Source organism: Stenotrophomonas sp. ASS1 (assembly GCF_004346925.1).
Lineage (GTDB): Bacteria > Pseudomonadota > Gammaproteobacteria > Xanthomonadales > Xanthomonadaceae > Stenotrophomonas > Stenotrophomonas maltophilia_A.
The window spans coordinates 3,101,655-3,158,895 of the sequence record NZ_CP031167.1; the positions used below are offsets into that span (position 1 = coordinate 3,101,655).

The window sequence follows — 57,241 nt, forward strand, 5'->3', positions numbered from 1 at the left end:
CGGTGGCCGGCATCTACGTGATGGGCATCGTCAGCCTGCTGTATGGCATGGCACTGCTGAGTGGCCTGGTGATCCACCTGCCAAAGCTGTTCGGTGATCTGTTCGCACTGCGTCCGGGCCGCAACCTGAAACAACTGTGGCAGGACGCGCACAACGTGATCGGCGTGCTCAGCCTGCCCTTCCACCTGATGTTCGCGGTCACTGGCGCCCTGCTCTGCCTGGTGTTCGTGCAGATGGCCCTGCTCAACCCGCTGATCTACGACGGCAAGGCCCTGCAGGCGGTGCCGACCGCAATGGACACCGCGCCCGTGCGCGACGCCAGCGGCATCCCGGCGCCGCCGGGCAGCCTGCGCGTGCTGCATGCGCGCGCGCTTGAAGTGGCCCGTGCACAGGGCGTGGCCAATTTCGAACCGGCCTACCTGAAGCTGGCCAACGCCGGCGATGCCAACGCCACCATCGAGATCACCGGCGAATCCACCGGAACGCTCGGCCCGCTCGGCGCAGTGGCACTGGACGTGGCCACCGGCAACGTCCTGGCCTCGCAGCTGCCCGGCCAGCGCGACGCCAACCACGCCACGCTCAGCGCGGCCTATGCCCTGCACTTCGGCGAGTTCGGCAATGGCGTAGTGGTCTGGCTGTACTTCCTGCTCGGCCTTGGCGGTGCCTTCCTGTTCTACTCCGGCAACCTGTTGTGGATCGAATCGCGGCGCAAGCGTCGCCAGCCGCAGCAACCGCGTGCCGGGGTGAACATGGCACGGGCCACGGTCGGCGTCTGCATCGGGCTGTGCGTTGCGATTTCGGTGGCGTTCGTCACCGCACTGGTGCTGGAGCGGCTGGCACCGTCCGCGGTCGCCCACGGCATCCGCTGGGCCTGCTTCGGCAGCTGGGCGGCCTGTGCGCTGTGGGCCGCGCTGCGACGCCCGGCGCAGGCGGCACGCGAACTGCTGTGGGCGGCGGCGATCAGTACCGCACTGGTGCCGATCCTGCATGGCGCGCTCAATGGTGACTGGCTGTGGCGTGCTGCCGCGCGTGGCCACTGGCCGCTGTTCTGGGTCGATGCCATTGCGCTGGCAATGGCCTTCGGCTTCGCCCGCCTGGCAGTGGCCAGCCAACGCCGCGCCCGCAACGGCGATCCCAACAGCGTCTGGGCAAACTGAGCCTTCGCCGGGCATGGCCCGGCGCTACCGACCGTTACGCGCAACGCCCCCTGTAGCGTCGAGCTTGCTCGACAGCTGTTGATTTCGCGCCAAGCACCGTCGAGCAAGCTCGACGCTACCCAAGCAGGATCATGCCTCGCCGGGGTAACGACTCACTTCGATCAGGTTGCCATCCGGGTCGCGGAAGTACACCGATTCGATCGGCCCCAGCGCGCCGGTGCGTGCCACCGGCCCCTCCTCCACTGCAACGGACTGCGCCTGCAGGTGGGCCAGCACATCGGTCGTCGCCGTGCACGTGACCAGGCACAGATCGGCGCTGCCCGGCGTGGGTCGCAACGCATGCGGTTGCAGCGGGGCGCTGGCCGGATGCAGGTTGATCTTCTGCTGGCCGAACTGCAGTGCGGTGCGGCCCGCGCCGAAGTGCACGACCTGCATGCCGAGCACGCGCTGGTAGAAATCACAGCTGCGTTCGATGTCGGCGACGGTGAGGACCAGATGGTCCAGGCGTTCGAGATGGATCATGCCCGCAGCGTAACGCTGCGGACATGGACATGCTGTGCGGGATCGGGCCGATGGCGTTGCGGCGTTGCGCCGGACATCGCCTGATGCAGCTCAATCGCCGATGCGTGCCTTCTGCCAGGGGCCCAGCATGGCGTTGAGCAGGCTGGCCTGTTCGTCGTCGCCGGTCAGCTCCCACATGAAGACGCCGGCCAGGCCCTGCTCGCGGGCGAACTGCGCACGCAGGCCGATCGAGCGCGGGTCTTCATAGCTGATGAAAACCTTCTGCTCGGCGTTGTACAGCCACGGGCTCTGCGCCTGTGGTTGCCAGTGCTTCGTCCAGCCCGGCTGGTCGAGATAGCGCGCCTTGATCACGCGCCAGTCGCCGGCATCGGCCGGTGCACTGTAGGACTGGTACAGCCCATCCGGCGCATCGCCGGTGACCTTGAAGCCGCGCCCGTAGAACGGCACACCCAGCACCAGCTTGTGGGCTGGCACCCCGCGCTCGCGGTAGTACTGCACCGCGCCGGCAACGTTGTTCCAGCGCCGCAGTTCCGGCGCCAGCGGATCGGTCGGCACTTCATGCAGGGGCGCATTGAACGTCGACACCGCCGAGAAGCCGGTGCCCATGTCGTAGCTCATCAGGTTGATGAAATCGAACACCTTGGCCAGCGCCGGCAGGTCATAGCTTGCGGCTGGATCGTAGGGGCCATCGGTCTGCAGGCGACCGGCGGCCAGTGCGGCGGTCAACAGCATCGGCTGCCCCGCCTTGCGGCCATGCGCATCAAGGGCCACGCGGAACGCCTGCGCGAGCCGGGTCAGATTGGCGCGGTCCTGCGGGCGGTGTGCCAGCTCCTTCGGTCCGCCACTGACCGGGAACTCCCAGTCGATGTCCACGCCATCGAAACTGCCAGCATGACGATCGAAGAACAGCGCCATGCATGAGTCGACCAGGCGCTTGCGGCTGCCCTCGGTCAGCGCTGCATCGGAGAATCCACCTGCCCCCCAGCCACCGATCGAGATCAGCGTGCGCAGATGCGGGTGCGCCTTCTTCAGCTCGGCCAGCGCCGCGAAGTTCTTCGGCGCTTCCGCGCCGATCGTGCAGCGCCCGTCCTGGATGGTGGAGAACGCGTAGAACAGATGGGTGAGGCGCTCGGCCGGAATGCTCGACACCGGGTAGCGCTCGGCCGAACCACCGGGGTAGTAGGCACCGAAGATCGGCGGCTGCGCGGATGCCGCATGCACGGCAATGGGCAAGGCACCGGCAATCAGCACGGCAAGGGCAGCCACAGTCTGGCGGAACATGGGATCTCCCGGTTCGAAGGCGCAGCCACGTTAGCAAACGGAAGGGGTTGTGGGACGGTTGTCGTGGCATGTCGTCCAGTGGACAAGTGCATCCCGCCGGATGACGACAACACGCCAGTCATGCAACGACCCTCATGCACTGCAGCAGGACACACGCCGACGCCGCCTTCGCGGGCTCGCGCATCGGCTAAGGTAGCCGCGGACCTGCAACCGCGCATGGACATGAGCACCGACCACGACAACCTCGACGACGGCGACCTGCTGGACGACGAAACCCTCGACGAATGCCAGGCCCTGGAGGCACGCGCCTACGCCGCCTTCCGAGAGGGCGACCTGCAGCAGGCGGTGGCGCTGTTCGGTGAGCTGATCGCACTCGCCCCCGAAGTACCGTACCTGCATTACATGCGCGGATTGGCGCACAAGTACCTGCGCGACTGGGCTGCCTCACTGCAGGACAACCTGCAATCGGAGCAGCTGCGCGGGGAATTCGATGTCGCCACCGCCTGGAATGCCGGCATCGCGGCCACCGGCATGGGCAACTGGGCCGAAGCACGGCGCCAGTGGGCCCGCTGTGGCATCACCCTGCCCGAAGGCGAGGGCCCGATCGAGGGCCACTTCGGCGTGGCCTGCGTGCGCCTGGCGCCATGGTCCGACGCCGAGGTGGTGTACATGAGCCGCATTGATCCGGTGCGTGCACGCATCGACAACGTACCGCTGCCCGAAAGCGGCTTCCGCTTCGGCGACATCGTGCTGCACGACGGCGCATCAACCGGCCATCGCACCTACGGCGAGCGCCAGGTGCCGGTGTTCAATGCCATGCAGCGCCTGCAGGCATCGGACATGGCGACCTTCACCGTGTTCGTGCAGTGCGATTCGGCCGATGACATCGCTGCGCTGGAGGCAATCACCCTGCCCGGCATCGGCATGGTCGAGGACTGGACGGCTACCGTGCGCCGGCTGTGCCGCCGCTGCAGCTACGGCACGCCGCACCAGCATGGTGATGAGGCGCCAGATGAAGACCAATGGAGACGCGAACGTGACCTCGGCGTGGCCGCACAGGGCCGGGCTGCGGTGGAAAAGCTCATGGCGGTGTGGGTCGCTGCAGCCCCCGGCCGGGTGCTGGAGGCCATCGAACAGCGCGAGCACCCGATGAGCGACCCGGAGCCAGGCCAGGTCTGGTGGCTGGGTGAGGACGAAGAAGACGCGTAAGTGCAAGGACCAACGGTCCTCATCCACAGGATTCCAGGCAAAGAAAAAGCGGGCCGAAGCCCGCTTTTTCAATTCAGCGATTCCAGAAGCGTGTCAACCAAGGTTGACACCTACCGTAATCGACCGGAGGTCGATTACTCGGCGCTGGCGGCGTCGCCTTCTTCCACGGCCTTCATCGACAGGCGGATACGGCCCTGCTTGTCGACTTCCAGCACCTTGACCTTGACCACATCGCCTTCCTTCAGGACGTCGCCGACCTTCTCGACGCGATCGCTGGAGATCTGCGACACGTGGACCAGACCGTCCTTGCCCGGCAGGATCGTGACGAACGCACCGAAGTCCATGATCTTGGCGACCTTGCCTTCGTAGATGCGGCCCGGCTCGACGTCCGAGGTGATCTGCTCGATGCGGGCCTTGGCGGCCTGGGCAGCGATGGCGTTGACCGAAGCGATGACGATGGTGCCGTCGTCCTGGATGTCGATCTGGGTGCCGGTTTCCTTGGTGATGGCCTGGATGGTCGAGCCACCCTTGCCGATCACTTCGCGGATCTTGTCCGGGTGGATCTTGATGGTCAGCAGGCGCGGCGCGTAGTCCGACAGCTCTTCACGCGGAGCGGTCAGGCCGTGGGCCATTTCGCCCAGGATGTGCAGACGGCCAGCCTTGGCCTGCTGCAGGGCCTGCTTCATGATCTCTTCGGTGATGCCTTCGATCTTGATGTCCATCTGCAGGGCGGAGATGCCCTCAGCGGTACCGGCCACCTTGAAGTCCATGTCGCCCAGGTGATCTTCGTCACCCAAAATGTCGGACAGGACGACGAAGCGCTCGCCTTCCTTGACCAGACCCATGGCGATACCGGCAACCGGCGCCTTCACCGGCACGCCGGCGTCCATCAGGGCCAGCGACGAACCGCAGACCGATGCCATCGACGAGGAACCGTTCGACTCGGTGATTTCCGAGACGACGCGGATGGTGTACGGGAAGGCTTCCAGCGACGGCATGACAGCCAGCACGCCGCGCTTGGCCAGGCGACCGTGGCCGATTTCGCGGCGCTTCGGGCCCATCATGCGGCCGCACTCACCCACCGAGAACGGAGGGAAGTTGTAGTGGAACAGGAAGTTTTCCTTGTACTCACCGGCGACGGCGTCGATGACCTGGCCGTCACGGGCGGTGCCCAGGGTGATGGTCACGATGGCCTGGGTTTCGCCGCGGGTGAACAGCGAGGAACCGTGGGTACGCGGCAGCACGCCGGTCTTCACGGCGATCGGGCGGACGGTGTCCAGCGCACGGCCGTCGATGCGGACCTTGGTGTCCAGCACCGAGTCACGCATGGTGCGGTATTCCAGCTCGCCGAATTCCTTCGACAGCTCGGCCGGGTTCCAGCCTTCGGCGGCCACGCGGCCAGCCAGGGTTTCGACCACGTCCTTCTTGATCGCCGAGATGGCGTCACGGCGCTGCAGTTTGTCACGCACCTGGAAGGCTTCGCCCAGGCGCGGGCCGATGGCTTCCTTCAGGGCGGAGATCAGCGCGTCGTTCTTGGCCGGGGCTTCCCAGGTCGACGGCTTGGTGCCGGCTTCGACGGTCAGCTCGTTGATCGCGTTGATGACCTTCTGCATCTCGCGGTGACCGAAGGTCACGGCGCCCAGCATCACTTCTTCGGACAGCAGCGCGGCTTCGGATTCAACCATCAGCACGGCGTTGGAGGTACCGGCGACGACCAGTTCCAGCTGCGAGTCAGCCAGTTCGCTGACGGTCGGGTTCAGGATGTACTCGCCGTTCTTGTAACCGACCTTGGCAGCGCCGATCGGACCCATGAACGGGGTGCCGGCCAGGGCCAGGGCAGCGGAGGCACCGATCAGGGCCGGGATGTCGCCGTCCACGTCCGGGTTCAACGACATGACCGTGGCGATGATCTGCACTTCGTTCTTGTAGTCTTCCGGGAACAGCGGACGGATCGGACGGTCGATCAGACGCGAGATCAGGGTTTCCTTCTCGGTCGCACGGCCTTCACGCTTGAAGAAACCACCCGGGATACGGCCGCCGGCGTAGAACTTTTCCTGATAATCGACGGTCAGCGGGAAGAAGTCCTGGCCTTCGCGCGCGCTCTTGGCGGCGACGGCGGTGACCAGCAGTACGGTGTCGTCCATCTTGACGATGACGGCGCCGCTGGCCTGACGGGCGACTTCGCCGGTCTCAAGCGTGACGGTGTGCTTGCCGTACTGGAAGGTTTTGGTGATTTTTGCCACGGAGGGTGTCCTTGGGGATGCTGTCTGCGAATTTGGACCGTCGGCGACCCTTGCCGCCAGCGGGTGGCCGGATCGTTCCGGCCTGAATCGGGGATTGCGGTACTACAAAACAAAACCGCGGCGCATCGCTGCGCCGCGGGGGATTCGTTGCTTAGCGACGCAGGCCAAGCTTCTCGATCAGGGCCTTGTAGCGCTCGACGTCCTTCTTCTTCAGGTAGTCGAGCAGGCTGCGACGGCGGTTGACCATCTGCAGCAGGCCGCGGCGGCTGTGGTGGTCCTTCTTGTGGGTCTTGAAGTGGCCGGTCAGCAGTTCGATGCGGGCGGTCAGCAGCGCAACCTGGACTTCCGGGGAGCCGGTATCAGCCGAGCTGCGCTTGTTGTCTTCAATGACCTTCTGGGTGTCGATCGACATTTCTTTTTCTCTGTGATGCGTGGCCGGCAGGAACGCGCTTCGCGCACCGCCAGGCTCGCCGTGGACTACGAGGATGAAACCTGCGCCAGGCAGGCTGCCGGAAAACGGCCGCGAAATTGTAACGGTCGGGGGCTTCCGGGACAAGGACCGGGGCTGAACCGCCCGGGCCCGGTCAGAGGTTGAAACGACGCTGCGGGGCCAGCAGGCCGCTCTCGTCGACCTGGCCCAGGCCCTGGACAGCGTCGTCCGGACCAAACACCGCCACCAGGCCACGCGGCCAGGACAGATCGCGCTGGCGCTGGCCGACGCAGAAGCGGTGGGCCTGGTCGGCATCGAGGTCGACCCGCGGGTATTCAGCCAGGCCGGCCGCCAGCGGCAGCAGCAGCGCGTCCATGCCGGCCTCGTCGCCCGCCTCGACCATCGCCCGCAGCTGGTCCAGGGTGACCATGGCAGGCTCGCGGAACGGCTCGACCCAGAGCCGGCGCAGCGCGCTGATGTGGGCGCCACAACCCAGGCTTTCGCCGAGGTCGCGGGCCAGGCTGCGGATATAGGTGCCGGAACCACAGGTCACGCGCAGCCGCAGCCGTTCCGGCTGCTGCTCCAGTACCTCGATGGCATGCACCTGCACCTCGCGTTCCGGCGCTTCGATGACGTCACCGCGGCGGGCCTTCACATACAGCGGCTCCCCACCCTGCTTCAGCGCCGAATAGATCGGGGCACGCTGGCGGATGTTGCCGGTCAGCGGCACCAGCGCCGCCTGCAGGGCCTCGGCACTGATCGCCGGCACCGGCCGCTGCAGCAGCACCTGGCCTTCGGAATCGTCAGTGTCGGTGGTCTGGCCCAGCATGATCTCGGCGTCGTAGGCCTTGGCCGAGCCGAGCAGCAGACCGGCAATCTTGGTCGCCTCGCCGAAGCACAGCGGCAACAGGCCGGTGGCCAGCGGATCGAGGCTGCCGGTATGGCCACCCTTTTCGGCACGGAACAGGCGACGGGCCACCTGCAGGGCGGCGTTGGAGCTCATGCCGGTCGACTTGTCGAGCAGCAGGATGCCATCCAGGCGGCGGAACTGAATTCGGGTCATGACAGGATTTTGTAGAGTCGAGCCATGCTCGACTGCTGCAGCGCGGTCTGCATCAGACATCGCGCAGCCGGAATGCAACAACGCCGGGCATGCCCGGCGTCGCGCGGTTATTCTTCGTCGCTCTCGCGACGCTTCTCAGCGGCCAACGTATCAGGCAGATCGCGCAGGATGTTGTCGATGTGCTCACCACGGTCGACCGAGTCGTCGTAGTGGAAATGCAGCTCCGGCACGTGGCGCAGCTTCATCGCACGGGCCAGGTCCATGCGCAGGCGATAGCCCAGCTCCTTCAGGCCGGCCACGGCTTCAGCCGAACGTTCCGGCATCAGCGCGGTGACAAATACCTTGGCATGAGCCATGTCGCGGGTGATTTCCACGTCGGACACGCTCACCGAGGGCAACCCGTGCTCGCGCACGGCGTTGTGCACCAGGGTGCCGAGTTCACGGCGCAGCTGGGCGGAGACACGGTCGGTTCGATGGAAAGTCTTGGGCACGCGGTCGGGCTCTCGATTCAAATGTGACCCGACCAAGGTCGGGTCCTACCAGGAGGAGCGGCCCGACCTTGATCGGGCCCCACCAGGGGGCGGACCGGCCCGTGAGGGCTGGTCCGTTGCAGCAATTACAGGGTGCGCGGCACTTCGATACGCTCGAAGCACTCGATCTGGTCACCCGGCTTGACGTCGTTGTAGGCCTTCACCGCGATACCGCACTCGGTACCGTTGCGGACTTCCTCGACGTTCTCCTTGAAGCGACGCAGCGATTCCAGCTCGCCCTCGAAGATCACCACGCTGTCGCGCAGCACGCGGATCGGCTTGTTGCGCTTGACCACGCCCTCGATGACCATCGAGCCGGCCACGGCGCCCAGCTTGGAGCTGCGGAAGACGTCGCGGACCTCGGCGATACCGATGATCTCTTCGCGGATCTCCACGCCCAGCAGACCGGAAGCCACCTGCTTCACCTGATCGATCACGTCATAGATGATCGAGAAGTAACGCAGATCGACGCCGTTGGATTCGATGATGCGACGGGCCGAAGCGTCCGCACGCACGTTGAAGCCGATGACGGTGGCCTTCGAAGCGGCCGCCGAGTTGGCGTCCGATTCGGTGATGCCGCCCACGCCGGAGTGGATCACGTTGATGCGGATGTCTTCGTTGGACAGCGCGACCAGTGCCTGGCTCAGGGCCTGCACCGAACCCTGCACGTCGGCCTTGATGACCAGGTTGAGGACCTGCTGGCCCTCGCCCTTGCCCAGGGTCGCCATGATGTCTTCCATGCGGCTGCCGGCGGTGGCGACCAGGCGCGATTCACGGCGCTTGGTCTCACGCTGCTGGGCAACGTCCTTGGCCAGGCGCTCGTCCTCGACGACCACGAAGTCATCACCCGCTTCCGGCACGCCGGACAGGCCCAGGACCTGCACCGGGATGGACGGGCCGGCGAACTCCGGCTGCTTGCCGGTTTCGTCGAACAGCGCACGCACGCGGCCGTACTGGATGCCGCACACCAGGTAGTCGCCCTTCTTCAGGCGGCCCTGCTGCACCAGCACGGTGGCGACCGGGCCACGGCCCTTGTCCAGCGACGATTCGATCACCACGCCCGAAGCGCGGCCTTCGTCGACGGCCTTCAGTTCCAGCAGTTCGGCCTGGATCGAGATGGCGTCCAGCAGGTCGTCGATGCCCAGGCCGGTCTTGGCCGAGATCTCCACCATCTGGGTGTCACCACCGAAGTCTTCGGCCACGACCTGCTCGGACAGCAGTTCGTTCTTGACCCGCATCGGGTCGGCGTCGGACTTGTCGATCTTGTTGATCGCCACGATCAGCGGCACACCCGCCGAACGGGCGTGCTGGATCGCTTCCTTGGTCTGCGGCATGACGCCGTCATCGGCGGCCACGACCAGCACCACGATGTCGGTCAGCTTGGCGCCGCGCGCACGCATCGAGGTGAATGCCGCGTGGCCCGGGGTATCCAGGAAGCTGATCACGCCCTTCGGCGTATCCACGTGGTAGGCACCGATGTGCTGGGTGATGCCGCCGGCTTCGCCGGTGGCGACCTTGGTGCGGCGGATGTAATCCAGCAGCGAGGTCTTGCCGTGGTCGACGTGGCCCATGATGGTGACCACCGGCGGACGCTGGGTGGCTTCGCCCTGGTTTTCACCGGTCGAGGCCAGAAGTGCGTCTTCGGCGTCGTTGTCGTTGGCACGGATCGCCTTGTGGCCGAGTTCTTCGGTCACCAGCGCGGCGGTGTCATGGTCGATGGACTGGGTGATGGTGGCCATCACGCCCATCTTGAACAGCGCCTTGACCACCTCACCGCCCTTCAGCGCGAGCTTCTGCGCCAGGTCGGCCACGGTGATCGTGTCGCCGATCGCCACTTCACGCACCACCGGCGCGGTCGGACGCTCGAAGGCGTGCGGACCTGCATTGTTGCCACCGCGCGACATGTCGCGACGGCCACCGGCCTGGTTACGCCCGCCCGGACGACCACGGGTGTTGCTGTTGTTGCTGTTGCCACGGCGCGCGCGGTCGGCAGCCGACAGGTGCATCTGGCCGGCGAAACGGTCGCCCGGGCCACGCTCGTTGCGCGGCGCGCTGCGGTTGTTGCGGTCGTCGTTGCGCGGCGGCGGCGGAGCGCTGCGCGGCGCAGCCGGAGCGGCGGCCGGAGCACGCGGCGGGCGCGGCGCGGTTTCATCGATAGGAGCGCGCTTGGGCTTGCTGGCAGCCAGCGCCTCGGCAGCCTTGGCGGCGGCCGCAGCTTCCTCGGCGGCCTTCTTCTCGGCCTCTGCGCGTTCCTTGGCCGCAACCTCTTCCTCACGGGCACGGACGATGGCTTCGTCGCGCAGACGATCCTTCTCGGCCAGGGCCTGCTGTTCGGCAAGGTTGCGCGCACGCGACTCTTCCAGCTTGCGCAGGATGTCGGCGCGCTCTTCGTCCGGGGTCATGGCGCGAGCACCATCCTTGACGTAGGTACGCTTCTGGCGCACCTCGACATTCACGGTCGTCTTGCTGCGACCGGAACTGACCGTCACTTCCTGCTGTTTCCGGCGGTTGAGCGTGATCTTCTTTGCAGACTGATCAGTTTCTTCCGGGGCCTGCTCGGGCTTGCCGTGCGAACGACGAAGGAAGCCCAGGAGCTTCACCTTCTCGGTGCTGGTCACGACCTGGTCGGGACCGCTGAACTTCATGCCGGCACCGGCCAGCTGTTCCAGCAGTTTTTCGACCGGCGTGTTGACCAGTTCGGCAAGCTTGCGGATGGTGGTTTGCTGCGACATTCGGATCCTATGATCTTGTGGGCGCCCCCCCGCATCTGGAGGTGGCGCGGATTCTACGCCCTGAGCGGCTCAGGGCCCTGTTCATTGCCGGCTCATTCGCCGCGTTCCAGTCGGGCGATCTCCTCGGCACGTGCGGCCAGGATCAGCGCAGCGGCGCGCGCCTGATCCAGCCCTTCGATGCCGAAGTCCATGACCTCGTCGGCGGCCAGGTCGGACAGGTCCTCACTGGTGCGCACGCCGTGGCCGGCCAGCGCATACGCGGTGGCTTCGTCCATGCCCTTCAGGGACAGCAGATCCTGCGCCGGCTGGCCGTCTTCAAGGCCTTCCTCGACTGCCAGGGCCTCATTGAGCAGCGCATCGCGGGCACGAGCGCGCAGCTCTTCGACGATGTCTTCGTCGAAACCTTCCACGGCCAGCAGTTCGCCGACCGGGACATATGCGATTTCCTCGACGGTGCCGAAGCCTTCGCTCACCAGGATGCCGGCGATTTCCTCGTCCACTTCCAGCTTGTCCATGAACAGCTGGCGGGCCGAAGCCTGCTCGGCCTCCGACTTGGCGGTGACCTGGTCCTGGGTCATCACGTTGAGCTGCCAGCCGGTCAGGCGGCTGGCCAGGCGCACGTTCTGGCCGCCCTTGCCGATCGCCTGGGCCAGGCGGTCTTCGGCAACGGCCAGGTCCATCGAGTGCTTGTCTTCATCGACGATGATCGACTGCACTTCGGCCGGCGCCATCGCGTTGATGACGAAGTTGGCCGGGTTGTCGTTCCACAGCACGATGTCCACGCGCTCGCCATTGAGCTCGTTGGACACGGCCTGCACGCGCGAACCGCGCATGCCGATGCAGGCACCGATCGGATCGGTGCGCTGGTCGTGGGCGAGCACGGCGATCTTGGCGCGGTCGCCCGGATCGCGGGCGCAGGCCTTGATTTCCACCAGGCCCTGGCCGACTTCCGGCACTTCCAGCTTGAACAGCTCGATCATGAATTCCGGGGCGGCGCGGCTGATGAACAGCTGCGGGCCACGCGGTTCCGAACGGACTTCGGCCAGGTAGCCGCGCACGCGGTCACCGGCGCGCAGCACGTCGCGCGGAATGCCCTTGTCCTTCGGGATGAAGCCTTCGGCGTTGCCACCGAGGTCGACATAGATGTTGCCGCGCTCGGCGCGCTTGACCACACCGGTGATCAGCTCACCCACGCGATCCTTCCATGCATCCACGACCTGCTGGCGCTCGGCTTCGCGCACGCGCTGGACGATGACCTGCTTGGCGGCCTGGGCGGCAATGCGGCCGAAGTCCGGGTTCTCGATCTGCTCTTCGATGTAGTCGCCGACGTCCACGCCTTCGGCTTCATCGACGGCGTCCATCAGGCGGATCTGGCGGTCCGGCGATTCCATGACCACGTCATCGGCCACCACTTCCCAGCGACGGAAGGTTTCGTAGCTGCCATCCTTATGGTCGATGACCACGCGGGTCAGCACTTCCTCGTCGGGATAGCGCTTCTTCGCTGCCGAGGCCAGGGCGGCCTCGATGGCATCGAAGATCACTTCACGCGGCACGCCCTTCTCGTTGGCGACCGCGTCGACTACCAGCAACAGTTCCTTGCTCATTGGCTCACTCCGCGCGCGGCTTCTTTGCCGCCGGCTCGTTGGAAGAAGAATTCGTGTTCGGCTTCGGACGCTTCGGTGCCGGACCGGTCGGCTTGCTCGGGGCCAGCCCCAGCGCCACCCAGTCGGGCATGATCCGTGCCTTGTCGATGTTGTCGGCCGACACCACCACTTCGGTCTTGTCGACGATGAAGGTGATGGTGCCTGCGGCCTCGTCGGTCGCTTCGATACGGCCCTGCAGGCGACGACGGTTGTCCTGCGGCAGCTTCAGCGTGACCTTGGCCGATTCACCCTGGTGGCGAGCGAACTGCTCCAGGTTGAACAGCGGGCGATCCACGCCCGGCGAGGACACTTCCAGCGTGTAATTGCCGCTGATCGGGTCTTCGACGTCCAGCTGCGCCGACACTTCGCGGCTGACCCGCTCGCAGTCGTCGACATTGATGATGCGCTCGGGCTGTTCAGCCAGCGGCACGTCGATGTAAAGGCGCAGGGTCGCACCGCCGGGGGCCGGCAGATACTCAACGCCCAGCAGCTCCAGGCCCAGCGACACAACGGTCGGGGCGAGCAGATTCGCGATGTCGGTTGCCTTGTCGCTCACAGCCTGCCTTGATCTCTTGGTTGGGTGCCGGCCTTGGCCGGCGTGAAAACATGACGCCCCGGAAACGACAAAGGGCCCGCTGGGCCCCTTTTCCGGAAAGACTCCGGTGACTGGATTCCGGTTGCAACCTGCAGTGCCTGCCGGTTGCGGCCCTCCTTCCGGGTCCGGACTCCCGCCGGGAGGCCGCCTTCAGGGGTACTGCTAGGCCGCTGATGATAGCGGCTGCACCGCGCTGGTGCAAGGTGCGGACCTGGGGTCAGCTCCCTTTCCCGCGGAAAAGGGAGCTGACCCCGATCACGCAGAAGCGACGCAGCCACCCAAAGAAAAACGCCTTCGAAGCAGGACTTCGAAGGCGATCTCTTCACTTGGTAGCGGGGGCAGGATTTGAACCTGCGACCTTCGGGTTATGAGCCCGACGAGCTGCCAGACTGCTCCACCCCGCATCAGAAGCGGAATTATGAGGCATAACTTCAAAACCTGCAAGCCTTCCCTCATTCATCAAACCGGTTGGCGCCGATCTGAAGTTGGTAGCGGGGGCAGGATTTGAACCTGCGACCTTCGGGTTATGAGCCCGACGAGCTGCCAGACTGCTCCACCCCGCACCGGAAGTGTTTGAACTGCTGCCCTGCTCTCTTTCGAGGAGGGCTACCGCAACGATGTTCTGGCTGAACCGCTGCAGTGACAACTCAGGCTGCGCATATTACACGAATCGCGCAGCTTTGTGTCAACTTTTATGCAAGATGCGCAAATGCCTGCTGGCACCAGACCATGATCGGGTTCCAGGCCAGGCCCAGCGCCAGCAGCGCCAGCGCGTTCACGCCCAGCACCAGGCCCAGCACGCGGTCGTTGCTGCGCGGCATGGCCTCGCCCACCGGCTCATCGAAGTACATGACCTTGATGACGCGCAGGTAGTAGAAGCAGCCGACCACGGCACACAGCACGCCGAGGATGGCCAGCCACAGCAGGCCCCCGTTGACGGCCGCGCCCAGCACCGCCAGCTTGGTCCAGAAGCCCAGGAACGGCGGAATGCCGGCCAGCGACGCCATGATGCACAGCACCAGGCCGGCCATCCACGGGTTGCGGGCATTGAGGCCCTTGAAGTCCTCGATGTTCTCGGCTTCGAAACCGGCACGCGACAGCGCGATGATCGCGCCGAAGGCGGCGGTGGACATGATGGCGTAGGCCAGTGCGTAGAACAGCGCGGCGGCATAGCCCTGCGCGCCACCACCGGCGATGCCCATCAGCAGGAAGCCGATGTGCGAGACGGTGGAGAATGCCAGCATGCGCTTGAGGTTGCTCTGCGCGATGGCCATCAGGTTGCCGATGACCAGCGAGACCGCGGCCAGGCCGGCGATCAGCAGCTGCAGTTCGGTCGACAGCGGACCCACGCCCATTTCCAGCAGGCGGTAGGCCATGCCGAAGGCGGCCAGCTTCGGCGCCGAGCTGATGAACAGTGCGATCGGTGCCGGGGCACCCTGGTACACGTCCGGCAGCCACATGTGGAACGGTGCGGCACCCAGCTTGAAGGCGACGCCGGCGATCATGAACACCGCACCGGTGATCAGCAGCACGCGCTCTTCCGAATGCGGGATGGCGTCACGGATGATGTCCAGGTGCAGGCTGCCGGTGGCGCCGTAGATCAGCGACATGCCGTACAGCAGCAGGCCCGAGGCCAGCGAACCCAGCACGATGTACTTCATCGCCGCTTCCGAGGCCAGACCGTTCTCACGGTTGCTGGCAACCAGTGCGTAGGAGCACAGCGCCAGCAGTTCCAGGCCCAGGTAGACCATCAGCAGGCTGCCGGCCGAGACCAGGATCATCATGCCGGCGGTGCCGAACAGGATCAGCACCGGGATCTCGCCCTGGAACAGGTTGCGGTCACGCAGGTAGCGCCAGCCGTAGACCAGGGTCAGGCCGCTGAGCAGCACGATCCCGGTCTTCATCACGTCCGCGGCGGTATCGCGCACGAACATGCCATGGAAGACCTCGCCCTGCCCGCCCACGCCGGTGGCCAGCATGAACAGCACCACGGCCAGCGCAGCGAGCGAGAACAGGTGGGTGACGATCTTGTTCCGGTTGCTGACGAACAGGTCGAGGATCATCAGGGCGAAGGCGCTGCCGATCAGCACCAGCTCGGGAGCGAGCGGTGGCAGGTCAGCGGCGGTCAATGGCAGCAGCGGCGAGGTGGTCATCATCAAATCCTGGAATTACAGCAGCTTGCTGGATGCGATCTGCATCGCCAGCTTCGCGATCGAGGGCTCCATCAGGTCGGTCAGCGGCTTGGGGTAGATGCCCAGGGCCAGCACGCCGATGGCGAACACGCCCAGCACCAGCCATTCGCGGCCGTTGATGTCCTTCAGTTCGGCCACGTGGCTGTTGGCCACTTCGCCGAAGAAGATGCGCTTGTACAGCCACAGGGTGTAGGCGGCGCCGATGATCAGGGTGGTGGCCGCGCCCAGTGCGATCCACGGATTACGCTGGAAGGCCGACAGGATGACCATGAACTCGCCGACGAAACCGCTGGTGCCCGGCAGGCCCGCATTGGCCATAAAGAACAGCATGGCGAAGGTGGCGAACCACGGCATCACGTTGACCACGCCGCCGTAATCGGCGATGCGGCGGCTGTGCATGCGGTCGTACAGCACGCCGACACAGGAGAACATCGCACCGGACACGAAGCCGTGCGAGATCATCTGCACCATGGCGCCCTGCAGGCCCAGGCGGGCAGCATCGGCGTTGCCGGCTTCACGCACCAGCCACAGGGCGATGAAGGTGCCCAGGGTGACGAAGCCCATGTGCGCGATCGACGAATAGGCGATCAGCTTCTTCATGTCGTCCTGCACCAGGGCGACCAGGCCGACGTAGATCACCGCGATCAGCGACAGCGCGATCACCAGCCAGGCCCATTCCTGCGACGCGTCCGGGACGATCGGCAGGTTGAAGCGCAGGAAGCCGTAGCCACCGATCTTCAGGGCGATGGCGGCCAGGATCACCGAACCGGCGGTCGGCGCTTCCACGTGGGCGTCCGGCAGCCAGGTGTGGACCGGGAACATCGGCACCTTGACCGCGAAGGCGATCAGGAAGGCAAAGAAGATCCAGGTCTGTTCCTTGGCCGACAGCGGCAGCGCGTACAGGTCGGCCAGCTGGAAGCTGCCGCCCTTCATGTACAGGTAGATCAGCGCCACCAGCATCAGCACCGAGCCGAGGAAGGTGTACAGGAAGAACTTCAATGCTGCGTAGATGCGGCGCGGGCCACCCCAGACACCGATGATCAGGAACATCGGGATCAGCATGGCTTCGAAGAACACGTAGAACAGCATCGCGTCCGTCGCGGCGAAGATGCCGACGGTGACGCCTTCCAGGATCAGGAAGGCCGCCACGTACTGGTTGACGCGCTTGTCGATGGCGCTCCAGGCGCCGATCAGGGCAAGCACGCTGACCAGGGTGGTCAGCAGGATCAGCGCCACGGCAATGCCGTCCACGCCCAGGTTGTAGCCGATCTTGTACGCCGGGATCCAGGCATGGGTCTCGACGAACTGCAGGCCGTCGATGCCCGCGTTGTAGCCGCTCAGCAGCGAGAGGCTTGCAACGAAGGTGAGCACCGCGACGCCCAGCGACGCCCAGCGGGCAGTCTGTGCATCACGGATCGCAAGGATCAGGGCGCCACCGATGATCGGCAGCCAGATGAGGACACTGAGTAGAGGCCAGTTCGACACGTCTTCTTATTCCGTACAGGTCATCAACGCAGGTAATGCATCAGCACGCCCAGAAGGGCAATCAGGCCGATGATCATCGCGAAGGCGTAGTGATAGAGGAAACCGGATTGGGTACGACGCAGCACGCCGGCTGCGACGTCCACAACACGTGCCGAGAGATTGACCACGCCGTCGACGATGTTGCTGTCGATCCAGCGTGCGACCTTGCCCAGCTTGACGCTGCCACCGGCAAAGCCATCGATCCACAGCTTGTCGAAGCCGTACTTGTTTTCCAGCACCGACACCAGCGGGGCGAAGGTCTTGCGCGCCTTGCCCGACAGGTCCGGCTTCCACAGGTAGAACAGTGCAGCCAGCAGGAAGCCCGCCAGGGTCAGCCAGAACGGCGGCAGCATCATGCCGTGCAGCGCGAACGCCACCGGACCATGGAACTCTTCGCCCAGGAAGCCAACGGTGTTCTTGGCCGGATCGTAGAAGTTCACGATGCCGGTGAAGAACGTCTGCGCCTGGCCCTTGATGGCCTCGTGCGCATGGTGGCCGGCCCAGTCGGTGCCGTGCAGCATCGGACCGATGCTGAAGAAACCGATGGCGATCGACGGGATGGCCAGCAGGATCAGCGGCAGGGTCACCACCCACGGGGTTTCGTGCGGCTCATGCGGACCGTGGCCATGGCCGTGGTCGTCATGGTGCGCGTCCCCATGATGGGCATCAGCAGGGTGCGCATCTGCGGCGTGGTGATCGTCATGGGCATGGCCGTGATCATCATGCGCGTCGCGGAAGCGCTCCTTGCCGTGGAAGGTCAGGAACAGCAGGCGGAAGCTGTAGAAGCTGGTCACCAGCACGCCACCCAGCACTGCCCAGTAGCCATAGGTGGCCACCCAGCTGTTCTGCATGTGGGCGTGGATCTCGGCCGCCTCGATGATGGTGTCCTTCGAGTAGAAGCCGGAGAAGAACGGCGTACCGACCAGGGCCAGGGTACCGATCCACATGGTGACGAAGGTGATCGGCATGTACTTGCGCAGGCCGCCCATCTTGCGCATGTCCTGCTCGTGGTGCATCGCGATGATGACCGAGCCGGCACCCAGGAACAGCAGCGCCTTGAAGAAGGCGTGGGTCATCAGGTGGAACACGGCGGCCGAGTAGGCGGACACGCCCAAGGCAACGGTCATGTAGCCCAGCTGCGACAGCGTGGAGTACGCGACGACGCGCTTGATGTCGTTCTGCACGATGCCGATCAGGCCGGTGAAGAACGCGGTGGTGGCACCGATGAACAGGATGAAGTTCAGCGCGGTCTGCGACAGCTCGAACAGCGGCGACATGCGGGTGACCATGAAGATACCGGCGGTCACCATCGTCGCGGCGTGGATCAGTGCCGAGATCGGGGTCGGGCCTTCCATCGAGTCCGGCAGCCACACGTGCAGCGGGACCTGGGCCGACTTGCCCATGGCACCGATGAACAGGCAGATGCAGATGACGGTGGCGATCGACCAGATCACCGGCTCGTTCAGCAGCTGCATGCCGAACATGGTGCCGTCCCAGATCTGCAGCTGGGCGCGCGGGTCAGCCAGCATGCCGGCCTGCGAGAACACCTGCGAGTAGTCCAGGGTGCCGAACACCCACAGCACGCCGGCGATACCGAGCAGGAAGCCGAAGTCACCAACGCGATTGACCAGGAACGCCTTCATGTTGGCGAAGATCGCAGTCGGGCGCTTGAACCAGAAGCCGATCAGCAGGTACGACACCAGGCCCACCGCTTCCCAGCCGAAGAACAGCTGCAGGAAGTTGTTGCTCATCACCAGGGTGAGCATCGAGAAGGTGAACAGCGAGATGTAGCTGAAGAACCGCTGGTAGCCCGGATCGTCCTGCATGTAGCCGATCGTATAGATGTGGACCAGCAGCGACACGAAGGTCACCACCACCATCATCATCGCGGTCAGCTTGTCGACCATGAAACCGACGTGGGCCGAGTACTGGCCGACTTCGAAGAACGTGTAGATGTTCTGGTTGAACGGCTGCGCGCCGCCCCACAGCAACTGGTAGAGCGTGTACATCGACAGGCCGCAGGCAACCGCGACGCCGAGGATGGTGATGGTCTGCGCGCCGAAGCGCTTGACCTGGCGACCGAACAGGCCGGCGATGATGCTGCCGAACAGCGGTGCAAGCACCACTGCGATCAACAGACTCTTGGAGAGAGTGATTTCCATCTGTGGATCAGCCCTTCAACGAATCGACTTCGCCGACATTGATCGTGCGGCGGGTACGGAACAGGGTCACCAGGATCGCCAGGCCGATGGCGGCTTCCGCGGCGGCGACGGTCAGGATGAAGAACACGAACAGCTGGCCGGACGGATCGCCCAGCTGACGCGAGAAGCCGACGAAGTTGATGTTCACCGACAGCAGCATCAGTTCGATCGACATCAGCAGGACGATGACGTTCTTCCGGTTGAGGAAGATGCCGGCCAGGCTGATGGCGAACAGCACCGCGCCCAGCGCAAGGATGTGGCCAAGGGTAATCACGGCTGGGTCTCCTCGCCGGCGGCCGGCTTGCTGTTGCTGTGCACGACCGGCGCTTCGGCGCCCATCTTGACCATGCGCAGGCGCTGGCCGGCCTTGACCATGGTCTGCTCACCCGGGTTCTGGCTCTTCACGCCGGTACGGCGGCGCAGGGTCAGCATCACGGCGGCAACCACGGCCACGGTCAGGATGACGGCGGCGAACTCGAACGGCAGCAGGTACTCGGTGAACAGCGTACGCGCCAGCCAGGTGACGTTGGAGCTGTCGGCAGCGACCGCGGCGGCGTTGTCGGCCGGGAACGGGTTGACCGCCCTGCCCTTCACGCCGATCAGGATCAGCATCTGCACCAGCATCGCCACCGCAACAATGAGACCGACCGGCAGGTAGCGGACCCAGCCCTCACGCAGCTTGGTGGGGTCGATGTCGAGCATCATCACCACGAACAGGAACAGCACCATCACCGCGCCGACGTAGACCAGCACCAGCGCCACGCCGAGGAACTCGGCGCCGACCAGCAGCCACACGCAGGCAATGGAGAAGAAGGTCAGCACCAGGCAGAGCACGGCGTGAACCGGGTTGCGCACGCTGATCACCGCACCGGCCGAAACCGTTGCCGCGATGGCGAACACCCAGAAAGCGATATTTACCCAATCCATCTCTCGACCTCAGCGGTAAGCGGCATCGGCGGCGCGACGCTCGGCGATCTCGGACTCGAGACGGTCGCCCAGGGCCAGCAGCTGCGGCTTGGTAACGATGTTTTCGCCACGATTCTCGAAGTGGTACTCGAGGATGTGGGTTTCGACGATCGAGTCCACCGGGCAGCTTTCTTCGCAGAAGCCGCAGAAGATGCACTTGAACAGATCGATGTCATAGCGCGTGGTACGGCGGGTGCCGTCTTCGCGCTTGGCCGAGTCGATGGTGATGGCCAATGCAGGGCACACCGCTTCGCACAGCTTGCAGGCGATGCAGCGCTCTTCACCGTTGGGGTAACGGCGCAGGGCGTGCAGGCCACGGAAGCGCGGCGACTGCGGGAACTTCTCCATCGGGTACATCATCGTGTACTTGGGCTTGAAGCTGTACTTCAGCGTCAGCCAAAGGCCGCCCAGCAGTTCGAGCAGCAGCAGGCTCTTGAAGTAATGGGTAATCCTGTTCATCACTTAGACGCCCTTTTGAATCACGCCGAAGAACACCATGACGGCGGTAACCGCGATCCACAGAATGGCCAGCGGGATGAAGACCTTCCAGCCCAGGCGCATGATCTGGTCATAGCGGAAGCGCGGGAAGCTGGCACGGAACCAGATGTAGGCACTGGCGAAGAAGAACACCTTGACGAACAGCCACGGTGCACCGCCCTTCCAGATCCAGTCGACCAGCGGCGAGACGTCGCCGAAGTTGACCCAGCCCTGGATGGGGCTCAGCCAGCCGCCGAGGAAGAAGATCGAGATCAGGAAGCTGATCAGGATCATGTTGGCGTATTCGGCCAGGAAGAACAGCGCGAACGCACCGCCCGAGTACTCGACCATGTGGCCAGCGACGATTTCCGATTCACCTTCCACCACGTCGAACGGCGCGCGGTTGGTTTCGGCAACGCCCGACACCCAGTAGATGACGAACAGCGGGAACAGCGGCAGCAGGAACCAGTCGAAGAAACCGGAATTGCCAGCCTGCGCCATCACGATGTTGCTCAGGTTCAGGCTGCCCGACGCGATCATCACGCCGACCAGGGCGAAGCCCATGGCGATTTCGTAGCTGATCATCTGCGCCGAGGCGCGCATCGCACCCAGGAACGCATACTTCGAGTTGGATGCCCAACCGGCCAGGATGATGCCGTAGATGCCCAGCGAGGTCATCGCCAGCAGGTACAGCAGGCCGGCGTTGGCGTTGGACAGCACGATCTGCGAATCGAAGGGGACCACCGACCAGGCCGCGAAGGCCGGGGCCAGGGTGATCAGCGGGGCCAGCAGGTAGATCGCCTTGTTGGCGCTGCTCGGTTGGACCACTTCCTTGAACAGCAGCTTGAAGACGTCGGCGAAGGCCTGGAAGATGCCCATGCCCACGTACATCGGGCCGTGGCGGACGTGCATCCAGCCGATCAGCTTGCGTTCCCAGACCACGTAGAAGGCCACCGAGATGATCACCGGAACGGTGATCACCAGGATCTTCAGGATGATCCAGATCAGCGCGCCGATGTCACCGAGGCCAAGCAGCCACTGGTGCAGCGGGTCGACCGCGTTCAACAGCAATTCGTTCATGCAGCCACCACCGTTACGCGAGCGGCACCCAGCGGCGCGGTCGCGCCGTGGCCCGATTCAATCCAGACCGAACCCGCAGCGACGCGGGCGTCGATCACCACCGGCAGGGTGGCCTTGCCGGCATCGGTGCCGACCTTGGCCATCTGCCCTTCCTGCAGCTGCAGGCGAGCGGCATCTTCAGCGTTCAGCACGATGCGCGGGGCGTTGTTGAGCGGATGCGACTGCAGCGCCGGGGCGCGACGGACCACCGCATCGGTGCGGTAGATCGCGGCGGTCGAAGCCACTTCCAGGCCTTCGCCGGCAACCACCGGCTGTGCCGAGGCGGCAACGGTGACCGACACCGGGGCCAGGCTGGCGCGCAGGCCGGCCAGGTCGGTGAAGTCGAAACCGGCTACCGCCAGCTCACCGCCCAGGGCGCGCAGCACGCGCCAGCCCTCACGGGCCTCGCCCGGCAGCTTGCCGCCGGCACGCGCCGACTGCTCGCGACCATCGAGGTTGGTCAGGGTGGCGTCGATTTCCGGCAGCGCACCGATCGGCAGGATCACGTCGGCAACGTCGCGGGTGGAGACGCAGGCGAACTGGCTGAAGGCCACCACCTTGGCGCCGACCAGCGCCTTGCGCGCGGCGGGGGCGTCGGCGAAGTCCAGACCCGGCTCCAGGCCGTACACCACGTAGGCCTGGCGCGGCTGCGCCAGCATTGCGGCGACGTCCTTGCCGGCCGGCAGCACGCCTGCGCGGGTCAGGCCAACGGCGTTGGCACCCTGCGGGATGCGGCACAGCTTGGCACCGGTCGCAGCGGCGAAGTCACGCGCGGCGGCGCGGATCGCGGCAGCCTGCGGATGGTTTTCGGCGATGCCACCGACGATCAGCACGGTGTTGTTGCCGCCCTGCACCGCCGAACGCAGCTCGGCGTTGGCCAGCGCGTCGACGAACTTCGACGGCGCGACGATCTGCTTGCCGGCGATGCTGAAGGCGAAGTCGAAGTCCACCGGGTTGACGACGTGGATCTTTGCGCCGTTGGTGGTCTGCGCCTTGCGCAGGCGGGCGTGCAGCAGCGGCAGTTCGTGGCGGATGTTGCTGCCCAGAACGACGATGCGGTCGGCGCCTTCGATCTCGGCGAGCGGCAGGCCGAACACTTCGGCGGTTGCGGCGTCGGAGAAATCGCGGTTGTTGATGCGGTGGTCGATGTTGCTCGAGCCCAGGCCCTTGGCCAGGCGGGCCAGCAGCGCGCCTTCCTCGTTCGAGGTGGACGGGTGCACCAGCACGCCCAGGTTGTCGCCCTGGTTGGCCTTGAGGATCTCGGCGGCCGCGGCCAGGCCTTCGGCCCAGCTCACTTCCTTCCACTCGCCATTGACCTTGCGCAGCGGCTTGACCGCACGGTCTTCGCTGTACAGGCCCTGGTGCGAGTAGCGGTCACGGTCGGACAGCCAGCACTCGTTCACCGCTTCGTTGTCGCGCGGCACGGTGCGCAGCACTTCGCCGCGACGCACGTGCAGGAACAGGTTCGAACCCATCGCGTCGTGGTAGCCCAGCGACTCGCGCGCGGTCAGTTCCCACGGGCGGGCGCGGAACTGGAACACCTTGTTGGTCAGTGCGCCGACCGGGCAGACGTCGACGACATTGCCGGACAGCTCGGTGGTCAGCGGCTTGCCGTCGAAGGTACCGATCTGCAGGTTCTCACCGCGGTACATGCCACCCAGCTCGTAGGTACCGGCAACGTCGGCGGTGAAGCGGACGCAGCGGGTGCACTGGATGCAGCGGGTCATCTCGGTGGCGACCAGCGGGCCCATGTCCTCGTCCGGCACCACGCGCTTGCGCTCGTTGAAGCGGCTGACCGAACGGCCATAGCCCAGCGACACGTCCTGCAGCTCGCACTCGCCGCCCTGATCGCAGATCGGGCAGTCCAGCGGGTGGTTAATGAGCAGGAACTCCATCACCGAGCGCTGGAACTTCAGTGCCTTCTCGCTGCGGGTGGCGACCTTCATGCCATCCATCACCGGGGTGGCGCAGGCCGGCGCCGGCTTCGGCGACTTTTCCACGTCCACCAGGCACATGCGGCAGTTGGCGGCGATCGGCAGCTTCTCGTGGTAGCAGAAGCGCGGAATCGAAATGCCGGCCTTGTCGGCCGCCTGGATGATCATCGAACCCTTGGGCACGACCAGCGACTTGCCATCGATTTCGATGGTCACGTGATCCGGTGGCACGTTCGGGTTTACGGGTTGCGCGCTCATGCGGCGGCTGCCTCCACCTTCTTGCCGTCAACCATCGAATGACCGTTGACGATGTAGTACTCGAATTCGTCCCAGAACTGGCGCAGGAAGCCCTGGATGGGCCATGCAGCCGCTTCACCGAACGCACAGATGGTGTGGCCTTCGATCTGGCCGGCCACCGCCTTCAGCTGGTGCAGGTCTTCCATCGTGGCCTTGCCGGCGACGATGCGCTCCAGCACGCGGTGCATCCAGCCGGTGCCTTCACGGCACGGAGTGCACTGGCCGCACGATTCCTTGTGGAAGAACTGGCTGATGCGGCAGGCGAACTTGACGCAGCAGACGCTGTCGTCGAGCACCACGATCGCACCCGAACCCAGGCCGGAGCCCAGCGCACGGATGGTGTCGTAGTCCATCGGCAGATCCTGCAGCTCGGCCGCGGTCAGTACCGGCATCGACACGCCGCCCGGGATCGCGCCCTTGAGGGTACGGCCCGGACGCAGGCCACCGGCCATTTCCAGCAGGTCGTGGAACTTGGTGCCCAGCGGCACTTCGAAGTTGCCGCCGTTCTGCACGCAGCCGGACACCGAGAAGCACTTCGGACCGCCGTTGGCGGTCAGGCTCAGGCCCTTGAACCACTCCGGACCGTTGCGGATGATCGCCGGCACCGAACCGTAGGTTTCGGTGTTGTTGATCGTCGACGGCTTGCCGTACAGGCCGAAGTTGGCCGGGAACGGCGGCTTGTAGCGCGGCTGGCCCTTCTTGCCTTCCAGCGATTCCATCAGCGCGGTTTCTTCGCCGCAGATGTACGCACCGGCGCCCAGCGCACCGTAGATGTCGATGTCCACGCCCGAGCCCATCACGTTCTTGCCCAGCCAGCCATTTGCATAGGCGTCGGCCAGGGCCTGCTCGAAGTGCTCGAACGGCTCGTGGTGGAACTCACCGCGCAGGTAGTTGTAACCCACGGTCGAACCGGTGGCGTAGCAGGCGATCGCCATGCCTTCCACCACCGAATGCGGGTTGTAGCGCAGGATGTCGCGGTCCTTGCAGGTGCCCGGCTCGGATTCGTCCGAGTTGCAGAGGATGTACTTCTGCATGTTGCCCTTGGGCATGAAGGACCACTTCAGGCCGGTCGGGAAGCCTGCGCCACCGCGCCCGCGCAGGCCCGAGGCCTTGACCATCTCGATGACCTGCTCCGGCGGGATCTTCTCTTCGAGGATCTTGCGCAGGGCAGCGTAGCCACCGGTCTTCAGGTAGCTTTCGTACGACCACGGGGTGTCGTAATGCAGGGTGGTGTAGACCACCTGGTGCGGCAGCGGCGCGGGGCCGACCGGACCCTTGGATTCGTGGTGATGTGCCATGCCCTTACTCCAGCCCGTCCAGCAGCTCGTCGACCTTTTCCAGGGTCAGACGCTCATGGTAGTGACCGTTGATGACCATCATCGGCGCGCCACCGCAGCCGGCCAGGCACTCTTCCTCGCGCTTGAGGTAGACGCGGCCGTCCGGGGTCGATTCACCGTGCTTGATGCCCAGCTTCTTCTCGCAATGGCGGACGATGTCCTCGGCGCCATTGAGCCAGCAGCTGATGTTGGTGCAGATGGCCACGTTGTTGCGGCCCACCTTCTCGGTCTCGAACATCGAGTAGAAGCTGGCGACCTCGTAGGCCCACACCGGCGGCAGGTCGAGGTACTTGGCCACGCCGGCGATCAGTTCGTCGGTCAGCCAGCCCTCGTTCTGCTCCTGGGCCGCATGCAGGCCCTGCAGCACGGCAGAGCGCTTGCGGTCCGGCGGGAACTTGGACAGCCAGTGATCGATGTGAGCGCGGGTCTTGTCGCTCAGCACCACCATCGGGTCGACGTCGCGCGCCGCCTCGAAATTACCTGTCGCCTTCATCGGCCGACCTCAGCGAAATGCATAACGTGAAATTCCAGAAACTGCGGCGCCGGCTTGCGCCGGCTGCCTGCAGCGGGCGTTGGCGTGGCGGACGGCATTACCGGTCAACCTCGCCGAACACCAGGTCGTAGGTACCGATCATCGCCACCACGTCGGCCAGCATGTGGCCGCGCACGACCGAATCGATCGAGGACAGGTGGGCGAAGCCCGGCGCACGCAGGTGCACGCGGAACGGCTTGTTGGCGCCATCGGAGACCAGGTAGCAGCCGAATTCGCCCTTCGGGGCTTCCACCGCCGAGTAGGTCTCGCCGGCCGGCACGCAGTAGCCCTCGCTGAACAGCTTGAAGTGGTGGATCAGCGCTTCCATGTCGTCCTTCATGTCCTCGCGCCTGGGCGGAGCAACCTTGAAGTTCTTCACCATCACCGGGCCGGGGTTGGCTTTCAGCCATGCCACGCACTGCTTGATGATGCGGTTGGACTCGCGCATTTCGGCAACGCGGACCAGGTAGCGGTCGTAGCAGTCGCCTTCCTTGCCCAGGGGGATGTCGAAATCGACGGCATCGTACTTGGCGTACGGGCGCTTCTTGCGAAGGTCCCAGGCAATGCCCGAGCCACGCAGCATCACGCCGGTCATGCCCCACTGGTGGGCCAGTTCCGGAGTGACCACGCCGATGCCGACGGTACGCTGCTTCCAGATACGGTTGTCGGTCAGCAGGGTTTCGTATTCGTCGATGCGCTTGGGGAACTCGACGGTGAAGTTCTCCAGGAAGTCCAGCAGCGAGCCTTCGCGCGAAGCATTGAGCTGCTTCAGCGCCTTGCCCTTGTGCCAGCGCGATTCCTTGTACTTCGGCATGTGGTCCGGCAGGTCGCGGTAGACACCGCCCGGACGGTAGTACGCCGCGTGCATGCGCGCGCCGGAGACCGCTTCATAGCAGTCCATCAGCTCTTCGCGCTCGCGGAAGGCATACAGCATCACCGCCATCGCACCCAGGTCGAGCGCGTTGGAGCCCAGCCACATCAGGTGGTTGAGGATGCGGGTGATTTCGTCGTACATGGTGCGGATGTACTGCGCACGCTCCGGCGCTTCGATGCCCATCAGGGTCTCGATCGCGCGCACGTAGGCGTGCTCGTTGCACATCATCGACACGTAATCCAGGCGATCCATGTAGCCGATCGACTGGTTGAACGGCTTGGACTCGGCCAGCTTTTCGGTACCACGGTGCAGCAGACCCACGTGCGGGTCGGCGCGCATGATGGTCTCGCCGTCCATTTCCAGGATCAGGCGCAGCACACCGTGCGCGGCCGGATGCTGCGGGCCGAAGTTCATGGTGTAGTTGCGGATTTCCTGCCGGCTTTCGGCGGCGTTGCTGGCGAAGGCTTCGCCGGCCTGGTGTACGTGGCTCACTTCACTGCCTCCTGCGCGCGCTCACCTTCTGCGGTCTGCAGACGGGCGTCGTCGCGGATCACGCGCGGCACGCCGACACGCGGCTCCACCGAGGTGACCGGTTCGTAGATCACGCGCTTCTTTTCTTCGTCGTAGCGGACTTCGACATTGCCGATCAGCGGGAAGTCCTTGCGGAACGGATGGCCGACGAAACCGTAGTCGGTCAGGATCCGGCGCAGGTCCGGGTGGCCTTCGAAGATCACGCCGTACAGGTCGAACGCTTCGCGCTCGAACCAGTTCAGGCCCGGCCAGATGCCGGTCAGCGAGGACACCACCGGCAGCGCTTCGTCAGGGGCGAAGCAGCGCAGGTGCATCATCAGGTTGTGCTGGTACGAACGCAGCTGGGCGACCACGGCGAAACGCTGGGTCGGCATGTGCTGCGGGCGGGCACCGTCGGCGCCGTTTTCCTCGGTGGGGAACTCGCCCCACGCGAAACGGCCTTGGGCCTTGCCTTCGACGCCACGGCTGAAGCCCTGCGAGGACACGTCGGCGGTGTCCCATTCGTCGGAGCCATAACCGAGGTAGTCGACGCCGCAGAGATCCACGGCCTGCTCGAAACCAAACTCGTCACGCAGCGCCAGGGCGGTGGCGTGCCACTCGGCGGCAGGCACTTCCAGCGTCACTTCGCCGCGGGGTTCGACCACGATGACCTTCGCACCTGCGAAACGTGCGGAGAGTCGGTCGATGAAGGATGCTTGCTCTGCCATGGGGGCTTGGCGCGCTCTTGTCAGGTGAAGGGGTCAGCGGGCGATGGTCTGTGTACGCCAGATCTTCTTCTGCAGCTGCAGGATCCCGTACACCAGCGCCTCGGCGGTCGGCGGGCAGCCCGGGACGTAGACGTCCACCGGCACCACGCGATCACAGCCGCGCACCACAGAATAGGAGTAGTGGTAATAGCCGCCACCATTGGCGCAGCTACCCATCGAGATGACCCACTTCGGGTCCGGCATCTGGTCGTAGACCTTGCGCAGCGCCGGGGCCATCTTGTTGACCAGGGTACCGGCCACGATCATCACGTCGGACTGACGCGGCGACGGGCGGAACACCACGCCGTAGCGGTCAAGGTCCAGGCGCGCGGCGCCGGCATGCATCATCTCGACCGCGCAGCAGGCCAGACCGAAGGTCATCGGCCACATCGAGCCGGTGCGCGCCCAGTTCAGCAGTGCATCGACGCTGGTGGTGACGAAGCCCTTTTCCAGCAGCGGGTTGTCGCCTTCCGGCCGCAGGATGTCATCAACCCGGCCTTCCGGCGTGGGGTTGTTCATGAGGCCATCGAGAGTCTGAATCACTCCCATTCCAGCGCTCCCTTCTTCCAGACGTAAATGAAACCGAGGAACAGCATGCCGACGAACAGGCCCATGGTGATGAGCGAACGGGCACCCAGCTCCATGAAGACCTGGGTCCACGGCACGATGAAGATGATTTCCAGGTCGAAGACGATGAACTGGATCGCGATCAGGTAGTAGCGCACGTCGAACTTCATGCGCGCGTCTTCGAAGGCCTCGAAGCCGCACTCGTACGGCGACAGCTTTTCCAGATCGGGGCGGCGGGGACCGAGGAATCGACCAACCAGCATCAGCGTAATGCCGATACCGGTGGCAACGATCAGAAACAGCAGAGACGGCAAATATTCGGCCAGCACAGCGATTCTCTCTTGCCTCTGCCGCCGCGCCTGCAGGCGCTTTGGCATGGGGGAGTGGACGGGAATCTGCCTGGCGCCTTGCGCGCCAGACGAACCCGCTTTACTTACAAATGGTGCCCAAGAGGGGACTCGAACCCCTACGACTTGCGTCGCTACCACCTCAAGGTAGTGCGTCTACCAATTCCGCCACCTGGGCAAACGATCACATCAGACTATCTTCCCGATGCGCCGCGTATTGTAACCGGCTTCAGTCTTTCTGGGAGCCTTCCGAAGGCTTTTCTTCACCAGAAACCGAAGATTCCGCCTGAGCCGGCACATTCGCGGCCGGAACCGGGGCGGCCGGGACCGCATCGGCCTTCGGAACGGCCGGCAGTTCGCCCGCCGGAGCCGCCGGAGCGACTGCCGCCGGTGCGGACATCAGGCCCAGATCCTGGTCGGCCGCCGGGCGGCTGCCATGACCGGCATACCAGGCCATGAAGAGGCTGATGCCGAAGAACACGACAGCCAGCCACTTGGTCGACTTGGACAGGAAGTTCGAGGCGCCGCGCGCACCGAACACCGTACCCGAGGCACCGGCACCAAAGCCCGAACCCGCCGCCGCACCCGAGCCACGCTGCATCAGGATCAGCGCGATCATGGCCACAGCGACCAGCACGTAGACGACATTGAGGATCAACATCAGCATTGGAAACCGCCCTCGGACAAAACTTCTAGGATTAGTTCGCGGCCGCCGCCCGTGCGATGGCCAGGAAGTCCGCGGCCACCAGGGAGGCGCCGCCGACCAGCCCACCATCGACATCCGGCTGCGCGAACAGTTCCCCGGCATTGTCGGGCTTCACGCTACCGCCGTAAACAATGGGCAGTGAATCAGCGATTCTAGCATCGATACGCGCGACTTCGCCACGGATGAACGCGTGCACCTGCTGCGCCTGCTCCTTGGTAGCGGTACGGCCGGTACCGATGGCCCAGACCGGCTCGTAGGCGACCACGGCCTTGGCGAAACCGGCCGCGCCGACCAGCTCCAGCACCGGCGCCAGCTGGCCGGCGATGACCGCTTCGGTCTGCCCGGCCTCGCGCTGCTCCAGGGTCTCGCCCACGCACAGCACCGGCACCAGGCCGGCGTGCTGGGCGGCGGCGAACTTGCGCGCGACCAGCTCGCTGCTTTCGTGGTGGTACTGGCGGCGCTCGGAATGGCCGACCAGGCCATAGCGGGCGCCGACCTCGACCAGCATGGCCGCGCAGACCTCGCCGGTGTAGGCGCCCTTCTCGTTGCTGCTCACGTCCTGCGCGCCAAAGGCCAGGCCGGTCTCGCCGAAGTCCTCGACCAGCTCCCCGAGGTAGGGCAGCGGCGGCAGGATCACCACGTCCACCCCCTCCAGCGGCAGCCCGGCGGCGACCTGCCCCAGCAGTTCATTGGCGAATTGACGGCTGCCATGCAGCTTCCAGTTTCCGGCGACGATCTTGCGGCGCATGAGCGGGTGGCTCCCGTGTGAAGTCAGCCGGTCATGATACCCGTTACGGCAAAAATCCGTTTCCGTGTAAGCGGTTACATGGATTTTCAGCGAACGGCGCAGCCCCTCGTGGCGGGGCGGGGTTGGTTGGTCGCAGAGAGCCCGGCTGGGTTTTGGGGGACTGGCCGGGCGGGTGAGGATGGCGGGGGACGCCGTAAACCCGTCCCTGGGGGCTTGGCCGCGGCATCCATGCCGCGGACACCCCCGCCATCCCCACCCGCCCGACCTCTGACACATTCCGGCGGTTCCGCCCGCCACGGAAAGAAATAAGAAGATCAAAAGCAAAAGCGGCATTGCGGGTAGCTGCCGGGGTCAGATCCCTTTTCCTGCGGAAAAGGGATCTGACCCCTACCCCGCACCCATGGCGTGGATCTACCGTGTCGACCAAGGTCGACACCTACCGGAAATCGCGATTTACCCACCGTCACCGGGAAACTGTCGAAGGCGGGGAGGTGTCGGATGGCGGGGTGTCCGCGGCATGGATGCCGCGGCCAAGCCCCCAGGACGGGTTCACGGCGTCCCCGCCATCCGACACCTCCCCGCCTCCCCACGGAACATCCCAGAGCCGCTTTGGCTTTGGCTTTGGCTTTGGCCTCTGCGGGTGCAGGGCGCAGCCCTGTGACTCGTCCTGCCATAGGTTGACACCGATGGGTGGATGGTCCGGCCGCCGTCAGGCGGCCAAAGACGCCCGATGCATCGCATCGGGCGTCTGCATTTTAAGGGACAGGTGGGGGCGCTCAGCGTTGTAGATGTCTACGGCCTCAGCCACCATCTGGCGGGCTTGCCCCAGGTCCCGTGGGCGATGAAGCAGGAACTCGCACTTGAGGATCCCGTTGACTCGCTCTGCCAGAGCGTTCTGATAGCAGTCGTAGCCGTCGGTCATCGAGCAGGTCAGGCCGTGCCGCGCATGGATCTTCTGGTAGTAATCCGAGCAGTACTGGATTCCACGATCAGAGTGATGGATCAGCTTCTGCGATGTCTTTCTCCCTTTCAGCGCCATCTCCAGCGCCTGAGCTACCTGCTCTGTCTGTAGCGTTTCATGCACGCTCCAGCCCACGATCTTGCGCGACCAGGCATCGGTGACCAGGCTCAGATACACGAACTTCCCCTGCGTCGGCAGATAGGTGATGTCCGCCACCCACACCTGCTCGCTACCGGTTGGTATTACGCATCCTTGGCCAGGTTTGAGCAGATTCGGATGCCTGCGAAAGCGATGATGGCTGTCGGTAGTCTTGTGATAAGCCCGACGTTTCGGTACCAGCAGGCGCGCTTCCCGAAGTACGTCAAACAACCGGTCACGTCCCATGGTGATTCCCGCCGCCTGCAGCTTCGGTCCGATCAAATGGTGCAACTTGCGCGTCCCGATCCGTGGCTGCCGCACGCGGCAATCGCTCACCAGCGCCAGTGCTTTGGTCTCGCTGGCGCGTCGTCGTTGATGCCGGCACCCCGCTTGATAGAACGCCTGTCGACTGATGCCGAAATGGCGGCAAGCCCTTGCCACGCTTACGCCTTTGAGGCGCCCTTGCGTGAGGACTTGCCTGAAGGCTTTTTTACGATGCGCACCCCGTAATCCTCTTTGAGGACATCCACGATGGCTTCGAAAAGCTGTGCTTTCTCGTTGGCCTCCCGCAACTGGACCTGCAGGGCCTTGATCTGTTGTTCCGGCGTCAGCGGCGTGGCCGGTCCACTTTTGGGAGAAGTCGTCATGGGGGCAGATGATGCACCACCTGACCAATCTTGCCGACCATGGCGGCGAAGCCACTTCAGAACCGTGCTGCTACCTTGGATACCGTATCGCTCCTGAGCCTTCTTATAGGTCAGTTCTCCACGCTCGACCTGATCGACCACGGACAACTTGATGGCCAGCGAGTAATCCCGCTGACTGCGCCTGATTGTTGATTTCATTGAACATTCCTTTTCCAGAGGGAAAAGGTGTCAACCCAATTCAGGACGGGTCACTGCAAAGAAAAAGGCCGCCTTTCGGCGGCCTCACTTCTCATTACTTCAGCTTGATCTCGCGCAGGCGTTCCTCGAGGAAGCCGTGGGCGGTGATCGCCTCCGGGTACCGGCTCGGGTTCTCCGGGGTGATGCAGGACGGCAGCACGTCGATCAGATAGTCCGGGTTCGGGTGCAGGAAGAACGGCACCGAGTAGCGCGGCTGGCGGGCCAGCTCGCCCGGGGGGTTGACCACGCGGTGGATGGTCGACGGATACACGTGGTTGGTCAGGCGCTGCAGCATGTCGCCGATGTTGACCACGATGGTGTCCGCGTCCGAGGTGAACGGCACCCACTCGCCCTCGTGCGACTGCACTTCCAGGCCCGCGGCGCTGGCGCCGACCAGCAGGGTGATGAAGTTGATGTCGCCATGCGCGCCGGCGCGCACGTTCGGGATGTCGTCGGTGGTGATCGGCGGGTAGTGGATCGGGCGCAGGATCGAGTTGCCGAAGTTGGTCTTGTCGGCGAAGAAGTCTTCCGGCAGGCCGATGTGCAGGGCCAGCGCCGACAGTACGCGCGAACCCAGGTTGTCCAGCGCCTGGTACAGGCCGTAACCGCGCTCGCGGAAGCCCTCGACCTCGGTCGGCCACAGGTTCGGCGCCATCACGTCGCGGTACTTGGAGTCGTCGGCGATCTCGCGACCGATGTGCCAGAACTCCTTCAGGTCGAAATGCTTGGAGCCCTTGGCGGTCTCCACGCCGAACGGGGTGTAGCCGCGGGCGCCGCCGCTGCCGGCCACGTGGTACTTGCGCTTGACCTCCTCCGGCAGGGCGAAGAAGGCCTTGAAGGCATCGTAGGCCGCGTCGATGTCGGCCTGCGGGATGCCGTGGTTGCGGATGCCCGCGAATCCCCATTGGCGGTAGGCGGCGCCCAGCTCGGCCACGAAGGCCTCGCGGTCGCTGTCGAAACGGGTGATGTCGAGGGTGGGGATCTGGCTCACAGCGGTTCCTGGCTTGTCGTTGGGTCTGGAAGGGCCAGCGCATTCATGGCCCACCTGAACATTGTGACAGATCGCCCGGGGGACGCCACTCGATACGAAGAAACAAACCGATACAATGCGCAACCCGCGCGCGGATTAACGATTCCGTCACAACCGGGACTCCCGCCCCTGTTCCACCTGCCGCCTCCGTCCTTCATGCGCCCTGCTGCTCCTTCTGCCAACACCTCCCTGCCCTCCGGCCCGGCACGTCACTGGCGCCGATTGGCCTGGTGGTCGCTGTTCGTGGCCGGCAACGCGCTGCTGGCGATGGCGATCACGCTCGGCAACGTACCGCTGGCCGACAACCCCGGTGGCGCAATCGGCCTGGTTTACCTGTCCGTCGCTCTGCCGGGGCATCTGCTCGCCTTCGGCGCCCTCGCAGGCCTGCTGCCGCTGCTGCTGGGCCTGTGGCCGCGCAGCGCGCGCACGCTGAGCATCAGCGCCGTGCTGCTGCAGGGCCTGTGGCTGTGCCTGCTGCTGGTTGATGCGAAGGTTTTCACTCTGTATCGGTTCCACCTCAATGCCATGGTAGTGAACATGGTGTTCGGCGGCGCGCTGCAGGACCAGGTCGCGTTGTCCTGGAAAACCTGGCTGCAGGCCGGACTGCTGGTCGCCGCCATCTTCGCCGCCGAAGGCCTGCTGGCCTGGGCATGCTGGAAGCTGTTGCCCGCCCTGCCCCGCCGCCGCCGGGTCCTGCAGGCCTGGGCGGTGGTCGCTCTGCTGATGGGGGGGGGCCAGGTCGCCACCGCCTACTACGATGCCCGCGGCGACCGCGACGTCATCGCGCAGTGGAACTACCTGCCCTGGGCGCAGCCGATCACCGCCAAGAGCTTCATGCGCAAACTGGGCGTTGTCAGCGAACAGCAGGCTGGCCTGCCTGACCCGCGCCATGCGCAGCTGCTGTATCCGCTGCAGCCCCTGCGCTGCCAGAACCCGCATCGGCCGAATGTGCTGATGGTGGTGCTGGAGTCGCTGCGCCAGGACGCCATGACGCCGCAGCTGATGCCCAATACGACGGCACTGGCACAGGCTTCGCGCGTGTACGACCAGCATTTCAGCACCGGCAATGCCACCCGCTACGGCCTGTTCGGCCTGCTCTACGGCCTGCCCGGCGGCTACTGGCAGAGCATGCTGGACGAACAGCGCGGCTCGCAGCTGTTCCAGGTGCTGGGCCAGCAGGGCTACGACCTGCACCTGTACGGCAGCGCGCCGCTGTACAGCCCGGAGTTCGACCGCACCGCCTTCGCCGACGTACGCGACCAGCTGCACCAGGGCCCCTCCGCCCTGACGCCCGACAAGCGTGACGCAGCCATCGTCACCGCGCTGCAGAACGACATCCGCACCAGCCAGGCCGCGCAGCACCCGTGGTTCGGCTTCGTGTTCCTCGACTCCACCCACGCCGGCTACCACCTGCCCGCCAGCTACCCGCCGGTGGCCACGCCGATGGCCAAGGAGATCGACTTCCTGTCCTTTGGCCCGGACCACGACCCGACGCCGGAGCTCAACCGCTACCGCACCGCCGTGCACTACGCCGACAGCCTGGTCGGCTCGCTGCTGGACGACCTTCGCGCACAAGGCCTGGCCGAGAACACCATCGTGCTGGTCACCGGTGACCATGCCGAAGAGTTCAACGACCTCAAGCTGAACTACTGGGGTCACAACGGCAACTTCTCCGACTACCAGCTGCAGGTGCCGTTCGTGCTGCACTGGCCAGGCCAGCCCAGCGGCCATGAGATGCGCACCAGTTCGCATGAGGACTGGGTGCCGACGTTGATGCGCCACGCACTGGGCTGCGAGAACGCCCTGAGCGACTTCAGTACTGGCCAGGACCTGCTGGCCGCGCCCACCACCAGCGAACGTGCGCTGGTGGTGGAGAGCTGGTCGCAGCGCGCGGTACGCCATGGCGATGCCATCTACGTGTTCGACAAGTTCGGCAACGCCACCGCGCTCGACCGGCACTACCGTCCGCTGTCGCAGCAGGCACCGGACGCCGCCGCCATCCGCTCCGCATGGGAAGCGCTGACCCGCTTCCGCAACCGCTGAACTTCAAGGACCGATCCTGCATGAACCGTCCGCTGCGCATCCTGCATACCGAAGCCGCCAAGGGAATGGGCGGGCAGGAGATCTATATCTTCCGGCACATGCAGGTGATGCGCGCGCGTGGCCATGAAGTGTCGTTGCTGTGCCAGCCCGATGCGCGCCTGGCCACACTGGCACGCGACGACGGTTTCACCGTGCATACGCTGCGCATGGGAGGCCTGGCGCGCCTGCTGCGCGGCGTGTGGTCGGTATCGCGACTGGTGCGTCGCGAACGCTATGACGTGGTCAACACCACCAGCCGCCGCGATGCGCTGATCGCCGCCGCCGGTGCACGCCTGGGCGGCACGCCGCTGGTGGTGCGCTCACGCCACCTGATGAGCCCGGTCAATTCGCTGCTGACCTATACCGGGCTTCCGCACCGGGTGTTGACCGTCAGCAGCTTCGTCAAGCAGCTGCTGGCCGACCGTGGCATTCCGGCCGAGCGCATCGGCATCGTGCCGCCTATCGCGGTTCCGCCGCGCTGGAGCGAGATCCGCAAGGCCGATCCCTGGCAGTGCCTGCAGGACGCGCGCGCGCAGGTGCGTGCCGAGCTCGGTTTCGGCGAACAGGACATCGTGGTCGGCTGCGTGGCGGTACTGCGCGAGCCCAAGGGCCATGCCGACCTGCTGCAGGCGATGATCCCGCTGTGCAAGGCCAACCCGGACCTGCACCTGGTGATCGTCGGTGATGGCCAGGCCGTGACGGAACGACTGCAGGCGATGTGCACCGAGCACGGCCTGCAGCGCCAGGTGCACCTGCTCGGCTACCGCGATGGAGCCTGCCGGCTGATGGCCGGCTTCGACATCTTCGCGCTGGCCTCGCACAAGGAAGCGGCCGGCACCGTGTTCCTGGAAGCGGCTTATGTGGGCGTACCGATCGTAGCCACGCGGGTGGGTGGCGTGCCGGAGATGGTGGTCGATGGCAGCAATGCGATCCTCACCCGTTTGGGAGACAATGCCGCCCTGACAGGTGCCTTGCGCCTGCTGGTGGACGACCCGGAACGGCGGCGGCAGATGGGCCGCGCTGGCTGGGACTGGATGCACGGCGCGCACCGCTTCACGCCGGACGGCCACGGTGAAGCCACCGAACACTACTACCACCAGTGGCTGAAGGAGCTGGGACATGGCTGATGCGCGAACCGTTCCGGTGCTGATGCACCACCATGTCAGCCCCTCGCCGGGCATGATCACCGTGTCGCCGGAAAACTTCGAAAGCCAGATCGCGTGGCTGGCAGGCAATGGCTGGACCTCACTGACGCTGGAGCAGTACGCCGGCTTCCTGGCCGGCAAGCCGGTGCCGCGCAAGTCGATCGTCATCACCTTCGACGATGGCTACCTGGACAACTGGGTGTATGCCCATCCGATCCTGCAGAAGTACGGCATGCATGCCGTGGTGTTCGTGGTCACCGGCTGGATGGGCGAAGGCCCGGAACGTCCGCATGCCGGCATTGCCGGAGCGACGCTGCCGTCGACGCCGGACCATCGCGGCTGCGAAGCGGCGATCTACGAGCAGGACCGCAGTGACGATGTGATGATGCGCTGGAGCGAAGCACGTGCGGCCATCGCCGCCGGCACCTTCGAAGTGCATTGCCACACCCATACCCACACCCGCTGGCTGCGCCGTGACGATCTGGACCGTGCGCAGCGCCGCGCGGGCCTGAGCCGGGATCTGGCGATCTCGCGCGAAGTCCTGCAGGACAAGCTTGGCGACGTGTCCGATACCTTGTGCTGGCCGTACGGTGATTTCGACCAGGATCACATCGAAGTGGCGCGCGAGCAGGGCTTCCGCTACCTGCACACCACCCACCCGTTCGGCCGCAACGTGATCGGTGGCGACCCGGAACGCATCTATCGTTTCGCGATCCGCAACCGCCCGGCCAACTGGCTGCGCAAGCGCATCCGCCTGAGTTACAACCCGCTGATCGCGCCGCTGTTCAATGGGTTCAAGGCACGCCAGAAGAAGATGGTGCCGGGGCCCTGAACACGCCATCCCCCCTGGCCGCCGCAAAAGAAAACGCCCCGGAATTCCGGGGCGTTTTCTTTGTACGGATGTGCAGTCGCCTCAGCTGGCGGCTTCACGCACCGCAGCGGACAAGCGGTCCAGCGTCTGCTGCATCAGCGTGGCGTCATCGGCTTCCACGGTGACCCGAACCACCGGCTCGGTACCGGACGGCCGCAGGAACGCGCGGCCACGGCCGGCTACGGCCTGCTGCGCCACAGCCAGCGCGGACTGCACGCTTTCAGACTGCACCGTGGCCTTGGCCGAGACATTGCCCAGACGCACGTTGACGGTCTTCTGCGGCACCCGCACCAGGCCCTTCAGCGCCTGGCGCAGGGTCTGCCCACTGTTGCGCAGCGCGACCAGCACCTGCAGAGCGCTGACGATGCCATCACCGGTGGTGGCCCGGTCCAGGCACAGCAGATGGCCCGACGCTTCCCCACCGAGTACACCGCCGCCTTCGACCAATGCCTGGTGCACGTAGCGGTCACCAACGTTGCTGCGCACGAACGGGATCTGCAGATCGGCGAAAGCTTTCTCCACGCCGTAGTTGCTCATCAGCGTGCCGACCACCGGGCCGCGCAGGCGGCCTTCGTCCTTCCAGGCGCGGGCCAGGATGTACAGCAGGTCGTCACCGTCGACCGGGTTGCCCTGGTCGTCGGCCATCAGCACACGGTCGCCATCACCATCGAACGCGATGCCGAGATCGGCACGGGTCTCGCGGACTTTGGCCGCCAGGTTGTCGATATGGGTGGAACCCACACCGGCGTTGATGTTGACGCCGTTGGGCTCGGCACCGATGCCGATCACCTCGGCCCCCAGTTCGCGGAACAGCAGCGGTGCGATCTGGTAGGTGGCGCCGTGTGCGCAATCCAGCACCAGGCGCACGCCACGCAGGTCGAACGCGCGCGGCACGCTGGCCTTGCAGAACTCGATGTAGCGGCCGACCGCTTCACGCGCACGCGATGCCTTGCCCAGCTTCTCCGATTCGGCGGTGGTGAACGGAACGTCCAGCGCCGCTTCCAGGGCAAGTTCGGTGGCATCGTCGAGCTTCTCGCCCTGGGCCGAGAAGAACTTGATGCCGTTGTCGTAATGCGGGTTGTGCGAGGCGCTGATGACGATGCCGGCGTCCACGCCCAGCGTGCGGGTCAGGAACGCCACCGCCGGGGTCGGCATCGGCCCCAGCAGCTGTACGTCGGCGCCGGCGGCGACCAGGCCGGCTTCCAGTGCCGCTTCGAACATGTAACCGGAAATGCGGGTGTCCTTGCCGATCACCACGATCGGCCGGCGCCCGTCCTGGCCGCGCTGGGCGACCAGGACACGGCCCAGGGCATTGCCCAGGCGCAGCACGAAGTCGGCCGAGATCACGCCCTGGCCGACCCGCCCACGGATGCCATCAGTACCGAAGTACTTGCGGCCTCCCATCAAGCCACCTCCGGCGCCGGCTGACGGCCCAGCATTGCCAGCAGATCGGACAGGCGGTCGCGCATTTCGCGGCGGTCGCAGATCTGGTCGATGGCACCGTGCTCCAGCAGGAACTCCGAGCGCTGGAAGCCTTCCGGCAGCTTCTCGCGCACGGTCTGCTCGATCACGCGCGGGCCGGCGAAGCCGATCAGCGCCTGCGGTTCGGCGATGTTGATGTCGCCCAGCATCGCGAACGAGGCCGACACACCACCGGTGGTCGGGTGGGTCAGCACCGAGATGTACGGCAGGCCCGCTTCACGCAGCTTGCCCAGCGCGGCCGAGGTCTTGGCCATCTGCATCAGCGAGAACAGGCCTTCCTGCATGCGCGCGCCGCCACTCTGCGAGAAGCACACGTACGGGGCGCCGATCTCGACCGCGGTTTCGGCGGCCAGCGCGAAACGCTCACCCACCACCGAGCCCATCGAGCCACCCATGAAGGCGAAGTCGAACGACGAGGCCACCAGCGCACGGCCCTTGAGCAGGCCGCGCATGGCGATCAGCGCGTCGTACTCGCCGGTGTTCTTCTGCGCGATCTTGATGCGCTCGCTGTACTTCTTCTGGTCCTTGAACTTGAGCAGGTCGGTCGGGCCCAGGCGCGCACCGATCTCGGTGGTGCTGTCGGCGTCGAACAGGGCGGCCAAGCGCGCACGAGCGCGGATCGCCATGTGGTGGCCGCACTTCGGGCAGACCTCCAGGTTCTCTTCCAGTTCCGGACGGTACAACGCGCTGCCGCAGTTGCTGCACTTTTCCCACAGGCCCTCGGGGACACTGCGCTTCTTGCTGGGGGTGTTGTCGGTGCGGATGCCGGACGGCATCAACTTGCTGAGCCAACTCATGCGGGAGGACACTTCCGTTCAGGGCGGCCCAAGGGCCGCAAAGGCGGACAGTCTAGCTCCGCTTTCCCCGCCCGTGCACCCCCTTGCTGGCCCCGGGGCCACCGGAAAAAACCATGCTGGGACGTACGTTTAGGTGCTGGGTCATGCCGGCCGCTAGCCGGCAGCCCCTGCCTGCAGACCCATGGGTAGTGCCGGCCGCTGGCCGGCAGCACTTGCATGTGGCCGTCAGGCAGATGCCGGCCGGCGGCCGGCAGTCCTGTTACGCGTCCAGCGCCTGCCGCAGCGGGGCGAGGAAGGCCCGGGCGCGCTGCACCGCGTCTTCCGCCGAGCCCGCTTCTGCCAGCGCCGCCACCAGCGCGCTTCCGACCACCACGCCGTCGGCCTGGCGGGCCATCGCCGCAGCACTGTCGGCATCCTTGATGCCGAAGCCGGCCACCACCGGCACCGAAGCGCGCGCGCGCAGGGCCTGCAGGCGGGCACTGGCGGCATCGCTGTCCAGGCGCTCGGACGCGCCGGTGACACCGGCAAAGCTGACGTAGTAGAGGTAGCCACGGGCCAGCGCCAGCAGCTTGTCGGCGCGCGCTTCGCTGGTAGTCGGCGACGCCAGCAGGACCAGTGCCAGGCCCGCTGCATCGAAGGCCTGCTGCGCTTCGCCGGCTTCTTCCGGCGGCAGGTCGACCAGCAGCACGCCGTCCACACCCGCCTCCACGGCTGCCGTTGCGAAGGCCGCGTAGCCATGGATCTCCACCGGATTCAGGTAGCCCATCAGCACCACCGGCGTCTGAGCGTCACGCTCGCGGAACTGCGCAACGGCCTGCAGCACGTAGCGGCTGCCAGCACCACGCGCCAGCGCGCGCTCGGAGCTGCGCTGGATGGTCGGGCCATCGGCCATCGGGTCGGAAAACGGCACGCCCAGTTCGATCACGTCGGCGCCGGCCTCGACCAGTGCGTGCATGACCGGCACGGTCGCCTCCAGCGAGGGATCACCGGCGGTGACGAAGGGAATCAGCGCCTTGCGCTGCTGTTCGCGCAGACGCAGGAAACAGGCATCGAGTCGGGATACGGGCATTTCAGGCACATCCTTCAATCAGTTCAATCGCATCGCTGGTTCCCCAGTACATCCGGGTGACCTTCCCTTCAAACAGTTCCAGGCGGATACCCAGGTCCGAACCCGGGTCCTGCCAGGTGAGGTACTCGCCCTGGTCACCGTCGTAGGCATGCGGGCTGGATACCGGCGGCTTCGGGAACTGCGCCATGGCCTGGGCACGGGTCATGCCGATGCGCAGGCCGAATGGACCGGGCTGTTCAACCGGCAGTTCCGGGTCGTCGCCCGGCTTCAGATCAAAACGGACCACGCGGTCGTCGTCGGTCATCATCGACACGCCCGGCGGCAACCCCCTGCCGTCGTAGTACTCGCAGTCGCCTTCGAAGAACTCTTTCGCGCCCTGTGCCTTCCAGGGCCCCAGTGACTTCAGGTCCCCCATGTGCTGGCCGACCAGCACTTCGCCGGCATGGTCCAGTGCCACCGAGGCGACGGCGGGGGCGTTGTCGCCGTTGCTCTCTTCCGCAGACGGCGGATCGACGATCGGCGTACGCGCCATCGGGTCGAGGTCATCGTTGGCGGCCGGCTGCTGTGCGGACTGCGCGGTGGCTTTGGCGGCCGGCGCAAGCACTGGCGGTTCCGGCGGCTGGCACGCGGCCAGGCCCAGCACCAGCAGAAGCACCCCGCTGTTCCGCAGCAGCGCGCTCACAGCACCAGCCCTTCGCGCGCGGCGATGGTATGCACGTCCTTGTCGCCACGGCCGGACAGATTGCAGAGGACGATCTGGTCACGCGGACGACCGCGCGCCAGCTTGATCGCCTGTGCCAGCGCATGGCTGGATTCCAGCGCCGGCAGGATGCCCTCGGTGTGCGCCAGCAGGTGGAAGGCCTGCAGCGCTTCCTCATCGGTGATGCCGAGGTAGCGCGCGCGGCCGGTATCGGCCAGGAACGCGTGCTCCGGCCCGACACCCGGATAGTCCAGGCCGGCTGATACCGAGTGGGTCTCGATGATCTGGCCGTCGTCGTCGCACAGCACATAGGTGCGGTTGCCGTGCAACACGCCGGGGCGACCCGCCGCGATGGAGGCGGCATGGCGACCGGTGCTGATGCCATCACCGGCAGCTTCGGCGCCGACGATCTCGACCTGGCGATCGTTGAGGAAGGCATGGAACAGGCCGATGGCATTGCTGCCGCCGCCGACGCAGGCGGTGATCGCATCCGGCAGGCGGCCGTACTCGGCCAGCATCTGCTCGCGTGCTTCGCGGCCGACGATGGCGTTGAAATCGCGCACCATGCGCGGGTACGGATCCGGACCAGCCACGGTGCCGATGATGTAGAAGGTGTCCTGCACGTTGGTCACCCAATCGCGCATCGCTTCGTTGAGCGCGTCCTTCAGGGTGGCCGAGCCGGAGGTGACCGGCACCACCGTCGCACCGAGCAGCTTCATTCGGTAGACGTTGATCTTCTGCCGCTCGATGTCGGTGGCGCCCATGTACACCACGCATTCCAGGCCCAAGCGCGCGGCAACGGTGGCACTGGCCACGCCATGCTGCCCGGCACCGGTCTCGGCGATGATGCGCTTCTTGCCCATCCGCGCGGCCAGCAGCGCCTGGCCGATGGTGTTGTTGATCTTGTGCGCACCGGTGTGGTTCAGGTCCTCGCGCTTGAGCAGGATCTGCGCACCGCCGACATGATCGCTCAGGCGCTGGGCGTGATAGATCGGGCTCGGCCGGCCCACGTAATGGGCCAGGTCGCGGTCGTAAGCGGCCTGGAATGCCGGGTCCTGGCGGGCCTGGTCATAGGCCTGGGCCAGTTCCTGCAGCGGGCCGACCAGGGTTTCGGCAACGAAGCTGCCACCGTAGCGGCCGAAGTGGCCCTGGGCATCCGGGAAGGCGTGGTAGTCGGCAATGGGGGAGGCAGACATGGAAGCGACCGCTGGTTAGAGACAGATGGATACTCTAGCGCACGGGTCGTGACCGGAAAATGGATATTATCTGGCGCGTATCGTCAGGAAATCTCACATGAGTCGTTCCCTGCTGCCTCCCCTCAATGCGCTGCGTGCGTTCGAGGCCACCGCCCGTCTGGGCGGGGTTGGGCGCGCCGCGCAGGACCTGCATGTCACCCACGGCGCGGTCAGCCGGCAACTGAAGCTGCTGGAGGATCATCTCGGCCTGGCATTGTTCCAGCGTGCCGGCCGCGGGCTGCGTCTGACCGCTGCGGGCACGCGACTGCAGGCCGCGTGCAGCGAGGCGTTCAGCGGCATCGAAGACTGCGTGCGCGAGCTGCGCCGGCCGACGGCGGCCCCAGCACTGGTGCTGGGCTGCAGCGGCAGCGTACTGGCGCGCTGGATGATCCCGCGCCTGCCCGTGCTGCAGGCCGCCCTGCCCGGCGTGCGCCTGCAGTGGTCGGCGCTGGATGGCAGTTTCACCGAAGCACAGGCGGCGCTGGATGCCGTGCTGCTGCTGGCGCAGGGGCCGTGGCCACGGGGCTGGCAGGTGCGTGAGCTGGCGCCGGAACGGGTCGGCGTGGTGGTGGCACCCTCGCATCCGGCCGCGCAGCGCCTGCGGCAGGTACCGCCCTCGGCGCTGCTGCAGGAAACGCTGCTGCACACCAGCTCACGGCCGCAGGCGTGGCCGGCGTGGGCGCAGGCGCACGATCTGGACACCGCGAAGCTGCAGCTGGGCACCGCTTTCGAACATCTGTACTACCTGCTGGAAGCAGCCGTGGCCGGGCTGGGCCCGGCGATCGCACCGGAGCCACTGGTGGCCGAAGATCTGGCAACAGGCAGGCTGGTCGCACCGTGGGGGTTTACCGCCACCGGCGGCTTCTGGGTGCTGGCGCGGCCAGATGGCCCGGCCGATGCACGGGTGGACGCCCTGGCCGACTGGGCAGCAGCGCAACTGCAATGAGACGAGGCCCCGAGCGGCGTTCACCGCCCGGAGCCGGCAACACAGGCCTCAGCGACCGCCCATCGCGACCCGCTGCTGCTCCTCATGCACCTGCTGCTGGTGCGAAGGATCTGCCAGCAGCTTGGCACTGGTTTGCTCCAGCGATGGCGGCGCCTGGGCCAGGTCCACCGCGGTGCGGAAGCCCGGCGTCGTGCCCATCACGAACGCCTTGCCATCCTGCACCGTGATGCTCTGCAGCTTGTCGGCCGCGTCGATTCCGTTCTGCTTTGCATGCAGGGTGATATTGGCGGCAGCCTCTTCGGAAAACACGCTGGGAAGCTTGCTGCGGACGGCGTTGTGCAGTGCGTGGTCCGGATGCGATGCATCGTTCAGCGACGGCCCCTTCGGTACAGCCGCTGCAGGTTCATGGCCCTGCGCACGGCCCGCCGCCAGCGCGGCAGCGGTCTGGCGACCGACAATCCCATCGGCCACCAGCCCCTGCTGTTTCTGCAGCGCGATCACCGCTTCGCGGGTGTGATCACCAAAACGACCATCCTCTGACAACCGATGGCCCTGCGCATCACGCACACCGAGCTGGTTGAGAGTCTGCTGCAACGCCTGCACGTCGGCGCCACGCTGCCCCTGCTTCATCACCTCGCTGGCGGCCGCGTGTGATGCAGCCGGCTGCACGGTGGCGGTTGGCCGGGACAGCGCAGGTTCGCCATTGCCGTGCAGCGGCGCGCGCACCTGGAATTCCGGCTTCGGTGTCAGCGCACCAACGATGCGGGTGCTTCCGCCATCCCAGTACCCGCCCGGCCGGATGGTGACTTCGGCCGGCCCGGTGCTTCCCTGTGAACCGATGAACTGGATGTTTCCCTGCGCGTCGTAGCCTTTGAAAATTCCGACATGCTGGCCCTGCGACGAGGAGAACATCAGGATGTCGCCCTGCTTCAGCGATCCGTTCGGTTTGCGTGCTTCGGCAGCCGAGGTCACATCGAAATGCTCGCGTGCGTAAGCCGTGGTGTTCGCACCATTGAACAGCGTCGACGTAGTGAACCCCGCAGCGTTCTCGCCCCGCACGTCGTAACCCGCGTTCTTCAGGCCGCGCCATACGAACGCCGAGCAATCCACGCCGAAGCGTCCGTCACCATCGAGGTCACGCTCCAGCCGGCTGCTGTCGCGACCCGGGCGCGGATGGTCCGGGCGCCCGTATTCGTACTGGCGGCCTGAGGCCATGAAATGCTGATAGGCCTCGTTGTAGAGCGCGGCACTGCCGACTGCAGCCGCGGCCTGGCCCGCAGCGGGCGCCGCCGCCAAAGGCGTCTGTACCTGCGGTTGGGTCTGGGTCTGCACGGGCGCAGCCGCCGCTGTGCGCGTAGGAGGCTGCTGCGTGGCAACCTCACCCGGCTGCCAGCCCTCGAAACGGCGGATGCCGTCGGCCAGCACTTCACGCTCTCGCACGCTCATCTGGCCGACGGTCTTCGAGCGCAGGTCGACACCCTGGCGATCGCCTTCGGCATAGATGGTGGCCGCCTGCTCCTTGTGGTGGGTGGTGCCGCTGTAATCCTTGGTGGAGTAGCTCGGCAGCATTTCCTCCACGGTCTTGTCGCCGAACCGGCGTTCGAGCAGCTGGATCTTCGCTACCCGGCCGGCTTCATAGCTTTCGAAAACCGCGTTGCCCCATTGGTCGAGATCGACCACGCCCTTGTAGCGCCCCTGCGCCGATTCCAGCGCCTGCTCGCGGGTACGCGGATTGGTCACCGTCTTGTCCGCGCTGCCGGCAAATTCAAACTTGAGATTGCCAGGATTGTTGTTGCGCCACGAGACGCTGCCGCCTGATCGTTCGACGACACTGCCATCGTCCATTTCCAGCGTGCGTGTGGTACCTACGCTGCTGACCAGCCGGGTGATTTTTGGATCCGACATGAGCTGTTCCTTTGCCAGTGGTTGATTGGACCGCTCCCCTGGCGGTGATTACATTCCGTTGGAAAACACGTCGAGCACGTCCGCACTGACCCAGCCCTGTGCGCAGTTCCCGGCGTAACGTCCCGGCGCCGCCGCATGGCAGGCCTCGCCCCCCGTGGTCGCCAGGCCAGTGATCGGCCTGTCGCCATAGGTGTCACACAACGTGTTGCCCTTGCACTTGCCGACCGTCGCAGCGGGAACCGCAACGACGTAATAGAACAGCGGATTCTGTCCGGTGCGCCCGATGCCCTGCACGCAGACCAGTTGCCCCTTCGACAGCTTCGCGGTCACGCTGGCCTTGCTGCCGGTGGATGGCACCGCACTCAACGTCTCCACGCCCTTGGCATCGGCTACGCCCGCGAAGAAGCCATGGTCGCCACAGTCCGGCGACAGTTCGACATCGTAGAAATCACCGCTGTCCACATCGCCCGCCGTGCAGCCGCTGCCCGTACTGGCGTTGCTGCATTTCACGCCACTGGCCTGGATCAGCGCAGTCAGGCCGTCGGCTGCCGGTGCTGCCGCCGGAACCGTGGCCGGTGCTGTGGCAGGTGCATCTGCCGGTGCGGCAGCGGCCGGTGCCGATGCGGTCGGGGCGGATGAGTCACCGGCCGCACACGCGCCCAAGGCAAGCAGCAGGCCGGGCACGAGCGTCAGGCGGGCCAGGCGGATACGGCGGGAAGAGAGATGGGGCATATCCATTGCGTCCTCGTTCGAAAGGTAGGGCGTATCTCAAGGGTGCGGCCAGCGACACGCACACGGCATCGCACCCAGCCAAGACAGGCTAGGCGCATTGTGTCCGATCAGATGTTCGGGGGGTGTCGACTTTTTGGCGCTGGAACCTGAATTGCCCGAAAGCGTGATATTCATCGCATTCAGGATTCGCCCGCCTTCACGGCACGGCGGAAGGCACCGTCGACGATGACATTCCGGGTGACCCCTCAGGTGACGCGGATCACTCCAGAACGGTGCAATCCGCGCGACGCACTTCTTCGACGAAGGTGCGCATTTTGTAGCCGTCCTTGATGCCCGGCTCCAGCTCGATGCCGCTGGAGACGTCCACGCCCCACGGCAGCGTCGCCAGCACGGCATCGTAGACGTTCTCAGGGTTCAGGCCACCGGCCAGCAGGAACGGCCGGTGCAACCCGGTCGGAACGCGGCCCCAGTCGAACGCCACGCCGGTGCCGCCACCGCCACCCGGGGCGTGGCTGTCGAACAGGAAGCCGGCAGCGCTGGGGTAGCGCAGCTGCAGGGTGCGGGCGTTGACCTCTTCACGGCCGCCCATGGCGATCGCCTTCAGGTACGGCATGTTGAAGCTGCGGCAGAAGCTTTCGTCTTCCTCACCATGGAACTGCAGCAGGGTCGGACGTACCGTACGCAGCACCTCGCGCACTTCCTCCTTGCTGTTGTTGCGGAACAGCGCCACCACGTCGACCATCGGCGCGATCGCCTGGCGCATCGCGCGGGCCTCGGCCGGTGCAACCCGGCGGCTGCTCTCGCGGGCAAAGATGAAACCCACTGCGTCCACGCCCAGCTCACCGGCCAGGCGGACGTCGCCGGCACGGGTCATTCCACAGAACTTGATGCGCGTACGGTAGTAGGAACGGCTCATAGCGTGACCTCGGCGGGCAGATGCCAGTTGTCGGGGTACAGGGGCCCAAGGAACACCAGGCCCTGCGGCGGTGCGGTGGGACCAGCTACGGTGCGGTCGCGCCCGGCCAGCAGTTCGGCGATCCATTCCACCGGTTTTTCGCCGCTGCCCACCAGGATCAACGATCCGACGATATTGCGGACCATGTGATGAAGGAATGCATTGCCCTGCACGGCCACTTCAATCACTTCGCCCTGGCGGCTGACCTGCAGTGATTGCAGCTCACGCCGCGCATGCAGCGCCTGGCACTGCACGGAGCGGAACGCGCTGAAGTCATTTTCGCCGATCAGGGCCTGGCCGGCGGCGTGCATCAGCGTCTCGTCCAGCGCCCGGCGCTCCCAGCTGAGGGTCTGCCGCTCCAGCGCCGGCCGTACCTCGCGGTTGAGCAGCCGATAGCGATAGCGGCGCGCACGCGCGGAGAAGCGGGCGTGGAAATCATCGGCCACCGGCACGCACCAGCGCACCGCGATCGAGCGCGGCAGGCGGGTGGTGGTGCCGAGCATCCAGGCGCGCGGATCGCGCACCACGTCGGTATCGAAATGCACGACCTGGCACTGGCCATGCACGCCGGCATCGGTGCGGCCGGCGCAGACCACCTGCAGCGGCGCATCAGCCACCGATGACAGGGCCTGCTCGAGGCTGGCCTGCACGCTGGGACCACCCTCGCCCAGGTTCTGCCAGCCCCTGAAATCGCTGCCGTCGTACTCGACGCCAAGCGCATAACGCATGTGCTACCTCGATGTTGCGGATGGGGCGGCGCTCAGGCCGGATCGCGTTCGGACCAGACCGCCAGTTCGTTGCCACCGGGCTCGACGAACTGGAAGCGGCTGCCACCGGGGAAGGAAAACACCGCGCGCACGATCTCGCCGCCGGCGTCGCGCACGGCGGCCTCGACCGGTGCCAGTGCGTCGGCATACAGCACCAGCAGCGGTGCACCGCTGTCGCTGGCCCGCTGCGGCTGGCCACGGAAGAAGCCGCCCTGCAGGCGGCCATCGTCGAACGCCGTATAGTCGCTGCCGTAGTCGACGAACGACCAGCCGAACACCTTCTCGAAGAAGGCACGGCTGGCAGCCGGGTCGCTGGACGCGAATTCAACGTAGTCGATGCGGCGTTCGCGGCTCATGGCAAGGTCCTTGTCGGCAGGTTCGGTCACGGCAGGCGCGCCAGCAGTTCACGGGCCTGGGCCTGGCTGTGCAGGTCACCGCCTTCGGCGACTTCCAGCAACAGGGTGCGCGCCGTCTGCGCGTCGCCCAGATCGAGGTAGGCAATGGCCAGTTCCAGGCGCTCCTGGCCGGCACGTGGCGACCAGCCGGCGTCGCCGGCAGGCGCGGCTGCGCTCGACGCGATGTCGTCGGAATGAGAGGCCTCGATGCTGCCATGGTCGATGCCGTCGATGGCTTCGGGATGAGCGGCATCCGCCGGCGCCTCGTTGTCATGCGCGTCGGCCGGCAGATCGAACACGCCGCGGAACTGCGGCTGCTGTTCGGCATGCAGTGCGTAATCCGGCACCGCCACGTCGGCCGGCGCCTGCGGTACAACGCGTTCGTCCTGCAGCGGCACGGCGACGACAACCTCGTCGGCGGTGGTTGCGGAATCGTCCCAGCGCGGCAGATCGGTCACCGCTTCGGGCAAGGCCACCGCGTCCTCGTCGCGCAGCGTGTCGGCCTGCCATTCGGCCCGTACCGCGCGCTCGGCGACAGGTTCGGCGACCACTACGTCGTGCACTTCGGTTTCGGTCGCCCAGTCGGGCATCGCCGGTTCCTGGCGGCCGTTGCCGGCAACAGCCGATGACCACGAGGACTGCTCGGCCAGCGTATCCAGCGCCGCACCCGCCGGCACCGCTGCGGCCAGGCCGGCGGCATCGTCTTCCTCACGCAACGGCGGCAGCGGCGACGGCTTGCGACGACGCAGCAGCCAGGCGGCGCCCGCCGCCAGCAGCAGCACCGGCAGCCCCAGCCAGTACCACGGCGTTGCCGCATCGCGGGCATCCGGTGCCTGCGCCAGGCGCTGCTGCGCGGCGGCCAGATCGTTGTCCTTCATCGCGATCAGCGACTGCTGCTGTTCCTTGAGCTTTTCCAGGTCGGCCACGCGCTGCTTCAGCTCGCCGATCTCGGCATCGCGGGTGGCGATGTCCTCACGCGCCTGGCGCAGTTGTTCGTTGCCCAGCATGTCACCCTCGCTGCCGGCAGCGGTGCCGGTGGTTGTGCCCGCGTGCGCGGCGTCGGACGCCAGCGCCGGAGCGATCTCAAGTCGTGCCCCATTGGCCGCGGCCGGGGAAGAAGCGTTCGTGGCTGCCGCCTTGGCAACCGGTGCGGCCATGCCCACCGGTTGCGGCACGGTACGCGCCTGCCGCCATTGCGTGGCATGCTCGCGCACGAGCGTCGCCGCTTCGGCAGCGTCGACCGCAGCAAGCGCATCACTGCCGGGCATGCGCAGCACCGCACCCTGCTTGAGCAGGTTGACGTTGCCGCGGATGAAGGCTTCGGGATTGGCACGCAGCAGGGCGATCATCGCGCGGTCGCGACTGACCTGGTTGCCACGTGCCACCGCACTGGCGATCTCCGACAGGGTCTGCCCGCGCTGCACGATGATGCTGCCATCGGCCGCCGGTGCAGCAACTGGCGCGGAGGCCGCACGCGGGCGTGCCGGTGCTGGCGCCACCGCTGGTGGCGGCGTCGTGGGCGTCTCTGCTGCTGGCACCGAAGCCGGTGCTGGTTCACGCACGATGGTATTGGAGAGCGTACCGGCCGGCGCGACGATTTCCGGCTCGGCCACGGCCAACGCACTGGGCGGCGCATCGACCAGTGCCGAGTACTCACGCACCAGGCGGCCCTGGCCCCAGTCGGCTTCGATCAGGAAGCTGAGCGACGGCGTCTCCACCGGCGCCTGCGAGGTGACGCGCACCACCGCCCTGCCCTGCGTGTCGCGGGTCAGTTCGAACTGCAGTTCACTGACCAGTCCGGTTGGCCGCTGCAGGCCGACACGTTCGAAGGTGACCGGTGAGGCCAGCGCCACGCGCAGGTTTTCCAGTTCGGACGGGTCCGCCGAGACCACCGGGATTTCGGCCAGCAGGGGCTGGCCCGGCTTGGACAGGACCCGGATGTCGCCCAACCCCAGGGCAAGCGCCGAACTGCTGGCCAGGGCGAGCAGTGCGGCGGACAGATAGGTGAGCGGGCGCTTTGCGCCCTTGGCCCGTTTATTCATGGGCGACACTATAAAGCGTGCGGACCGGGGTCCGCACCCACCGATGGGAGACCTTCGGTAGTGCCGGCCGCTGGCCGGCATACACGCACGCCCCCATCACGGCAATACCGGCCAGCGGCCGGCACTACCGATGAGGCAACCGCTGTGATCAGCGCTGCTCGGCGGCGACCAGCTCGGCCAGCTGCACGGCATTCAACGCCGCGCCCTTGCGCACGTTGTCCGACACGATCCACAGGTTCAGGCCGCGCGGGTGCGACAGATCCTCACGGATGCGGCCAACGTACACCGCGTCGGTGCCCGACGCATGCGTGACCGGGGTCGGATAGCCGCCAGCCTCGTGGCGATCCACCACTTCGATGCCCGGCGACTGCTCCAGCAGCGCGCGCGCTTCTGCGACGGTCACCTTGTCGCGGGTCTCGATCGCCACCGACTCGGAATGGCCGTAGAACACCGGCACGCGCACCGCGGTCGGGTTCACCAGGATGCTGTCGTCGCCGAGGATCTTGCGGGTCTCCCAGATCAGCTTCATCTCTTCCTTGGTGAAGCCGTTGTCCTGGAAGTCGTCGATGTGCGGGATCAGGTTGAAAGCGATCTGCACCGGGAAACGCTGTGGATCGATTTCCTGGAAGCTCAGCAGCTGGCCGGTCTGCTTGCCCAGCTCCTCGGTTGCCGAACGGCCACCGCCGGACACCGACTGGTAGGTGGAGACGTTGATGCGCTCGATGCCGTACTTGCGGTGCAGCGGCGCCAGCGCCACCAGCATCTGCATGGTCGAGCAGTTCGGGTTGGCGATGATGCCACGCGGACGGTTGGCGACCTGCTCCGGGTTGACCTCGGACACCACCAGCGGCACGTCATCGTCGTATCGGAACGCCGAGGAGTTGTCGATCACCACCGCACCGGCAGCCGCGAACTTCGGCGCGTATTCCTTGGACACGCTGCCACCGGCCGAGAACAGGGCGATCTCGACGCCGCTCGGATCGAAGGTGGCCAGATCCTGGACCTTGACCTTCTGGCCGTTGAACTCGATCTCGCCGCCGGCCGAACGCTCGGAAGCGAGGACACTCAGGGTACCGACCGGGAAGTCACGCTCGGCCAGGATCGACAACATGGTCTCGCCGACCGCACCGGTGGCACCGACGACGGCGACGTGGAAACTGCGCTGTGCATTGCTCATGGGGGAAACTCTCACGAAAACGGGGATGGGGAAAAAACACGCACGACAGCTGGGTTCGGGGAACCTCCTCAAGCGGGGCGCGCGGAGGTTCCCTATCGTTTCCCGGTTTTTTTGCCCAGAGTCACGCGCGCGGCCATCGCCGCGTCAGCGTTGATCGCGCTCGGCATGCGCGACGGGCCGCCGTCCAGGCCGAGCCCGGCAACCAGATTATCCACGGCCAGCTGTACCATCGCCGTGCGCGTGGCCAGCGAGGCGCTGCCGATGTGCGGAGTGAGCACGACGTTGCGCAGCGCCAGCAGTTCGGGGCGTACCTTTGGCTCGCCTTCGTACACATCCAGGCCGGCGGCAGCCAATCGGCCGCTGGCCAGCGCATCGGCCAGCGCGATCTCATCGACCAGGCCGCCGCGGGCGATGTTCACCAGCGTCGCCGACGGCTTCATCTTCGCCAGTGCGGCGGCATCGATCAGGTGGTGCGAGGCCGGGGTATACGGCAGCACCAGCAGCAGGTGATCGGCCTGCGCCAGCAGCGTGTCCAGGTCAACGTAACGGGCCCCCACCTCCGCTTCGGTCGCGGCCGGAAGCTGCGAACGGTTGTGGTACAGCACCTTCATGCCGAAACCGTGCGCGCCGCGACGGGCGATGCCCTGGCCGATGCGGCCCATGCCAAGGATGCCCAGCGTACTGCCGTGGATGTCGGCACCGAGCATGGTCTGGAACGACCACTGCTTCCACTGGCCTTCGCGCAGCCAGCGCTCGGATTCAGTGATGCGGCGCGCGGCGGCCATCAACAGAGCGAAACCGAGATCGGCGGTGGTTTCAGTCAGGACGTCCGGGGTATTGCTGGCGAGGATGCCGGCCACGCTGAGCGCGTCGACGTCCAGGTTGTTGTAGCCGACACCGACATTGGCGATCACCTGCAGCTGCGCGGCATCGGCCACCTGTGCTGCGCCGATGCGCTCGTTGAGGGTGATGATGGCGCCGTCGGCGCTGGCCAGCTGTTCGGCGATCTGGTCGGGTGACCAAGCGGTGACGGTGTCGGTGCTGCGCAGCTGCACGCGATCGCGCAGCGGCGCGATGGCCGCGTCGATCAGCGGCTGGCTCACCCACACGGTCGGCCGCGTGTCAGCCATCGATCTGCCCGGGAATACGCGGGGTGATCGTGCCGACATCGCCGCACTGCGCGCGATGACGCAGCGCCTGGTCCATCAGCACCATCGCCACCATCGCCTCGGCGATCGGGGTGGCGCGGATGCCGACGCAGGGATCGTGGCGACCGGTGGTGACCACCTCGACCACGTTGCCGGCGGTGTCCAGCGACGGGCCCGGCAGGCGCAGGCTGGAAGTCGGCTTCAACACCATCGACGCAACCACCGGCTGGCCGGTGGAGATGCCACCGAGGATGCCGCCGGCATGGTTGCTGGCGAAGCCCTGCGGGGTCAGCAGGTCACGGTGTTCGGTGCCCTTCTGTGCGGCGCTGGCGAAACCGTCACCGATCTCAACGCCCTTGACCGCGTTGATGCTCATCAGCGCGGCGGCCAGTTCGCCATCGAGCTTGCCGTAGATCGGCTCGCCCCAGCCCGGCGGCACGTTGTCGGCGACCACGTCCACGCGCGCACCGACCGAATCACCGGACTTGCGCAGCGCATCCATGTACGCCTCCAGCTCGGGCACCTGTGCGGCGTGCGGCCAGAAGAACGGGTTGTCTTCCACCGCCGACCAGTCGAAACCGGCCGGGGTGATGTCGCCCAGCTGCGACAGGTAGCCGCGCACGGTGACGCCGAAGCGTTCGGCCAGCCACTTCTTGGCGACCACGCCGGCGGCCACGCGCATGGTGGTCTCGCGCGCCGAGGAACGGCCGCCACCGCGCGGGTCGCGGATGCCGTACTTGTGCCAGTAGCTGTAGTCGGCATGACCCGGCCGGAACTGCTGGCCGATGTTCACGTAATCCTTGCTGCGCTGGTCGGTGTTGCGGATCAGCAGCGCGATCGGCGTGCCGGTGGTCAGGCCCTCGTACACGCCGGACAGGATCTCGACCTCATCGGCCTCGCGGCGGGCCGAGGTGTGCCGGCTCTTGCCGGTCGCGCGACGCTGCAGGTCATGGGCGAATTCGGCCGCGTCCAGCGCCAGCCCCGGAGGGCAGCCATCGATCACGCAGCCGATGGCCGGCCCGTGCGACTCGCCGAACGTGGTGACGGTGAACAGCTTGCCGAACGAATTGGAGCTCACGGGCGCTGCGCCGCCAGTTCGGTGATGCGCGCGCTGTGGGCGATCAGCTCGCGGCACTCGACCGCGAAGATGCCCATCTGGCCGACCTTGAACTCGATCCAGGCGAAGTCGACTTCCGGCAGCAGCTTGATCAGGTGCTGCTCGGATTCGCCCACTTCGCAGATCAGCAGGCCGTCCTCGCTCAGGTGCAGCGGGGCGTCACGCAGGATCTTCAGCACCAGGTCCAGGCCGTCGTCGCCGGCACGCAGGCCCATTTCCGGCTCGTAGGAGTACTCCTGCGGCAGGGCATCGGTCTCGTCGTTGGTGACGTACGGCGGATTGGTGACGATCAGGTCGTAGTGGCGACCGGTCAGGCCGTTGAACAGGTCCGACTTGAGCAGGGTGACGTTGTGCGCCTGCAGGCGCTCCTTGTTTTCTTCGGCAAGCGACAGTGCATCGTCGCTAAGGTCGACGCCGTCCACTTCCCAGTTCGGGTAGTAGTGACCCATGGCAATGGCGATGCAGCCCGAGCCGGTGCACAGGTCCAGCGCACGGCTGACATCACGGCCGGCCAGCCACGGCTCGAAGCCGCACTCGATCAGTTCAGCGATCGGCGAGCGCGGCACCAGGGCGCGCTTGTCGCTCTTGAAGCTCAGACCGGCGAACCAGGCCTCACCGGTCAGGTAGGCGGCCGGGATGCGTTCGTCGATGCGACGCTGGAACAGTTCCAGCACGCGCACCTTCTCTTCCTGCAGCAGGCGCGCCTGGCCGTAGGCCGGCCCCAGATCGTGCGGCAGGTGCAGGCTGTGCAGCACCAGCTGGGTCGCTTCATCCAGCGCGTTGTCGTAGCTGTGCCCGAAGGTCAGCCCGGCTTCGTTGAAACGGCTGGTGCCGTAGCGGATCAGATCGATGATCGTGTGGAGTTCGGCGGCCGTTTCAGCGGTCATGGCGGTACTGCGGGCAAAGTGGCCCTCGATTATAGGGGCTGGCGCCCGCGGCGGCATCCGTTGCGGCAGAAACGATCGGGCCGCAGCCGGTATGATGGAGCCCACTTCGCGCGGGGGCTCCCATGTTCAATCGCAACGCCGGCATCATCCTGCTGATCGCCCTGGCGGCGGGTCTCGGCCTGCTGGCCGCCCAGCAGGTGTTCGCGCCGAAACCGCCGGCCAATGCCCCGGCCACCGAAGCGATCACCCTGTACCCGCAGCCGCGCGAACTGCCCGACTTCAATCTGGCCCAGTCCGACGGCACCCGCCTGATCCCGGGCGAACTGAAGGGTCACTGGACCCTGGTGTTCCTGGGCTTCACCTTCTGCCCGGACGTCTGCCCGACCACCCTGGCCGAGCTGGCCGGCGCGCAGAACCATTGGGAGGCCCTGCCCGACAGCCTGCGCCCGCGCGTGCTGTTCATCTCGGTCGACCCGGACCGTGACAGCGCCACCCGCCTGGGCGAGTACGTGCACGGCTTCCACAAGGACACCCTGGCCGCCACCGCCGACGTTCCCTCGCTGGAGCGCTTCGCCACCTCGCTGGGCTTCGTGTTCCAGAAGGTGCCGGGCAAGCACTTCGACGAGAACCCCGAGGATTACACCGTCGAGCACTCGGCCAGCCTGGCCGTGCTCGACCCGCAGGGCCGCCTTGCCGGCCTGGTGCGGCCCCCGTTCAACGCGCCGGCCATTGCCCGCGACCTGCAGAAGCTGACCGAGAAAACCGCCCCATGAGCCTCACCACCGCCCTGACGTACGCCCTGCCCCACCGCCTGCTGTCCTCGATGGCGCGTTCGCTGGCGTACTCGGACGATCCGCGCGTGTCGCGCTGGCTGATCGACACGGTCACCCGCAAGTTCAACGTCAATCTGGACGAAGCGGCCAACCCGGACCCGCGCAGCTATGCCACCTTCAACCAGTTCTTCACCCGTGCACTGAAACCGGGCGCGCGCGTGGCCGATGCCGATCCGCGCAGCCTGGTGATGCCGGCCGACGGCCGCATCAGCCAGCTCGGCAGGATCGAAGCCGGCCGCATCTTCCAGGCCAAGGGCCAGTCGTTCACCGCCGCCGAACTGCTGGGCAGTGACGAGGACGCCAAGCCGTACAACGACGGCCTGTACGCCACCGTGTACCTGTCGCCGCGCGACTACCACCGCGTGCACATGCCGTGGACCGGCACCCTGCGCGAAACCGTGCACGTGCCCGGCCGCCTGTTCAGCGTCGGCCCGGCCGCCGTCAACGGCGTGCCGCGCCTGTTCGCGCGCAACGAGCGCCTGGTCTGCCATTTCGATACCAGCTTCGGCCCGATGGTCAGCGTGATGGTCGGTGCGCTGCTGGTGTCCGGCGTGGAAACCGTGTGGAGCGGCGAAGAAATTCCGGCCTACGGTGACCGCATCACCCGCAAGGACTACCGCGGCCAGGGCATCCAGCTGGAGCGCTTCGCCGAGATGGCGCGCTTCAACTACGGCTCGACCGTGATCGTGCTGCTGCCGCCGGGCGTGGCCGAGTTCGCCCCGCAGCTGGGTGCCGAAAGCCCGGTGCAACTGGGCCAGGCGCTGGCGAAGCTACGCTGAGGCTTCGGTAGTGCCGGCCGCTGGCCGGCATCTCCGTTGATCCAACGCGACGAGCATTGCCGGCCAGCGGCCGGCACTACCGGTACGCGCGTTACTGCAGGGCCGGGGCCGGGCCGACGTCCATGCCGTCGTAGTCTTCCACGCCCTTCTCCGCGGCCAGCGCTGCGAATTCCTGGTTGCGGCGGTCAAGCGAGGCTTCGTCGTGGATCTCCACGCGCTCCACATGCAGCACGTGGAACGGCGCGTCGCCCTCTTCCGGATCCTGCTCGAACAATTCCACGAAGGTGTAACCCTGCGCCTGCAGGTGCTGCGCCAGTGCCTGCAACGGCTCGGCAGTGGAGTGCACGAAGAAGTACCCCCACAGCAACGGGCCGGTGATGTCCCAGTCGGTGTTTTCGCGGAGGTTGGCGAACAGGTTGCGGGTGTCTTCGAGGTCCATGCGGATTCCAGGGTCGGGGGCATTACTTGTCGCAGCCCTGCAGCTTCAGCGTCTGGCCGTGGCGCAGGCTGTAGGCCGGGGCCTTCAGGCCGTTGGCGCGGGCCAGGGTCGGCACGTCGCACTGGAACTTCGCGGCAATGGCGCCCAGGGTCTCACCCCGGCCCACCTTGTGGCTGCGCACCGGCTTCGGCCGTGCCGCCGGGCGCGGCGTGGCTACCGGAG

At 66.1% G+C, this 57,241-nt stretch carries 52 protein-coding genes and 3 tRNA genes (2 of these 55 only partly in view); 8 read left to right on the forward strand and 47 right to left on the reverse strand.

The features are described from left to right. Positions 1 to 1,157: the 3' portion of a PepSY-associated TM helix domain-containing protein gene (locus MG068_RS14555; RefSeq protein WP_132810536.1), read on the forward strand. The gene continues 403 nt to the left of window position 1, outside the view; the window shows 1,157 of its 1,560 coding nt (coding positions 404–1,560); the start codon falls outside the window, past its left edge; it ends in the stop codon at positions 1,155 to 1,157. A 129-nt stretch (positions 1,158 to 1,286) separates the two neighbouring features. On the opposite strand, the gene MG068_RS14560 is transcribed toward MG068_RS14555, so the two are convergent. Both MG068_RS14560 and MG068_RS14565 read right to left on the reverse strand, forming a co-directional pair. Then, positions 1,287 to 1,679 (reverse strand): VOC family protein, encoded by a 393-nt coding sequence (locus MG068_RS14560; protein ID WP_132810537.1) that lies wholly within the window; start codon positions 1,677 to 1,679, stop codon positions 1,287 to 1,289. A 90-nt stretch (positions 1,680 to 1,769) separates the two neighbouring features. After that, positions 1,770 to 2,960, reverse strand: coding sequence for a glycoside hydrolase family 18 protein (locus MG068_RS14565; protein WP_107432589.1), 1,191 nt, complete (start codon positions 2,958 to 2,960; stop codon positions 1,770 to 1,772). Positions 2,961 to 3,176: 216 nt separating this feature from the next. Here MG068_RS14565 and MG068_RS14570 point away from each other — a divergent pair, with 216 nt between their 5' ends. Continuing rightward, positions 3,177 to 4,169: a tetratricopeptide repeat protein gene (locus MG068_RS14570; protein ID WP_107432588.1), complete on the forward strand. Its 993-nt coding sequence runs from the start codon at positions 3,177 to 3,179 to the stop codon at positions 4,167 to 4,169. A 134-nt stretch (positions 4,170 to 4,303) separates the two neighbouring features. On the opposite strand, the gene pnp is transcribed toward MG068_RS14570, so the two are convergent. The 28 genes from pnp to MG068_RS14710 all read right to left on the reverse strand — a co-directional run bounded on the left by pnp (position 4,304) and on the right by MG068_RS14710 (position 33,477). Then, entirely contained in the window at positions 4,304 to 6,412 is a 2,109-nt protein-coding gene (pnp, locus tag MG068_RS14575) for a polyribonucleotide nucleotidyltransferase (RefSeq protein WP_121504563.1), read from the reverse strand. 151 nt (positions 6,413 to 6,563) lie between these two features. Continuing rightward, entirely contained in the window at positions 6,564 to 6,824 is a 261-nt protein-coding gene (gene rpsO, locus MG068_RS14580; RefSeq protein ID WP_005410445.1) for a 30S ribosomal protein S15, read from the reverse strand. 172 nt (positions 6,825 to 6,996) lie between these two features. Next, positions 6,997 to 7,905: a tRNA pseudouridine(55) synthase TruB gene (truB, locus tag MG068_RS14585; RefSeq protein ID WP_132810538.1), complete on the reverse strand. Its 909-nt coding sequence runs from the start codon at positions 7,903 to 7,905 to the stop codon at positions 6,997 to 6,999. Positions 7,906 to 8,012: 107 nt separating this feature from the next. Next, the gene (rbfA, locus tag MG068_RS14590) at positions 8,013 to 8,396 is read right to left on the reverse strand and encodes a 30S ribosome-binding factor RbfA (RefSeq protein WP_005410447.1); all 384 of its coding nucleotides are present in this window, start codon (positions 8,394 to 8,396) and stop codon (positions 8,013 to 8,015) included. Between the two features lie 125 nt (positions 8,397 to 8,521). Continuing rightward, entirely contained in the window at positions 8,522 to 11,167 is a 2,646-nt protein-coding gene (infB, locus tag MG068_RS14595) for a translation initiation factor IF-2 (protein WP_032128650.1), read from the reverse strand. A gap of 92 nt (positions 11,168 to 11,259) precedes the next feature. After that, positions 11,260 to 12,771: a transcription termination factor NusA gene (nusA, locus tag MG068_RS14600; protein ID WP_005410449.1), complete on the reverse strand. Its 1,512-nt coding sequence runs from the start codon at positions 12,769 to 12,771 to the stop codon at positions 11,260 to 11,262. 4 nt (positions 12,772 to 12,775) lie between these two features. Beyond that, on the reverse strand, positions 12,776 to 13,366 hold the full coding sequence (gene rimP / locus MG068_RS14605; RefSeq protein WP_005410450.1) for a ribosome maturation factor RimP: 591 nt from the start codon (positions 13,364 to 13,366) through the stop codon (positions 12,776 to 12,778). A 366-nt stretch (positions 13,367 to 13,732) separates the two neighbouring features. Further along, a tRNA-Met gene (locus MG068_RS14610) sits at positions 13,733 to 13,809 on the reverse strand. Between the two features lie 82 nt (positions 13,810 to 13,891). Continuing rightward, a tRNA-Met gene (locus tag MG068_RS14615) sits at positions 13,892 to 13,968 on the reverse strand. 129 nt (positions 13,969 to 14,097) lie between these two features. Continuing rightward, a complete protein-coding gene (nuoN, locus tag MG068_RS14620) occupies positions 14,098 to 15,558 on the reverse strand; it encodes an NADH-quinone oxidoreductase subunit NuoN (RefSeq protein ID WP_049462729.1) in 1,461 nt (486 codons plus the stop codon). A gap of 15 nt (positions 15,559 to 15,573) precedes the next feature. Continuing rightward, positions 15,574 to 17,082: an NADH-quinone oxidoreductase subunit M gene (locus MG068_RS14625; RefSeq protein ID WP_005410452.1), complete on the reverse strand. Its 1,509-nt coding sequence runs from the start codon at positions 17,080 to 17,082 to the stop codon at positions 15,574 to 15,576. 23 nt (positions 17,083 to 17,105) lie between these two features. Next, complete coding sequence (gene nuoL / locus MG068_RS14630; RefSeq protein WP_132810539.1) at positions 17,106 to 19,283, reverse strand: NADH-quinone oxidoreductase subunit L; 2,178 nt, start codon at positions 19,281 to 19,283, stop codon at positions 17,106 to 17,108. A gap of 7 nt (positions 19,284 to 19,290) precedes the next feature. Continuing rightward, positions 19,291 to 19,596: an NADH-quinone oxidoreductase subunit NuoK gene (gene nuoK / locus MG068_RS14635; RefSeq protein WP_005417921.1), complete on the reverse strand. Its 306-nt coding sequence runs from the start codon at positions 19,594 to 19,596 to the stop codon at positions 19,291 to 19,293. Beyond that, the gene (locus tag MG068_RS14640; RefSeq protein ID WP_032128645.1) at positions 19,593 to 20,249 is read right to left on the reverse strand and encodes an NADH-quinone oxidoreductase subunit J; all 657 of its coding nucleotides are present in this window, start codon (positions 20,247 to 20,249) and stop codon (positions 19,593 to 19,595) included. Before MG068_RS14640 ends, nuoK begins: the two co-directional genes overlap by 4 nt. 9 nt (positions 20,250 to 20,258) lie before the next feature. Continuing rightward, positions 20,259 to 20,747 carry an NADH-quinone oxidoreductase subunit NuoI gene (gene nuoI / locus MG068_RS14645; protein ID WP_006381128.1) on the reverse strand — a complete coding sequence of 163 codons (489 nt, stop codon included), beginning with the start codon at positions 20,745 to 20,747 and terminating at the stop codon, positions 20,259 to 20,261. 3 nt (positions 20,748 to 20,750) lie between these two features. Further along, positions 20,751 to 21,845, reverse strand: a complete 1,095-nt coding sequence (gene nuoH / locus MG068_RS14650) for an NADH-quinone oxidoreductase subunit NuoH (RefSeq protein WP_006381129.1) — start codon at positions 21,843 to 21,845, stop codon at positions 20,751 to 20,753. Further along, the gene (gene nuoG, locus MG068_RS14655; protein WP_132810540.1) at positions 21,842 to 24,076 is read right to left on the reverse strand and encodes an NADH-quinone oxidoreductase subunit NuoG; all 2,235 of its coding nucleotides are present in this window, start codon (positions 24,074 to 24,076) and stop codon (positions 21,842 to 21,844) included. Before nuoG ends, nuoH begins: the two co-directional genes overlap by 4 nt. Continuing rightward, positions 24,073 to 25,413, reverse strand: a complete 1,341-nt coding sequence (gene nuoF / locus MG068_RS14660; RefSeq protein WP_006381131.1) for an NADH-quinone oxidoreductase subunit NuoF — start codon at positions 25,411 to 25,413, stop codon at positions 24,073 to 24,075. The genes nuoG and nuoF overlap by 4 nt, the downstream gene beginning before the upstream one ends. A 4-nt stretch (positions 25,414 to 25,417) precedes the next feature. After that, on the reverse strand, positions 25,418 to 25,945 hold the full coding sequence (gene nuoE / locus MG068_RS14665) for an NADH-quinone oxidoreductase subunit NuoE (RefSeq protein WP_006381132.1): 528 nt from the start codon (positions 25,943 to 25,945) through the stop codon (positions 25,418 to 25,420). A gap of 97 nt (positions 25,946 to 26,042) precedes the next feature. Continuing rightward, complete coding sequence (locus tag MG068_RS14670; RefSeq protein WP_005417935.1) at positions 26,043 to 27,350, reverse strand: NADH-quinone oxidoreductase subunit D; 1,308 nt, start codon at positions 27,348 to 27,350, stop codon at positions 26,043 to 26,045. Further along, positions 27,347 to 28,096, reverse strand: coding sequence for an NADH-quinone oxidoreductase subunit C (locus MG068_RS14675; RefSeq protein ID WP_005410462.1), 750 nt, complete (start codon positions 28,094 to 28,096; stop codon positions 27,347 to 27,349). The genes MG068_RS14670 and MG068_RS14675 overlap by 4 nt, the downstream gene beginning before the upstream one ends. Positions 28,097 to 28,129: 33 nt before the next feature. After that, entirely contained in the window at positions 28,130 to 28,684 is a 555-nt protein-coding gene (locus MG068_RS14680) for a NuoB/complex I 20 kDa subunit family protein (protein ID WP_005410463.1), read from the reverse strand. Beyond that, complete coding sequence (locus MG068_RS14685) at positions 28,675 to 29,031, reverse strand: NADH-quinone oxidoreductase subunit A (RefSeq protein WP_008265012.1); 357 nt, start codon at positions 29,029 to 29,031, stop codon at positions 28,675 to 28,677. The genes MG068_RS14680 and MG068_RS14685 overlap by 10 nt, the downstream gene beginning before the upstream one ends. 111 nt (positions 29,032 to 29,142) lie before the next feature. Further along, a tRNA-Leu gene (locus tag MG068_RS14690) sits at positions 29,143 to 29,227 on the reverse strand. Positions 29,228 to 29,278: 51 nt separating this feature from the next. Further along, on the reverse strand, positions 29,279 to 29,716 hold the full coding sequence (secG, locus tag MG068_RS14695) for a preprotein translocase subunit SecG (protein ID WP_010486424.1): 438 nt from the start codon (positions 29,714 to 29,716) through the stop codon (positions 29,279 to 29,281). 31 nt (positions 29,717 to 29,747) lie between these two features. After that, positions 29,748 to 30,503 carry a triose-phosphate isomerase gene (tpiA, locus tag MG068_RS14700; protein WP_032128643.1) on the reverse strand — a complete coding sequence of 252 codons (756 nt, stop codon included), beginning with the start codon at positions 30,501 to 30,503 and terminating at the stop codon, positions 29,748 to 29,750. Between the two features lie 709 nt (positions 30,504 to 31,212). Continuing rightward, positions 31,213 to 32,447, reverse strand: a protein-coding gene (locus tag MG068_RS14705) for an IS3 family transposase (protein ID WP_240792079.1) whose coding sequence is annotated in 2 segments (ribosomal slippage) — positions 31,213 to 32,096 and positions 32,096 to 32,447 — 1,236 coding nt in all. Because the reading frame shifts where the segments join, the coding sequence is not laid out codon by codon here. Positions 32,448 to 32,541: 94 nt separating this feature from the next. Continuing rightward, a complete protein-coding gene (locus MG068_RS14710; protein ID WP_032128257.1) occupies positions 32,542 to 33,477 on the reverse strand; it encodes an isopenicillin N synthase family dioxygenase in 936 nt (311 codons plus the stop codon). A 195-nt stretch (positions 33,478 to 33,672) separates the two neighbouring features. On the opposite strand from MG068_RS14710, the gene MG068_RS14715 reads away from it, so the two are divergent. The 3 genes from MG068_RS14715 to MG068_RS14725 are packed head-to-tail and all read left to right on the forward strand — an operon-like array spanning position 33,673 to position 37,575. Next, positions 33,673 to 35,559 (forward strand): DUF3413 domain-containing protein, encoded by a 1,887-nt coding sequence (locus MG068_RS14715; RefSeq protein WP_132810541.1) that lies wholly within the window; start codon positions 33,673 to 33,675, stop codon positions 35,557 to 35,559. Positions 35,560 to 35,579: 20 nt separating this feature from the next. Continuing rightward, entirely contained in the window at positions 35,580 to 36,725 is a 1,146-nt protein-coding gene (locus MG068_RS14720; protein ID WP_049398726.1) for a glycosyltransferase family 4 protein, read from the forward strand. Then, positions 36,718 to 37,575, forward strand: coding sequence for a polysaccharide deacetylase family protein (locus tag MG068_RS14725; RefSeq protein ID WP_071229135.1), 858 nt, complete (start codon positions 36,718 to 36,720; stop codon positions 37,573 to 37,575). The genes MG068_RS14720 and MG068_RS14725 overlap by 8 nt, the downstream gene beginning before the upstream one ends. A gap of 81 nt (positions 37,576 to 37,656) precedes the next feature. Here the strand turns inward: MG068_RS14725 and glmM are convergent, their stop codons facing one another. From glmM to trpB, 5 genes are all read right to left on the reverse strand, one after another. Further along, positions 37,657 to 39,018: a phosphoglucosamine mutase gene (gene glmM / locus MG068_RS14730; RefSeq protein ID WP_032128253.1), complete on the reverse strand. Its 1,362-nt coding sequence runs from the start codon at positions 39,016 to 39,018 to the stop codon at positions 37,657 to 37,659. Then, positions 39,018 to 39,893: an acetyl-CoA carboxylase, carboxyltransferase subunit beta gene (gene accD / locus MG068_RS14735; RefSeq protein ID WP_005410473.1), complete on the reverse strand. Its 876-nt coding sequence runs from the start codon at positions 39,891 to 39,893 to the stop codon at positions 39,018 to 39,020. The genes glmM and accD overlap by 1 nt, the downstream gene beginning before the upstream one ends. 259 nt (positions 39,894 to 40,152) lie before the next feature. Continuing rightward, complete coding sequence (gene trpA / locus MG068_RS14740; protein WP_132810542.1) at positions 40,153 to 40,962, reverse strand: tryptophan synthase subunit alpha; 810 nt, start codon at positions 40,960 to 40,962, stop codon at positions 40,153 to 40,155. Between the two features lies 1 nt (position 40,963). After that, the gene (locus tag MG068_RS14745; protein WP_049423832.1) at positions 40,964 to 41,644 is read right to left on the reverse strand and encodes a hypothetical protein; all 681 of its coding nucleotides are present in this window, start codon (positions 41,642 to 41,644) and stop codon (positions 40,964 to 40,966) included. Continuing rightward, entirely contained in the window at positions 41,641 to 42,858 is a 1,218-nt protein-coding gene (trpB, locus tag MG068_RS14750; RefSeq protein WP_132810543.1) for a tryptophan synthase subunit beta, read from the reverse strand. Before trpB ends, MG068_RS14745 begins: the two co-directional genes overlap by 4 nt. A 97-nt stretch (positions 42,859 to 42,955) precedes the next feature. Between trpB and MG068_RS14755 the strand changes: the two genes are divergently transcribed. Next, positions 42,956 to 43,843 carry a LysR family transcriptional regulator gene (locus MG068_RS14755; protein ID WP_132810544.1) on the forward strand — a complete coding sequence of 296 codons (888 nt, stop codon included), beginning with the start codon at positions 42,956 to 42,958 and terminating at the stop codon, positions 43,841 to 43,843. A gap of 48 nt (positions 43,844 to 43,891) precedes the next feature. On the opposite strand, the gene MG068_RS14760 is transcribed toward MG068_RS14755, so the two are convergent. From MG068_RS14760 to prmB, 10 genes are all read right to left on the reverse strand, one after another. Beyond that, positions 43,892 to 45,748: a C40 family peptidase gene (locus tag MG068_RS14760; RefSeq protein ID WP_132810545.1), complete on the reverse strand. Its 1,857-nt coding sequence runs from the start codon at positions 45,746 to 45,748 to the stop codon at positions 43,892 to 43,894. A gap of 48 nt (positions 45,749 to 45,796) precedes the next feature. Then, positions 45,797 to 46,486, reverse strand: a complete 690-nt coding sequence (locus MG068_RS14765) for a hypothetical protein (RefSeq protein ID WP_132810546.1) — start codon at positions 46,484 to 46,486, stop codon at positions 45,797 to 45,799. Positions 46,487 to 46,739: 253 nt separating this feature from the next. Then, positions 46,740 to 47,396 carry a phosphoribosylanthranilate isomerase gene (locus MG068_RS14770; RefSeq protein WP_019660598.1) on the reverse strand — a complete coding sequence of 219 codons (657 nt, stop codon included), beginning with the start codon at positions 47,394 to 47,396 and terminating at the stop codon, positions 46,740 to 46,742. Next, a complete protein-coding gene (truA, locus tag MG068_RS14775) occupies positions 47,393 to 48,163 on the reverse strand; it encodes a tRNA pseudouridine(38-40) synthase TruA (RefSeq protein WP_132810547.1) in 771 nt (256 codons plus the stop codon). The genes MG068_RS14770 and truA overlap by 4 nt, the downstream gene beginning before the upstream one ends. A 32-nt stretch (positions 48,164 to 48,195) precedes the next feature. Then, positions 48,196 to 48,558, reverse strand: coding sequence for a VOC family protein (locus tag MG068_RS14780; RefSeq protein ID WP_032128247.1), 363 nt, complete (start codon positions 48,556 to 48,558; stop codon positions 48,196 to 48,198). 26 nt (positions 48,559 to 48,584) lie between these two features. Further along, a complete protein-coding gene (locus tag MG068_RS14785) occupies positions 48,585 to 50,639 on the reverse strand; it encodes a FimV/HubP family polar landmark protein (RefSeq protein WP_132810548.1) in 2,055 nt (684 codons plus the stop codon). A 148-nt stretch (positions 50,640 to 50,787) separates the two neighbouring features. Next, on the reverse strand, positions 50,788 to 51,816 hold the full coding sequence (locus MG068_RS14790; protein ID WP_012511725.1) for an aspartate-semialdehyde dehydrogenase: 1,029 nt from the start codon (positions 51,814 to 51,816) through the stop codon (positions 50,788 to 50,790). A 92-nt stretch (positions 51,817 to 51,908) separates the two neighbouring features. After that, on the reverse strand, positions 51,909 to 52,946 hold the full coding sequence (locus MG068_RS14795; RefSeq protein ID WP_132810549.1) for a 2-hydroxyacid dehydrogenase: 1,038 nt from the start codon (positions 52,944 to 52,946) through the stop codon (positions 51,909 to 51,911). Further along, a complete protein-coding gene (gene aroC, locus MG068_RS14800; RefSeq protein ID WP_071229128.1) occupies positions 52,939 to 54,042 on the reverse strand; it encodes a chorismate synthase in 1,104 nt (367 codons plus the stop codon). The genes MG068_RS14795 and aroC overlap by 8 nt, the downstream gene beginning before the upstream one ends. Further along, complete coding sequence (gene prmB, locus MG068_RS14805; RefSeq protein WP_032128243.1) at positions 54,039 to 54,968, reverse strand: 50S ribosomal protein L3 N(5)-glutamine methyltransferase; 930 nt, start codon at positions 54,966 to 54,968, stop codon at positions 54,039 to 54,041. The genes aroC and prmB overlap by 4 nt, the downstream gene beginning before the upstream one ends. Positions 54,969 to 55,090: 122 nt before the next feature. On the opposite strand from prmB, the gene MG068_RS14810 reads away from it, so the two are divergent. Next, entirely contained in the window at positions 55,091 to 55,741 is a 651-nt protein-coding gene (locus MG068_RS14810; protein ID WP_132810550.1) for an SCO family protein, read from the forward strand. Beyond that, entirely contained in the window at positions 55,738 to 56,580 is an 843-nt protein-coding gene (gene asd / locus MG068_RS14815) for an archaetidylserine decarboxylase (RefSeq protein ID WP_006381472.1), read from the forward strand. Before MG068_RS14810 ends, asd begins: the two co-directional genes overlap by 4 nt. 91 nt (positions 56,581 to 56,671) lie before the next feature. Here asd and MG068_RS14820 read toward each other — a convergent pair whose 3' ends face one another. Then, positions 56,672 to 57,019, reverse strand: a complete 348-nt coding sequence (locus tag MG068_RS14820; RefSeq protein ID WP_107433337.1) for a ribonuclease E inhibitor RraB — start codon at positions 57,017 to 57,019, stop codon at positions 56,672 to 56,674. Positions 57,020 to 57,041: 22 nt separating this feature from the next. Next, positions 57,042 to 57,241: the final stretch of a transglycosylase SLT domain-containing protein gene (locus MG068_RS14825; protein WP_071228772.1), read on the reverse strand. Its footprint extends 1,405 nt past the window's final position; only the last 200 of its 1,605 coding nucleotides appear in the window; its start codon lies off the right edge, out of view; the stop codon is at positions 57,042 to 57,044.

What these genes read in the sequence shown, in the direction of transcription:
- MG068_RS14680 (WP_005410463.1), bottom strand. Translation starts at nt 28,684, where the DNA reads ATGGGAGTGATTCAGACTCTCGATGGCCTCATGAACAACCCCACGCCG.
- MG068_RS14560 (WP_132810537.1), bottom strand. Translation starts at nt 1,679, where the DNA reads ATGATCCATCTCGAACGCCTGGACCATCTGGTCCTCACCGTCGCCGAC.
- MG068_RS14790 (WP_012511725.1), bottom strand. Translation starts at nt 51,816, where the DNA reads ATGAGCAATGCACAGCGCAGTTTCCACGTCGCCGTCGTCGGTGCCACC.
- MG068_RS14785 (WP_132810548.1), bottom strand. Translation starts at nt 50,639, where the DNA reads ATGAATAAACGGGCCAAGGGCGCAAAGCGCCCGCTCACCTATCTGTCC.
- trpA (WP_132810542.1), bottom strand. Translation starts at nt 40,962, where the DNA reads ATGCCCGTATCCCGACTCGATGCCTGTTTCCTGCGTCTGCGCGAACAG.
- nuoI (WP_006381128.1), bottom strand. Translation starts at nt 20,747, where the DNA reads ATGAACAGGATTACCCATTACTTCAAGAGCCTGCTGCTGCTCGAACTG.
- nusA (WP_005410449.1), bottom strand. Translation starts at nt 12,771, where the DNA reads ATGAGCAAGGAACTGTTGCTGGTAGTCGACGCGGTCGCCAACGAGAAG.
- tpiA (WP_032128643.1), bottom strand. Translation starts at nt 30,503, where the DNA reads ATGCGCCGCAAGATCGTCGCCGGAAACTGGAAGCTGCATGGCAGCCGT.
- MG068_RS14780 (WP_032128247.1), bottom strand. Translation starts at nt 48,558, where the DNA reads ATGAGCCGCGAACGCCGCATCGACTACGTTGAATTCGCGTCCAGCGAC.
- nuoN (WP_049462729.1), bottom strand. Translation starts at nt 15,558, where the DNA reads ATGACCACCTCGCCGCTGCTGCCATTGACCGCCGCTGACCTGCCACCG.
- trpB (WP_132810543.1), bottom strand. Translation starts at nt 42,858, where the DNA reads ATGTCTGCCTCCCCCATTGCCGACTACCACGCCTTCCCGGATGCCCAG.
- MG068_RS14755 (WP_132810544.1), top strand. Translation starts at nt 42,956, where the DNA reads ATGAGTCGTTCCCTGCTGCCTCCCCTCAATGCGCTGCGTGCGTTCGAG.
- prmB (WP_032128243.1), bottom strand. Translation starts at nt 54,968, where the DNA reads ATGACCGCTGAAACGGCCGCCGAACTCCACACGATCATCGATCTGATC.
- MG068_RS14720 (WP_049398726.1), top strand. Translation starts at nt 35,580, where the DNA reads ATGAACCGTCCGCTGCGCATCCTGCATACCGAAGCCGCCAAGGGAATG.
- MG068_RS14820 (WP_107433337.1), bottom strand. Translation starts at nt 57,019, where the DNA reads ATGGACCTCGAAGACACCCGCAACCTGTTCGCCAACCTCCGCGAAAAC.
- MG068_RS14675 (WP_005410462.1), bottom strand. Translation starts at nt 28,096, where the DNA reads ATGGCAGAGCAAGCATCCTTCATCGACCGACTCTCCGCACGTTTCGCA.
- MG068_RS14725 (WP_071229135.1), top strand. Translation starts at nt 36,718, where the DNA reads ATGGCTGATGCGCGAACCGTTCCGGTGCTGATGCACCACCATGTCAGC.
- MG068_RS14565 (WP_107432589.1), bottom strand. Translation starts at nt 2,960, where the DNA reads ATGTTCCGCCAGACTGTGGCTGCCCTTGCCGTGCTGATTGCCGGTGCC.
- MG068_RS14640 (WP_032128645.1), bottom strand. Translation starts at nt 20,249, where the DNA reads ATGGATTGGGTAAATATCGCTTTCTGGGTGTTCGCCATCGCGGCAACG.
- nuoG (WP_132810540.1), bottom strand. Translation starts at nt 24,076, where the DNA reads ATGAGCGCGCAACCCGTAAACCCGAACGTGCCACCGGATCACGTGACC.
- nuoE (WP_006381132.1), bottom strand. Translation starts at nt 25,945, where the DNA reads ATGAAGGCGACAGGTAATTTCGAGGCGGCGCGCGACGTCGACCCGATG.
- truA (WP_132810547.1), bottom strand. Translation starts at nt 48,163, where the DNA reads ATGCGTTATGCGCTTGGCGTCGAGTACGACGGCAGCGATTTCAGGGGC.
- MG068_RS14765 (WP_132810546.1), bottom strand. Translation starts at nt 46,486, where the DNA reads ATGGATATGCCCCATCTCTCTTCCCGCCGTATCCGCCTGGCCCGCCTG.
- nuoH (WP_006381129.1), bottom strand. Translation starts at nt 21,845, where the DNA reads ATGAACGAATTGCTGTTGAACGCGGTCGACCCGCTGCACCAGTGGCTG.
- secG (WP_010486424.1), bottom strand. Translation starts at nt 29,716, where the DNA reads ATGCTGATGTTGATCCTCAATGTCGTCTACGTGCTGGTCGCTGTGGCC.
- glmM (WP_032128253.1), bottom strand. Translation starts at nt 39,018, where the DNA reads ATGGGAGGCCGCAAGTACTTCGGTACTGATGGCATCCGTGGGCGGGTC.
- rpsO (WP_005410445.1), bottom strand. Translation starts at nt 6,824, where the DNA reads ATGTCGATCGACACCCAGAAGGTCATTGAAGACAACAAGCGCAGCTCG.
- nuoL (WP_132810539.1), bottom strand. Translation starts at nt 19,283, where the DNA reads ATGGAAATCACTCTCTCCAAGAGTCTGTTGATCGCAGTGGTGCTTGCA.
- truB (WP_132810538.1), bottom strand. Translation starts at nt 7,905, where the DNA reads ATGACCCGAATTCAGTTCCGCCGCCTGGATGGCATCCTGCTGCTCGAC.
- MG068_RS14795 (WP_132810549.1), bottom strand. Translation starts at nt 52,946, where the DNA reads ATGGCTGACACGCGGCCGACCGTGTGGGTGAGCCAGCCGCTGATCGAC.
- infB (WP_032128650.1), bottom strand. Translation starts at nt 11,167, where the DNA reads ATGTCGCAGCAAACCACCATCCGCAAGCTTGCCGAACTGGTCAACACG.
- MG068_RS14770 (WP_019660598.1), bottom strand. Translation starts at nt 47,396, where the DNA reads ATGAGCCGTTCCTACTACCGTACGCGCATCAAGTTCTGTGGAATGACC.
- asd (WP_006381472.1), top strand. Translation starts at nt 55,738, where the DNA reads ATGAGCCTCACCACCGCCCTGACGTACGCCCTGCCCCACCGCCTGCTG.
- MG068_RS14760 (WP_132810545.1), bottom strand. Translation starts at nt 45,748, where the DNA reads ATGTCGGATCCAAAAATCACCCGGCTGGTCAGCAGCGTAGGTACCACA.
- accD (WP_005410473.1), bottom strand. Translation starts at nt 39,893, where the DNA reads ATGAGTTGGCTCAGCAAGTTGATGCCGTCCGGCATCCGCACCGACAAC.
- MG068_RS14810 (WP_132810550.1), top strand. Translation starts at nt 55,091, where the DNA reads ATGTTCAATCGCAACGCCGGCATCATCCTGCTGATCGCCCTGGCGGCG.
- nuoF (WP_006381131.1), bottom strand. Translation starts at nt 25,413, where the DNA reads ATGGCACATCACCACGAATCCAAGGGTCCGGTCGGCCCCGCGCCGCTG.
- MG068_RS14715 (WP_132810541.1), top strand. Translation starts at nt 33,673, where the DNA reads ATGCGCCCTGCTGCTCCTTCTGCCAACACCTCCCTGCCCTCCGGCCCG.
- MG068_RS14570 (WP_107432588.1), top strand. Translation starts at nt 3,177, where the DNA reads ATGGACATGAGCACCGACCACGACAACCTCGACGACGGCGACCTGCTG.